This window comes from Streptomyces sp. HSG2 (genome assembly GCF_016598575.1).
Classification (GTDB): domain Bacteria; phylum Actinomycetota; class Actinomycetes; order Streptomycetales; family Streptomycetaceae; genus Streptomyces.
The window spans coordinates 2,148,358-2,205,761 of the sequence record NZ_CP066801.1; the positions used below are offsets into that span (position 1 = coordinate 2,148,358).

Below are 57,404 nucleotides of genomic sequence, written 5' to 3' on the forward strand. Positions count from 1 at the left end.
CTCGATGCCTTCCAACGAGCGGGCCGCGCGCTCCACCTCGGCCAGCAGGCCCCGTCCGAGGCCTCGCCCCTGATGGTCGGGGTGCACCATGACCGTGCACAACCACAGCCAGTGGATCATCAGTCGGTGGGTGTTCGACGCGAGGAACGCCGTCGCGAGGACGCGACCGTCCGCGTCCCGCCCGACGATCAGTCGGGTCGTCCCGTCGGCCATCGCGACCAGGTGTCTGACCAGTTCGGGCCGGACGGTCTCCCGGTCCACCGGGGGAACGAACCCGACGGAGCCGCCGGCGTTGGAGACGTCGGTCCACAAAGCGAGCACGCCGTCCCGGAGTTCGGGCGTTACGGGAGGATCGAGGCTGAAGTTCACAGGCACACCGGTAGGTTATGCCGCGCCGCGGCACGGCTCGCGGTCACACCCGCATCGGCTGCGGAGCGTCCCGCCGCGCCGGGTCCGGGCCGGCGTACTCGCGGATCACCGCGTAGCGTCCGTCGCGCTCGACCGGCCGGAGACCGGCGTCCCGGATGGCGTCCAGCAGGTCGTCGCGGGTGGGCTCCGGCGAGGCCCCGCCGACCTCGGAGGCGCCGTCGTGGTCCGCGACCGTCCCGGCGATGTCGTCCGCCCCGTGTTGCAGGGCGAGTTGGGTGGTGTGCGCCCCGTGGATCGCCCAACTGACCCGCAGATGAGGCACATTGTCGAGAAGGAGCCGGGAGACGGCCACGGCCTTGAGGATCTCGGCGCCGGTCGCCGGGCGAACGCGGGCGCCGATAACGTCCGCGGCGGTGTCGCCCGGCGCCCCCCAGGTGTCCTGCCGACGCGGCAACGGGGCGAAGACCCGGAAGCCGCCGGACGCGTCCTGCGCCTCGCGCAGCCGCAGCACGTGGTCCACCCGATGGCCGGGCTCCTCGACCCGGCCGTGGAGCATGCCGCAGACGGTCCACAGCCCCTTGTCGTGCGCCAGGCGGTGGATGCGAGACCAGTCCGCCCAGGGGGTGGCGTGGACGCCGAGGCGGCGACGCACCTCCTCGTCGAAGATCTCCGCCCCGCCGGCGGTCAGCGACTCCAGCCCCGACTCGATCAGTTCGTCGAGGATCTCGGAGGCGTCCGCCCCGGAGACCGTCTCGACCCGGTGGATCTCGCCCGCCGACAACGCCCTCGGCGAGAGCCCGGCCAAGGCGGCCCGCAGCTCCCCGACGGAGCGCGGATCGGGCCTCGAGGGGCCCGGGCGTGAGTCGTCGTCGCGGGGCGGACCGGCGAGAGGCCCCACGTCGAAGAGCGCGGCGTCGCCGTTCTTCCGTGCGCGGGCCCGGTGGCCGAGGCCGCCCAGCCAGGCGAGGTCGTCCGACCCGTACAGCGCGATGCCGTCCTCACGGGTCAGGCGGACACCCTCGCCGACCTTCTCCTCCAGCTCGCGCCTGAGCCCGACGTCCATGCCGCTTCCTCCATGCCGAAGATCTGCCGAAGAGTCCCGAGGTCCCACCGAGGGGCCTCGCCCACCGTACGCCGGGGTCGCTACAGCGCCTCCGGGAGCCGGCCCACACGGTTCTCCCACTTGGTGGAGAGCACGATGGTGGTGCGGGTGCGGGAGACTCCCCGGATTCCGGACAGGCGGCGGATGGTCCTCTCCAGCCCGTCCACGTCCGCCGCGCGAACCTTCAGCATGTAGGAGTCGTCACCGGCGATGAACCAGCAGTCCTCGATCTCGTGCAGATCCTTGAGGCGCACCGCCAGGTCCTCGTGATCGGTGGCGTCGGAGAGCGAGATGCCGATCAGGGCGGTGACGCCGAGGCCGAGGGAGGCGGCGTCCACGGTCGCGCGGTAGCCCGTGATGACACCGGCCGCCTCCAGCCGGTTGATGCGGTCGGTGACGCTGGGCCCCGACAGGCCGACGAGTCGTCCCAACTCCGCGTAGGAGGCACGCCCGTTCTCCCTGAGGGCCTGAATGAGCTGCCTGTCCACCGCGTCCATGCGATCGAAGCCTTCCGAGAGTCGTCCGATGAGGATGAGAGGGGGTCGAGGGGCCGGCGAGGACGCCTCGGGGCCGGGGACGGAGATTCCCCGGCCGGTGGCGCGCCGCGGTCGGCGGTCAGCGTCCGGTCGCGGCGCCGCCCAACTCGCCCCGCCAGCGCCGGTACAGCCCGTGCTCGACGCCCGCGGCGTCGAGCACCCGCCCGGCGACGAAGTCCACCAGGTCCTGTATGTGCGTCGCGCCCGCGTAGAAGGCGGGCGAGGCGGGGACCACGGTGGCACCCGCGCCGTCCAGCGCGACGAGGTGCCGGAGGGTGGAACCGTCCAGGGGCGCCTCCCGGATGGTCACCACCAGCGGGCGCCGCTCCTTGAGGGTGACGCTCGCCGCCCGCTGGAGCAGGTCCTTGGACAGCCCCAGCGCGACGCCGGCCACACACGCCGTGGAGGCGGGCACGATCAGCATGCCGCGTGTCGGGTAGGACCCCGAGGACGGCCCCGCGGCGAGGTCCCCGGCGCTCCAGTACCGCACGCGGTCCGGCGCCGGGTCCACGTGGAAGGCGTCCGGCTCGCCGTCGGCGCCGCGGGACAGCCATCGCAGGAGGTCGTCGCGCCAGTGGGCGTCGCGGAAGGAGATGCCGGTCTCGTCGAGCAGGGTGAGGCGCGAGGCCCGGCTGACGACGAGATCCACGCTCTCGCCCGCAGCGAGGAGCGCCCGCAGCACGGAGGCGGCGTACGGGGTGCCCGAGGCCCCCGAGACCCCCACGATCCAAGGCACCCGTGTCGTCTGTCCTGGCATGGCTGGGTTCACGGGAGCGAGCCTATCCGGCCGGGGACGGCGGGAACCGGGCCAGGGGTGTCGGGCGTTCTCCTCACGAGAGGCCGAGTGACGGGGGTCGCCATGGTCATGGGACCGGACACGCGGCGCGGGGAGCCGGGGTCGGCCCGCGCGGACCGCGTGCGGACGGCCGCCCGGCTGATGTCGGGTTGGGTGGCCCTGCTGTGGGTCCTGGAGATCGTCGACGTGGCCACGGGCAACGCGCTCGATCGCTTCGGCATCGTGCCACGCGTCCCGTCGGAGTTGGTCAACATCGTGCCGGCCGCGTTCATCCACTTCGGTTTCGCCCATCTCGTGGCCAACACCGTGCCACTCCTGATCCTGGGCTTCCTCGCGGCCTTGGGGGGCATCCGTCGGTTCCTCGCCGTCTGCGCGTTGATCATCGTCGTGGGCGGACTCGGCGTCTGGCTGGTCTCCCCGGCGCACAGCAACACGGCGGGCGCCTCCGGCGTCGTCTTCGGCCTCTTCGGGTTCCTGGTGGTCAGCGGGTTCGTGGAGCGGCGCCCGCTGGGCATCCTGGTCGGGGTGCTGGTCGCCGCCGTGTGGGGTGCCTCCGTCCTCGGGGGCATCGCCCCCGCCCAGTCCGGGGTCAGCTGGCAAGGGCACCTGTTCGGCCTGATGGCGGGCGTGGCGGCGGCGTTCCTCTTCCGCCGCCGGGAGGCGGGCGACGACCCACCGCTCCTGTGAGACCGACGTCGGGTCAGACGGTGAGTCCCCTGACCAGCAGGTCCAGTAGGGCGCAGAGGAAAAGGGCGATGCCGATGAAGCCGTTGACGCTGAAGAACGCCCTGTTGACACGCGTGAGGTCGTGGGGGCGGACGATGCTGTGCTCATAGGCGAAGGCGCCCACGACGACGAGCAGTCCCAGCCAGAAGAAGGCGCCCGCGTCGGTGGCGAGCGCGTACCAGACGAGCAGGGCGGTCGTCACCGCGTGGCACACGCGGGCGCCCCGGACGGCGGCGGGGACCCCGAATCGGGCCGGCACCGACCGCACCCCCGTCCGCCGGTCGGCCTCGACGTCCTGGCAGGCGTAGACGAGATCGAAACCACCGATCCAGACTCCGACGGCGAGGCCCAGCACGACGGCGTCCCATGACCAACTGCCGGAGATCGCCAGCCAACCGCCCACCGGCCCCATCGCCTGGGCCAGCCCCAGGATGGCCTGCGGGAAGTCGGTGAAGCGTTTGCCGTACGGGTACACCACCATCGGCACGACGGCGACGGGTGCCAAGGCGAGGCAGAGCGGGTTGAGCAGCGCCGCGGCGCCGAGGAACACCGCCAGGGCGATCGACGCACCGGTCCAGGCGTGCCGCACCGACACGGCGCCGGTGACCAGCTCGCGCTGGGCGGTGCGCGGGTTCCGCGCGTCGATCTCGCGGTCGATGACGCGGTTGACGGCCATCGCGAACGTGCGGAGCCCGACCATAGCGAGGGTCACCAGGAGCAGCCGGCCCCAGTCGATCCGCCCGTCGCCCTCGTACATCGCGGTCAGCGCGGCGATGTAGGCGAAGGGGAGCGCGAAGACCGAGTGCTCGATCATCACCAGCCGCAGGAAGGCGCGGGTGCGACCGGGCTGCCGCGGCATCGCGGCGGAGGCGCTGGTCACAGCCCGTACTCCTTCCAGCGGCGGTCGACCTTGGCCGCCGTCTCGGGATCGGACAGCACCATCTCGGGCCAACCACCGTCGCGCGTGTATCCCTCCTCGGGCAGCTTGCGCGTGGCGTCGATCCCGGCCTTGCCTCCCCAGTACTGCTGATAGGAGGCGTGGTCGAGGTGGTCGACGGGGCCTTCGACCACGGTGAGGTCGCGGGCGTAGTCGGTGTTGCCGAGGGCCCGCCAGGACACCTCGTGCGGGTCGTGGACGTCGCAGTCCGCGTCCACGACGACGATCAGCTTGGTCAGGGACATCATGTGGGCGCCCCAGATGGCGTGCATGACCTTCTGGGCGTGTTTGGGGTACTTCTTGTCGATCGAGACGATCGCGCAGTTGTGGAATCCGCCCGACTCGGGCAGGTGGTAGTCCACGATGTCCGGCACGATGATCTTGAGGAGCGGGAGGAAGAAGCGCTCGGTCGCCCGGCCCAGGGGACCGTCCTCCGTCGGCGGCCGACCGACCACGATCGACTGGAGCAGCGGGCGGCGGCGCGTCGTGACGCAGTCGATGGTCAGCGCCGGGAAGGGCTCCCGCGGCGTGTAGAAGCCGGTGTGGTCGCCGAACGGCCCCTCGGGGAGCGTCTCGCCCGGCTCCAACCAGCCCTCCAGGACGACCTCGGCATGGGCCGGCACCTGGAGGGGCACCGTCAGGCAGTCGACCATCTCGACCCGCTTGCCCGCGAGGAAACCGGCGAAGAGGTACTCGTCGATGTCCCCGGGCAGCGGCGCCGTGGAGGCGTACGTCACGGCGGGCGGGCAGCCGAAGGCGATGGCGACCGGCAACCGCTCACCCCGCCGTGCGGCGACCTGGTAGTGGTTCCGACTGTCCTTGTGGATCTGCCAGTGCATCCCGATGGTGCGCTTGTCGTGCCGCTGAAGGCGGTAGAGGCCGAGGTTGCGGACACCCGTCTCGGGGTCCTTGGTGTGCGTCAACCCCAGATTGAAGAAGGAACCGCCGTCCTGCGGCCAGGTGAAGAGCGCGGGCAGCCGCTCCAGGTCCACGTCGTCACCTCTGAGGACGACCTGTTGCACCGGCGCGTCGCCGGGTTTGACCTTGCGCGGCGGCACGTGGGCCATGGCACCCAGCTTCCCGAACGCCTCCCGGACCCCGACGAAGCCGTGCGGCAGCTCGGGCTTGAGCAGCCCCCCGATCCTGTCGGAGATCTCGTCGTACGAGCCGAGCCCGAGCGCCTTGAGCAAGCGCCGGTCGGTGCCGAACACGTTCATCGCCAGCGGCGTCGAGGAGCCCTTCACGTTCTCGAAGAGCAGCGCCGGACCGCCGGACTTGTTCACCCGGTCGACGATCTCCCCGACCTCCAGACGCGGGTCGACCTCGGCCTTGACACGTTTGAGGTCTCCGTCGCGCTCCAGCGCTCTGAGCAGGGAGCGAAGATCGTCGTAAGCCATGCCGTCCAGTATCCCCGAGCCGCTACCCTGACCCTGTACCGCCCACCCCTTCGCCTGACCGCTCGTCGGGAACCGAAAGAGGTCGCATGCTTCGGGTGCTGATGTTCCTCGTGCCACTGGCGTTGAGCGTCTACGCGTTCATCGACTGCATCGGCACCAAGGACGAGGACGTGCGCCACATGCCCAAGGCGCTGTGGGCGATCCTCGTGCTGCTGTTCCCCCTGGTCGGATCGATCTCCTGGATCATCGCGGGGAAGAAGCGACACGGCACGGGCCCGCTCGCGGGACGCGCCGCGTGGGTGGCGCCCGACGACAACCCGGAGTTCCTGAAGTCCCTGGGCGATCCCGCCCCCGGCACCCCCGACCCCGGGACCGAGCCCGAGGAACGGCGAAAGCGCGACAAGGACCGGGACGACGACGGCGAGAAGGACCGCGACGCCTGACGTCGGCCTCGGCAGGGGGCGTCGGCGGTCCCGAGACAGGCGTCGAGCCGCGCACCCGGAGCCGAACCACGCCGCCGCCACGCCGGGCGGCGGCTCCCGGACAAGCCTCGCACCCTCGCGCCCTGCCGACCCGGCCCCTCCGGCACGCCGGGATCCCCGCCCGCCCGGCGAACACCCCGCCGGCGGCGCGCCTCGACGGGCCCGGCCGCGAGCCGGGGTACGTCCCGGTACGGAGGTCGCGGCCGACGCGACGAGAGCGCGCCGACCTCCCGACGACGTCACGCCGAACGAGTCCCCTCTTGTGACGATCGATCCCCCTGCGTCACGATTTCTCCACCGACCGTGACGGAGGGAATACGGATGGAACCGGGAACGCTCGTCTACGACCCGCGCACGCGCCGAGTGGGCGAGTACCAGGGCCAGGTGGGCACGTGCGCGGTGCTGCGTCCGGTCGGCGGGGGACGGGCGTGGCGGGCGGATCCGGCCCTGGTCCGCGAGGCCACCTCGCAGGAGCGGCTGCACGCCGAGGTGCGGGCGGCCAACGACCGTTCCACCAGCGGGCTGGTGACCGCCTACCCCTTTGTCTCCGTGGGCCCGCCGCCGGAGCCGCTGTCGGACTGCGCCGAGTGCGCGACGCTCGCCTCCCGGCGCGACGCGGCACGGGCGGGTGGGGACGAGAGCGCGGAGACCGACGCCGACGTTCTGCTGGCCCGCCACCACGAAAATCGACACGTCGAGGAACGGGTCTGGTACGTGCCGTACACGATCGTGCGGGACCCGTCGGCCGAGCCGGAGTACCAGGCCAGTTGCGTCTCCGCCGACGGGACGGGCTGCGGGGCGGCCTCCGGACCGTGCGCCTCGCCGGAGGAGGTGGAGCAGTGGCAACACCGGCACACGCGGGAGACCCGGCACACCCGCTACCGCCGGAGCTTCGCGGACTACGCGGTCCTGGACCGCCGGCCCGAGCCCGGCCGCTAGCGCCTCCGGCGGGGCTTCCGCCCCCCGCACGCGCACCGTCGCGGCGGCCCGCCCGACGCGTGCCCCCCCGGCCGGCCCGATCCACCCGCCACGCCGGTTCAACTCGGCCGTTCCAGCAGGTCCAGGAGGCGCTCGAAGCGGGCGCGCCAGCGTTCCTCGCTCTCCGGTCCGCCGCGGAACTCGTGGGTGAAACGCAGGGTGGACGCATCGTCACCGTCGCGCTCCAAGTGGAAGCGAAGGCGCGCGCCGTCCTCCAGCGTGTACTCCGCGACCCGGTCGACGTCCCAGGCCGTGATCCGTCCGGCACCCACTCCCCTCAGGCTGACGGCCCCGCCGAGGCGGGGTTCGAGGGTGTCGGCGCGGGTGTACCAGGTCGAGAGGCCGCCGGCCGTGGTCAGGACCGGCCAGACGATCTCCATGGGTCGCGGGAGCCTCACCAGGAAGTGCAGCAGCCGAGAACCGCCGCGGACCCGGGCTTCCTCCTGCTCGATGGAACCGGTCATGCCTCCAGCGTCACTCGCGGCGGGCGCGGAAGCGAACCCGGTCGTGGGTCCCGTGCCGCCCGGGCGCGCCCGAGGTCGGCGGCGCGTGGCCGGCGGGACGGATCAGAGGCCGACGGCGCGCAGGGCCCCCAGGCCGACGTCGGCGTACGAGTGCTTGCCGGAGACGAGCAGGTTGACGCCGTAGTAGTTGAACAGCCAGCAGGCGAAGGCGGCCAGGGCCAGATAGGCGGCCCGGCGGCCCTTCCAACCGGCGGTGGCACGGGCGTGGAGGTAGCAGGCGTAGGCGATCCAGGTGATGAACGACCAGACCTCCTTGGGGTCCCAGCCCCAGTACCGCCCCCAGGCGTCGCCGGCCCAGATGGCGCCCGCGATGATCGTGAAGGTCCAGAGGGGGAAGACCGCCGCGTTGACCCGGTAGGCGAACTTGTCGAGGGAGGCGGCGGCGGGCAGGCGCTCCAGGACGGATCCGGCGAACCGGCCGGGTCGGCCGCCGCTCGCGAGTTTGCTCTCGAAGGCGTCCTTGAAGAGATAGAGGATGGTGGAGACCGCGCCGACGTAGAAGACCGCCCCACAGAAGATCGCGGTGGAGACGTGGATCCACAGCCAGTACGACTGGAGGGCGGGCACCAGCTGGTCGCTGGCGGTGTAGAGCACGGTGACGGCCAGGCCCAGGTCCAGCAGGACGGTCGTGGCCAGCGGCAGGCCGAGCCAGCGGACGTTCTTCCGCAGGGCGAGGAGGACGAGGAACACACCCACGACGGTCGTGGTGAACGTGATGTTGAACTCGTACATGTTGCCCCACGGCGCCCGGCGGACCGAGAGGGCGCGGGTGAGGACGCCGCCGAACTCCAGGGCGAAGGCGAGGACGGTGAGCGAGATCGCGACGCGTCCGTAGAGGTCGCCCTTCTCCGTGCCGCCGTGGGCGCCGGGGCCGTCGGGCACGTCCCGCGATCCGGCGGCCGAGCGGACGACGACCTCGGGGCGGTCCAGGACGGCGGTCTCGCCTCCGCGCCGCACGGTGACGGTGGGGGGCGCCGTCTTCCGCGCGGGTTCCGACGTGGTCGCGGTGAGCGCGGCGGCGGTCCGTCCCACCTTGCTGCGACTACCGAAGATCCATTCGGCGATGTAGGCGAGGAAGGCCAGGGTGTACACCGCCATCGCCGAGTAGATCAGCGAGTTGCTGGTGTCGGCGAGGCTCTCGTTGGTGGCCGCGGCCAGGTCGGCGGCGACGGCGAAGGGGGACGTGGCGGCGAGAGTCACTTCTTCTCGGCCCTCTCGGCTGATGCGGCTGCGGGGTCGGATGGGTCGGACGCCGAACGTCCAGATCCCGGCGGCCCGGCGCCCGGACCGCCGTCGGCGGGCGGGCCGGAATCCGGCGGGCCGTCGGCGGCCTCGGGGGCGTCGGCGGGCGGGGCGTCGGCTTCGGGGAGCCCCGGCGCGCGCGCGTAGAGGGCGGCGGCGAGGTCTCCGAGTTCCTCGGGCAGTCTGGCGGACTCGCCACGCCCGAGGCCGGCCATCTCGACGACGGTCACTCCGTCGGCGCCCTCGACGGCCCGCACCCAGACACGGCGGCGCTGGACGAACAGGGAGGCGGCGAGACCGCCGATGGCGGCAACCGCGCCGGCGAGGGCCCAGCCGCCGGCCGGCTCACGGGTGACCTGGAAACCGGCCCACTCCGTGACGCCCTCGAAGGTGACGGTGCCGGCACCCTCGGGCAGGGTCATGGTCTCACCGAGGGCCAACCGTTCCTTGAACAGCTCGCCGTCGTCGTCCCGGAACTCCTCCAGGTTGGTCTTGTCGAGCCGGTAGACGCTCTGCGGGAGGCCCGCGTCCACGCCGAGGTCGCCGTGGTAGGCGGAGAGCGCGAGCATCGGGTTGATCAGCGCGGGGAAGCGGGAGAGCATCGTGGTGCCCTCGCCGCCGTAGGTGGGGAGGAAGAAGGCGTTGAAGCCGAGTTGTTCCTTCTCCCCGGCCGCGTTGCGGTAGCCGTCCATGACCTTGACGGCCCCGGAGGAGGTCACGTTGCCGTCCAGGGGGAGCAGCGGCACCGCCTCTCGGTCCATCGCGACCTCGCCGCGGGCGTCCCGCACGGTCAGGATCGGCGCGTAGCCGTGGCTGACGAGGTAGACCTTCGAGCCGTCGACCTCCAAGGGCTCGTTGACCTTGATGGTGGCGGCCCGCTCCTCGCCGTAGGCGCCCTCGTGGTACGTGATGTCGGCCTCGAACGTGCGAGGGGTGCCGCGGTTGGGGCCGGTCGGCTCGTAGGTGCCCTTGAAGTCGTTCAGGGTGAAGCCGAAGGGGGCGAGGTCGTCCGGGGTGAAGAGGTTGCCGGACCGGAAGTCGTCGAACTGGGTGAGCGTGTTGGAGAAGCCACCGCCCTCCAGGACCAGCTTGTTCCCCTCGTACCGGAAGAGCTGTCCCCAGGCGAACGCGACCAGCATCACGATCAGCGCGACGTGGAAGAGGAGGTTGCCCGCCTCGCGCAGATACCCCTTCTCGGCGGACACCGCGTCCCCGCCGGTCTCGACCCGGAAGCGGCGTCCGCGCAGCACCGCGAGCGCCGCCTCCCGGACCCGCTCGGGCGCGACCTCGGTGCGCCAGGTGGTGTGGGCGGGCAGTCGGGTCAGCCGGCGGGGCGCGCCGGGGGGGCGACCGCGCAGTTGGCCGACGAACTGCCAGGTGCGGGGGACGATGCAGCCGATCAGGGAGACGAAGAGCAGGATGTAGATGGCGGAGAACCACACCGAGCTGTAGACGTCGAAGAGACCGAGCGCGTCGTAGACGGGGGCGAGGGTCCGGTGGCGTTCGCGGAAGTCCTCCACCTGCGTGGCGTCGATGCCGTTCTGCGGGATCAGTGATCCGGGGATCGCGCCGAGGGACAGCAGCAGGAGCAGCAGCAGGGCGACGCGCATCGAGGTGAGCTGGCGCCAGAACCAGCGTGCCCAGCCGACGATCCCCAGGGCGGGTGGCTGGGTCGTCTCCTCCTCGGGCGCCGTGGACAGCCGGGTGGCGGCGTCCTCCGTCTGGGCGTCGGTCCCGTCGTCGGTTCGGCGGGGCGTGTCGGTGGTCGGGTCGCTCATCGGTCAGATCCCCACCACGAAGCCGTCGGACCAGGTCTGCGTCTGCGCCACGATGCCGTCCCAGGCTCCGGTGAGCAGGAGGATACCCGTGACGATCATCATCGTGCCGCCGAGGCGCATCACCCAGACGTAGTGACGCTTGACCCAGCCGAAGGCGCCGAGGGCCTTGCGGAAGGCGACGGCGGCGACCACGAAGGGCACCCCGAGTCCCGCGCAGTAGGCGACGGTCAGCAACGCGCCGCGCCCCGCTCCGGCCTGGCTGGAGGAGAGCGCCAGCACCGAGGCGAGCGTCGGGCCGATGCACGGAGTCCAACCGATGCCGAACAACGCGCCGACCAGGGGCGCGCCGGCCAGGCCGGTCACGGGGCGCTTGTGGAAACGCAGGTCCCGCTGGGTGAACCAGGGCATCAGGCCCATGAACAGGGCACCCATGAGGATCATGAAGGCGCCCAGTATCCGGGAGAGCACGTCCCTGCTCTCCTGGAGCGTGGCGCCGAAGTAGCCGAACAGCGCGCCGCTGGAGACGAAGACGGCGGTGAACCCGAGGACGAAGAGGCCGGCGCCGGCGACCATCCGACCGCGGCGGGCCTCGGCGAGGTCCGCGCCGGTGACGCCGGTCACGTAGGAGAGGTAGCCGGGGACGAGGGGCAGGACGCAGGGCGAGAAGAAGGAGACCAGGCCGCCGAGGACGGCGATCGGCAGGGCCATCAGCAGAGCGCCGTTCAGGACGGTGTCGTTGAGACCCGTCGCGGCCGACAGGGACACTGTCGTCACGTCACTTCTCCGCGAGGACGGGGTCGAGCATCGAGCGAAGCCTCTCCTCGCTGAGCCCCTGGAGGGCACGTGCGGCGATCTTGCCGTCCCGGTCGATGACGAGCGTGGACGGGATGGCCTGGGGGTTGAGCGTGCCCTTGGGGAAGCGCAGCATCAGCCGGCCCGACGGGTCGTTCAGGCTCGGGTAGGTGACGCCCTGCTCCTCCTCGAAGCGGAGGGCCGCGGCGACGCTGGTGTCACGGGTGTTGATGCCGACGAAGCGGACGCCCTGGTCCTTGGTGTCCTGGTGGACGGCCTCGAAGTTCTTCGCCTCGGCGCGGCAGGGCCCGCACCAGGAAGCCCACACGTTGAGGACGACGACCTCGCCCCGGTAGTCGGCGATGTCGAGCCGACCGCCGTCGACGGTCTCACCGGACAGTTCGGGCGCCTCGTCGCGCTCGGCCTTGGCCACCGTGGCGATGCCGTCGGGACCGGCGACGAAGTTCGTCTCGCCGCCGCCCCCCGAGATGCCCCCGGCACCGCACGCGGTCACGAGCAGGGCGCTCACGACGGCGGCCGCGATCGGCGCGACCCGGCGACGGACGCGGGCGGCGGTGCGGGGAGGGCGCACGGGGGCGCGGCGGGCGGGACTCATGTGAAAAGTTTCGCATGGCCTAGGCGGGGATCTCGCGCACCCCCCTCGAGGGCGCACCCGCGGACTCGCACCGCAGGTCGCGGGCGTGGCACCGGCCGACGAAATCCCGTCGCCCACCGCGGATCCGGGCCCACGCCTCACGAGGCCCCGGAAGGTGATCCCGTGCCCCGGTGGACCGTCGGTGGCCCCGGCCCGGGGTCCCCACGGCGGCGGGGGCGACCCGACCGTCCCGTCGCGGGGTCGCGCGTGCGGGGCCGCCCTCGCCGCGCCCGGGGCTCTCAGGCCCCGAACGCCTTCGCTCCGCCCTTGACGGGCTTCGCGCCGGCCAGCAGATGGGCCGGCACCAGGTCACGTGCCGGTTCGGTGTAGCCGACGGAGACGATCCGGTCGCCCTGATAGGTGAAGGTGGTCAGGGAAGCCAGGGTGCACTGGCGGCGACGCGGGTCGTGCCACAGCCGCCGCCGCTCCACGTGGGACCGGACGATCCAGATCGGCAGCTGGTGACTGACCAGCACCGCCTCGTGGCCACGCGCCCGGTCCCTGGCGCTGTCCAGCGCGGCCCGCATGCGGCTCACCTGGTCCACGTACGGCTCGCCCCAGGAGGGTTTGAACGGGTTGACGACGTGTCTCCAGTTGGCGGGGCGGCGCAACGCCCCGTCGCCGATGCCGAAGGTCTTGCCCTGGAAGACGTTCTCGGCCTCGATCAGTCGCTCGTCCTCGCCGACGTCCAGCCCGTGCGCCCCGGCGATCGGCGCCGCCGTCTCCTGGGCGCGTTCCAACGGGGAGGCGGCCACGTGGACGACGTCGCGGTCGGCGAGGTGTGCGGCGACCCGGTCGGCCATCCGCCGGCCCAGCTCGGACAGGTGGTAGCCGGGCAGCCTGCCGTAGAGCACGCCCTCCGGGTTCTCCACCTCGCCGTGGCGCATCAGGTGGACGATCGTGGTGTCGCCGCTCGCCGCTCCGGGCCCGGGGGTCGCCACGCCGCCGCTCACGCCGTGGCCTCCGCCGCCGCCCGAGCGGCCGCCGGCAGGGCGTCGGCGACGCTCTGGAGTGACCGCTCGTCGTGGGCGGTGGACACGAACCACGACTCGAAGGAGGAGGGAGGCAGATAGACGCCTCGCGCCAACATCGCGTGGAAGAAGGCGGTGTAGCGGTGGGTTTCCTGCGCCCTGGCGGCCTCGTAGTCGCGTACGGGGCCCTCGGCGAAGAAGACGGAGAACATGTTGGCGGCCCTCTGCACGGTGTGCGCCACGCCCTCCTTGGAGAGCGCCTCGGAGACGAGCTCCCCGATCCGTGCCGACACCGCGTCCAGGCGGTCGTAGGCGGCGGCGTCGAGAAGGCGCAGTTGGGCGAGGCCGGCGGCGGTGGCCACCGGATTCCCGGAGAGCGTCCCGGCCTGGTAGACCGGTCCCGACGGGGCGAGGTGGTCCATGACGTCCGCCCGACCGCCGAAGGCGGCGGCCGGGAAGCCGCCTCCCATGACCTTGCCGAAGGTCATCAGGTCCGGTGCGACCCCCTCCACGCCGTACCAGCCGGCCCGGCTGGTACGGAAGCCGGTCATCACCTCGTCGGAGACGAAGAGCGCGCCCTCCGCGGCGCACACCTCCTTCAGTCCCCGGTTGAAGCCCGGCAGGGGCGGGACGACGCCCATGTTGCCCGGCGCGGCCTCGGTGATCACACAGGCGATCTCGCCGGGGTGGGCCGCGAACGCCTCGCGCACGGCGGCGAGATCGTTGTACGGGAGCACGATGGTGTCTCCGGCCTGCGCCCCGGTCACCCCGGGGGTGTCGGGCAGCCCGAAGGTGGCCACCCCCGAGCCGGCGGCGGCCAGCAACGAGTCCACGTGACCGTGGTAGCACCCGGCGAACTTGACGACCTTGCCGCGCCCGGTGAACCCGCGGGCGAGCCGGATCGCGGACATGGTGGCCTCGGTGCCGCTGGACACCAGGCGCACCCGCTCCAGCGGCGCCACCCGGTCGACCATCTCCTCGGCCAGGGCGACCTCGCCCTCGCCGGGCGTGCCGAAGGAGGTGCCGCGCGCCACGGCACGGGTCACCGCGTCGACCACCTCGGGATGGCCGTGGCCCAGGATCATCGGCCCCCACGAGCAGACGAGGTCGACGTACTCCCGCCCGTCCGCGTCGATCAGCCGGGGTCCGTCCCCGGACACCATGAAGCGGGGTGTCCCCCCGACCGCGCGGAAGGCGCGCACCGGCGAGTTCACGCCACCGGGGGTGACGGCCGCCGCACGGTCGAAAAGGGCCTGCGAGGCGGGCGCTTCGTACGGGTATGCCTGTTCGCTCATGGGATGCGACTTCTCCGACCTTCTCGACCTTCTGCGACTTCCCGGACTCCGGAGGCCTGGGTGACCTCATCAGGGTAGGCCAGGGGCGGCGAGGCTCCGGTGGCCCGGGCGGGCCGGGCCGTCCGGGCGGGCGACGCGGGCGGCCGGCGGGGCCCGGTGTCGCCGGCCGCGGCGGCGCGTTCCCCGAAGGGACCCGACGGGGACCCTCGGTGCGGCCGGGCCGACCCACACGGCACTTTACGGCCGGATGATCCGACAACCCGTCCGGTCCGGGTGTCGTCTGCCAGACTGGGGGGCGGAAACACGCAGTTCACCAGGGGCACATGGCCGGACCTCGCGGAGGACCGCCGGCCCCCCGCGGGCGGATGAGTTCATCGCACGTTTCGGCGGGCGGCCGTGGGGGAGGTCACTGGCACGATGATCGGGTTGCGCGGCGAGATCCGCGCGTCCTGGAACAGCAGTCGGGTGGAGATATGCATCGCGGTGGCGGACTGGGCGAGGGGACCGACGACCTGGGTCCTCGACGTGCCCGGCGGGGAAGGCACCGACGCGACACAGAGACCCCACCCGAGGCCCACCGGCCCCACGGGGCGGACGAGGCGAACGGGAGGGCGCGCGATCCGGGTCGCGGCGGCGACGCCGGTCGTTCCGGCACGGCGAGCGGGAATGGTGGTCGGGTGGGGGTGACCTACAAGTACTTCGGGGCGCCGGACGGCGCCACCGCGGCCCGAGTCCCCATCTCCATGCGCCCGGAGGAACTCGGCGGCGACGAACTCGGCATGAACGGCATGTTCACCCGCATCAAGCCCGAGACCATGGCCGCCATGGTCCTCACCGGCATCCAGGGCGTGCCCCTGCATCGGGTGCCCCCACTGGAACTCGTCGTCCTGCACCCCGACTACGCGGTCGTCAAACTGCCGACCACGGTGGTCGATCCGCTGCGCCGGATCGGCGAGGAGGCGGTCGGCGCCGCGGCCTTCATCTGGTCGACCGTGCCGGACCGGGGCGGACCGCGCGACGCCTTCGACGTCTACCGACTGCTGCACGAATGGCAGGACTTCAGCCACCGTCTGCACGAGGCGGGGCACCACCCGTACTGCCTGGTGTGGCCCTGAGCCGAGGAGTCGGCGGCCCCGGCCGGCGGAGGGCCGCGGGGTGGCCGGGGCGCGTGGAGGACCCCGTTGGAGTCTCCTGACGGTTCGTGAGGCAGCCCGTCGAACCCCTCCGGCGGCCGTCGCGAGACGGCGCGAACCTATCCCCCGCCCCCGGCCCCTCCAGAGGGCGCGCCGGCCCGATCCCCGCCTCGCCCCGCCCGGCGCGCCGACCGTACGAACAGCGCGCAGGCCGATACGTAGATCGCGGCGACGTACAGCGAGGCGTCCGTGCCCGAAACCTCGGTGGCGAGCGCCCCCGCGGCAGCGCCGGCTCCGAAGAGGACGAGCACCGAGGCGTACAGGACGGCGAGCCGGAGGTCCGAGCGACTTCGGGTGCGACGCGCCGTCAAGGCCGTGTGCGTGAAGCGGGTCAGATTGCCCGTCATGGCGATCGGGAGGAACGTCGCGGGCCTGACGGCCTGGAAGAAGACGACCTGGAGGGCGGCGGAGAAGCCCACCGACGTGGTCACCGCGCTCTGCGGCAGCCCCGCCGGGGCGAGGGCCACCGTGGCCAGTACGGCCGCCTCCAACACCAGCGCGTACGCCAACGGATTCCGCGGCCGCCCCGATCGGGACCTGAGGCCGAGAAGGGACTCGGCGACGATCACACCGGCGACGAACGCGAGGATGGGCCAGAGCCGGGAGAGCGGCTGCTCGGTGTCGGGCCTGGCCAGATCCACGCAGAAGAGGACCAGATTGCCCGTCTGCGCGCCGGCGAAGACCCCGCCGTGGGCGATGAAGAGGTAGGCGTCGGTGTAGCCGTTCGCCGTGATGACGAGAGAACTGACGGTGAATGAGGCGGTGGTCTCCTCGCTCATCGTGCCTTCCTCGGTCGGTCCCCGGAGACGACCGGGCCCCGCGCGCGGCGCGCGCTCGCGGGGACGACACCGGCCGAGGACCGGGGCGCCCCGTGCCCGCCCCGGGCAGCGCAAGCATAGGCCGGGCACCGCCCGCCGACCCGGCTGCGCCGCGCCCCGGGCGTGGCCCGCCTCCCCGCCGCCGGTCCCGCTCGCCGTCCCCGCGGGGCCGCCCCTGGGCCCCCGCGCGCGACGCCCGAGGCGTGGACGTCGCCGCGCACCGGCCCGCCCGCCAAGATCCTCGCCTGGCCGGGCACGCCGGACGAGACCGCGGACGGGCCGGCCCGCCTCAGGAGCCGGTGAGGGAGATGGCGAGGTCGGTGATGGCCAGCGGGAACTGCCCCAGCGAGGTGATCTGCCCGGTGAGGATGTCCACCCGGTACAGCGACGGGGTGGAGGCCCCGTAGGGGGTGAGGGAGGCGAACGCGGTGTTGTCGACCGTCTTGCCACCGGACAGCGTGCTGTAGATGTCCATGCCCGCGTTGATCCCGGCGTCGATGCCGATGCCGCCGGTCGCGGCGAGGGTGCCGTTGTTCGCCGGCGACTGAAGGACGACCTGGTCGGTGGCGGTGTTGATGTCGACCAGGGTGGTCGCGGTGGCCCCGACGAGATCGTTGTTGGTGTAGGCGGCGGCGGAGACCCCCTTGGTCGTGCCCTCCGAGGGCGGGGTGTTGAGGTTCAGGTCCTGGATGGTGCTGTGGTCGTTGACGTTGTGCCGCAGGTTCTGCCCGAAGTCGCTGATCACCCGGAGTCGGTCGGCGGCGGGGTTGAAGTCGACGCCGAAGTTGGCCCCGTGGAGCGAGTACTGAAGCTGGGACACCTTGGTCACCACGACGTCCGGGGTGACCGGCGGGGTCTTGATGGTGTAGATGCCCCCCTTGTCGCCGACCCCGTACATCAGGCCGTCCTGGACTCGGAAGTCGATACCGACCAGCGAGGTGTCGCCGCTGAGCCCGGTGACGACTCTGACCCAGTCGAGGACCTGGGGTCGGTCGGTGGTGAAGGTGGCCATCAGGGTCCCGTCCGAGCTGATCCCGAAAGCGCGCAAGCCGGCGCTCGGGTCCGGTGTCGGATCGACGGGTGACGCCGAGGCGGTACCGGGCGTGCCGAGCGCGACCGCCGCCGAGGTGGCGAGGACGGCGAGCGTCGTGGCGATTCTCTTCCTCACGCCTGCCTTCATGGCCTGGGTTCCCTCCCTGTGGGCGGGCACCGATCGGGCGCCCGCGCGAGTTCGTGTCCCGTCGCGATGCGTCACCGCCGCCGCCGACGGGTGGTCGGGGCGGTTTCGGGTGACGCTCGACGGGCCTCCGGCGGGTGCTCATTAACCTCGCTCCACGACGCCGCCACAACCCGAACGACCCGACGGCCGGCTTGGGACAGGTGTTTTCTGCGCGACGGGACAAGACGGGGCCGGGCCGACCCTCGCCGCGTCGCGACAAGTGACAAAGCACCGTCCGGATCTGGCCTGTCGACCCGCTCCCCCCTCGTGACATGCTCGCCACCATGGGGAGCCTCTTCGTCGAGCTGGCCCGCCGGGCGCCCGCCAACGCTCGTCGCGAGGTGGAGGCCCACACCCGCCGCGTTCCGGGGTTCGCGCTCCTGGAACGGAGTCCCCGCGCCCGCTCCAGGACGATGGAGCACCTGATCTGGCTCCGCCGACGGAGCGTCGAACTCGGCCCCGAGGAGGAGCCCCTCGACGCCGCCGACCTCGCCAGGATCTCCTCGATGGGAGAGCTGAGGGCGGGCGCCGGGCTGTCGCTCGACGCCCGCCAGCGACTCCTGCACGTCCACACCTCCCTCGTACTGCGCGAGATCGACGAGGCGAGCGAGGCCGACCCGGGGGCCGTCGACGAACTCGTCGGCGCTGTGGGCTGGTTCGCGGCGCAGAGCGCCCGGGGCATCGCCGCCTATCGGCGGGGGTTCCTGCGCGCGTTGCGCGGACGGCTCCCCTACACCGAGCAACTCACCTTGCTGACGCGCTCGCTGTTGCGAGGGGACCCGCTGTCGGCGGAGCTCGCCCGCGCGGTCGACATGGACATCCCCGACCGCTGCGCGGTCACCGTCTTCCGCCTCCCGGAACGGCCGGTGGTCGACCGCCTCCTGGAGAACGAGATCGGGACGCTGGCCAAGAGCCACCGGGCCCCGGTGATGTGGGGCGCGGAGCGGGAGGACGGGAGCGGCGAACTGATCGCCCTGCTGCCGCTGTCGCCCGAAACCGCCCACCCCCCGGAATCCGACGCCCGGGAGACTCGCCGCATCCGGACCGACGACGCCGATCCGGGCCCGTGCGGGCCCGGGAGAACCTCGGCGCGTCCCGGCACGCCGGTCCGGCACACGCGGGAGGACGGCGCGGCCGAGGTCGGCGGGGCGCCCCCGGGGGAGGGGGACGCAGAGGCCCCCCTCGTGCCGCGACGCGAGGCGACCGGCGGGGTTGCGGGGGAGCCGCTCCCCGAGGATCCCGCGCTCGAACGGCTGCGCCCGGCCGTCGGCGACTTCGCCCGGGTCCTCGGCCGCCCCTGCGCCGTCGGCACGGTGCCCGCCCGCCCGCCCCGGCTGGCCGAGGCGCTGGAGCGCGCCCGCCGTATCAGCCGCACCGCGCCCGCCCGGCGGGCGTCCGCTCCGCCCAGACCACACACCCTGGCCGACGTCTTCGTGGAACTGGCCGTCGCGGACGTGCCGTTCGTCGAGGACTGGCTGTGCGGACTGGCCCGCCGCCTGGAGAGCGGGCCCGACCTGCTCGTGACCCTCGACGCCTACTACCGGCACGACATGCGTCGCCGCAGCACCGCCAGCGCCCTCAACATCCACACCCGGACCCTTGACTACCGTCTGCGCAGGGCCCGCGAACTGACCGGCATCGACCCGGGGTCGACACGAGGGGTGCGCACTCTCAGCGCCGTCGTCACCCGGCGCGGGGCGGGCGCCTGGGGCTGAGGCCGGGACGGGCGCCCGAGCCTCCCGGCCCCGCGCCCCCGGCGGGAGAGGTCGCGCCGCCCGGGGCCGACACCCGGTCCGCGCGGCCGGGGTGCCGCCTCGGCGGAGGAGAACCGGACATAATGCGCCCATGCCCCGCCAGCCTTCCCTCGGTCGCACCCCTCCGGACTGGCTGGTGCGGAGTCTGCGCTCGGAGCACGCGCGCGTCGACCGCGCCCGTGTCCTGCGCGCCGCCGTCGCCCTGCCGCTGCCCCTCGCCGTCGGACTCCTCGTCGACCGGCCCGACTACGGCGCGCTGGCCTCCATCGGCGCACTGCTCGGCGTCATGAGCGACACCGCCAACGCCTACCGCATGCGGGTGCTCGGCATCGCCGTCCCCCAGGTGCTCGGCGCCGTCGGCATCACCCTGGGGTCCCTGGTGAGCGGGCAGGGCTGGATCTCCGTCGTCTGTCTGACGGCGGTCGCCCTGGTCTCCGGGATGATCTCGACGGTGGGGGCGCTCGCCTCCGCATCGGGACTCTTCCTGCTGCTCTTCGCAGTGGTGGGCGAGGACCTGCCGATGCCCCGGCCCTGGTGGGCGCCACCGTGCCTGGTCCTCCTCGGCGGACTTGTCGTCCTCGTCCTCGGCCTGCTCGCCTGGCCGTTGCGCGCCGGGGTTCCCGAGCGGCGGGCGGTGGCCGACACCTACCGCGCGGCAGCCGACCTGTTGGAGGCGGGCGGCGCGCGCGGCACGGGCCCGCCGACCGGCTACGAGACCGCGCGCCGCGCCACGACGCGCGCGCTGGACGACGCCTACGACGCGGTACTCGCCCGCCGCACCCGAGTCCAGAGCTGCAACCAGGAACTCGCGCGGCTGCTGGCCGAGTTGAACGCGGTGATCCCGCTGGTCGAAGCCGCGTCCGCCCGGCGGCTCAGCGACGAGCCGCTGCCCGCCGCCGTCCCGGCCGCCGTCCGCCGACTGGCCTCGGCGGTCGAGAGCGGGCGGGCCCCGTCGACGCCACCGGCCCTCCCCCCGCCGACCGACCGAACCGGGCGGGCCGTCGACCTGGCCCTCCGACACGCCACCGACGTCGTTTCGGCCCCCCTCGTCGACCCGCGTGGTCTGGAGGACCGGCTGGGGCGGCCGGCAGCGCTGCGGGTCCGCGCGGTCCGCGCGGCGCGCGGCGTCGTCCTGTCCCCGGCCGCCCGGCGATACGGGCTGCGTCTCGCGCTGAGCATCGCGCTGGCCCAGGCCCTGGTGTCCCTCGTCCCGGTACCGCGCTCCTACTGGGTGGCCGTGACGATCGCCTTCGTCCTGAAGCCCGACTTCGGCCCGGTCTTCTCGCGCGCGCTGCTGCGCGCGGTGGGGACCGTGGCGGGCCTGGTGGTGTCGGCCGCGGTGCTGGCGGAGGTGCCGCGAGGCTGGTGGGACGTGGTCGTCCTGCTCGTCGTCGGCGGACTGGTCCCGGCGTCGACCCCCCGCGGCTACGGCTACCAGACGGCCGCGATCACACCGGTCATCCTGATCCTGTCCGACATCCTCAGCGGCGAGGGCACGGCCTTGCTCCTCCCCCGGCTCGTGGACTCGCTCCTGGGCTGCGCCATCGCGCTGCTGGCCACCTACCTGTTGTGGCCGGAGCGCTGGTCGACCCGGGTGGGCGACCGCCTCGCGGAGGCCGTGGCGAGCGCCGCGCGGTACGTGGAGTGCGCCTTCGGCGGGTGTGACGACCGGGCCGCGGAGGCGAGGGCACGTCGCGCCCTCTACCGCGATCTGGCCGCCATCGGCACCGAGGTCCGGCGCGCACAGGCCGAACCGCCGCCCACCGGTCGCCACGCCGCGGCGTGGTGGCCGCTGGTCGTGGCGGTCGAGCGGGTCGTGGACACCACGACGGCCGCGTCGGTACAGGTCCGGCACGGAGCGGACGCTCCGGCGCGGGCGGAGGTCGAGGAGGTGACGCGGGAACTGTGGGGGCTGTCCAGGGGGCTGCGCGCGTCCGAGGTGCTGGTCGGCGTCGACGCGCGGTTCGACGGCCCGCCGGAGAGCGTGCTGGAGCCGGTGCGGCGGGAGGTGGCCGCCGCGCGGGCGGTCGCCTCCCCTCGGTGACGCCCCGGGCGGTGACGGCCCGTCTCCGCCCGGGGCAGCACTTCGTGTCCCTCCCCCGGCGCACTCCCGCTGGTCCCGGGCACGAGCGCGGGCGACGGTGGTTTCGGGCCCGGCGCGCGGCGGTGGCGGGCGGTGGCCCGGTCCGGGCGTGTCCCGGTCGCCCGCCGTCAGCGAGGAGAAGGCGATGTCCCGTCCCGCGGAGCCCGGGTCGCTCGTCCTCCGTCCCGGTGCCCGCCGCGCGGACGACCCCGCGCGCACCTCCTGACCCGGCGGGAAGGCGCCGATGTCCAGCCAGGGCACCCTCCTCCTGATCACCGCCATGGCCGTCCTCGCCCCCGTCCTGGTCTACGCCACCGCGCCCCGGATCCGCGTCCCGCTGGTCATCTTCGAGATCGCGCTCGGCATCCTCGTGGGCCCGGACGTCCTGGGCTGGGCCCACTCCGACACCGTGATCGACACGCTCTCCGACCTCGGGCTGTCGATGCTCCTCTTCCTGGCCGGCTACGAGATCGACTTCTCGGCGATCCGCGGCGACACGCTGCGTCGGGCGCTGCGGTCCTGGATGGTCTCCCTCGCCGTCGGCCTCGGGTTGGCGGCGTCGCTCAGCGGCGGGGACCTGTGGGCGGCCGTCGTCGTCGCCACCGCGTTGACCAGCACGACGCTCGGCACCGTGCTCCCGATGCTCCGCGACCGGGGCGAGATGAAGGGACGATTCGGGGCGGTGCTGTCGGCGTTCGGCGCGGTCGGCGAATTCGGGCCGGTGGTCGCCGTGGCCCTGCTGCTCAGCGGGCGCCGGCCCGCGGAGTCGGCGGTGCTGCTCGCCGTGTTCGGCGCGGTGACGGCCGCCGCCGTGTTCTGGGCCCTGCGCCCGCGGCCCCGTTGGTTCGGTCGGCTCACCGCGCTCACGCTGCGCAACAGCGCGCAGTTCGCGGTCCGGTGGGTGATGCTGGTCCTCGCCGCCATGCTCGCCCTCGCCCAGGTACTCGGCCTGGACGCGCTGCTCGGCGCGTTCGCCGCCGGTGTGCTCACCCGGCTCGTGCTGCGCCGGGAGGCGCCGGACAGCAGCGACGAGGTGCTGGGCAAGGTGGAGGCCATGGGGTTCGGTTTCCTGGTGCCGCTGTTCTACGTGGTCACGGGCATCGAGTTCGATCTGGACGCGCTGCTCGGCGACCCGGTGGCCCTGCTGCTCGTGCCGGTCTTCCTCGTCCTGGTGGTCGCGGTCCGCGGGCTGCCCGTGTACCTGCTCGCCCCACGGGACCTGGGTCGTGCCGACCGGGTGGCGCTCGCGCTCCTCTCCTCGACCTGCCTGCCCCTGGTGGTGGCCATCACCACGATCGGTGTCGACCAGGGGCTCATCGGCTCCGATCGAGCCGCTTCCCTGGTGGGCGCGGCGATGCTCTCCGTACTCCTCCTGCCGCTGATCGCGGGACGCCTGCGGGCCAGGGGCCACCCGGCCGAACGGGCCGGGCGGAAGAGGCCCGACGGATCCGAGGCCTGGTGACGACCGACAACGCCGAGGCCCCGGCCCCGGTCACCCGGGCGGCGGCGCCCACCACGGCACGACACCCCGGCACGGCCGATCCTGACATCATGAGCCGAGCAGACAGAGCGGGCCGGGCGTCCCGGTCCCGCGCCCGGGCCTCCGGGCGCCGCCGCCCCGAACTCACCGCCTCCCGGGTCACGGCCCTGGTGCTGGTCGCCCTCGCGATCGTCCTGATCGCGGAGAACACCGAGTCCGTCGAGATCCGGCTGATCGTGCCGATCGTGACGATGCCTCTCTACCTGGCGCTCCTGCTGATGTTCGTGATCGGTGGCCTGTGCGGGGCGCTGTTGTTGCGCCTTCGGGACCGCTGACGCGTCGGGGGCGCCCGGTCGTCTCCGATCCGACGTCCGGTCCCGGCCGCTCGCGGGACGCGCCGGCACGGTGCGCGCGCCGCCCCCTCGGCACCCAGGCACCCGTCCCACAGGTGGGCCGCCTACGCTGGGCGGCGAGACCGACCACCTGAGGAGTCGCGCATGGCCACCCCCGCACCGTCCGAGGCGTCCGGGATCGCCGTCGTCACCGGCGCGAGCAGCGGTATCGGCGCCGCCACGGCGCGCCGCCTGGCCGCCGCGGGCCACCGGGTGGTCCTCACCGCCCGGCGCAAGGACCGGATCGAGGCGATCGCCGAGGAGATCACGGCCGCCGGCCACTCCGCCACCGCCTACCCGTTGGACGTCACCGACCGGGCGGCCGTCGAGGAGTTCGCGACCGCGTTCCGGCGGATCGGCGTCCTGGTGAACAACGCGGGGGGCGCGCTCGGCGCCGACCCCGTGGCCACCGCCGACCCCGACGACTGGCGTCGGATGTACGAGACGAACGTCATCGGCACCCTCCACCTCACCCAGGCGCTGCTCCCCAAGTTGGAGGCGAGCGGCGCGGGCACGGTGGTCGTCGTCTCCTCCACCGCAGGCCACGCCACCTACGAGGGTGGTGCCGGCTACGTCGCCGCCAAGCACGCCGAGCACGTGCTGGCCGAGACCCTGCGCCTGGAGATCGTCGGACGCCCGGTCCGGGTCGTCGAGATCGCGCCCGGCATGGTGAAGACCGACGAGTTCGCCCTGACCCGATTCGGCGGCGACCGCGACCGCGCCGCCAAGGTCTACGAGGGGGTGGCCGAGCCGCTGACCGCCGACGACGTCGCCGAGACCGTCGTATGGACGGTGACCCGCCCCCCGCACGTCAACGTCGACCTGCTCGTGGTCCGCCCACGTGCCCAGGCGTCCAACACCAAGCTGCACCGGGAGCCTTGACCCCGAGCACCGCCGCGGCGGGCCGGCGCCGCGACCACTGCGGCGAGTGCGCTACACATGGTCGGGTGTCGCCGCCGGTCGCCCCCGGGCGGGGACCGGCCGAACCCATCGTCGAGAGGAGCCCCGCCATGCGGCGCAAGGCCCACGTTTCCGGTGCCGCCGCGCTGCTCGCGGCGCTGCTCACGGCATGCACCACAGGCTCCTCCGGCGAGGGACGGGTCGACGACGCCAACCCGGGGGGCTCGCAGACCGCGGCCCGGACCGCGGAGCCCGGCAGATACCGCACACTCCCCGACGCGTGCGCCGCCGTGCCCGAGGACACCCTCTCCAGCCTGCTCCCCGGCATCCGGCAGATCGCCGACACCGACGCGCGCGCCGCCGCCTACGAGGGCGAGCCGACCCTGACCTTCGACACGGACCGGAAGGTCGGCTGCCGCTGGAGCGGGTCGTCCACCGAGGCCGTCCACCACCTCTTCGTCGACCTCGAACGCGTGGTGTCGTACGACACGGCCGTGAGCGACGACGACCAGGCCCGCGCGCTGTTCACCGGCGAGAAACTGGCCGCGGACATCGCCGAGCCGTCGGCCGCGGCGGACGAGTCGCCCCAGGGCACCGCCTCCGCCTCCCCCGACGACGCGTCCACCTCCCCGAGCCCCCTCACCGACACCTCCGCGAGCGCGGCCTCCGCGAGCGCGGCCTCCGCGAGCGCCGCCGACACGATGTCGGCGATCCCCACTCCCAGCGAACTCCAGCCACGCACCCTCGACGGCCTGGGCGACGAGGCCTTCGTGGACGACTCCCTGGACAGCGCCGGCACGGCCGAACGCCGGACCGTGACTGTGGCGTTCCGCACGTCCAACGTCATCGTGACCGTCGAGTACGTGGAGCAGTCGACGACGCCCACGGCCGTGCCGGACAGCGAGGAACTGCAGGACAGGGCACGGAAACTGGCCGCCCTCCTGGACGACGCACTCGGCGGCTGAACCCGCGACGTACCCGCCGGCTCCCGCGACGAACCCGGCGGACCGGGACCGCTCGGGCTCGACCACCGCGTACCGTGGCCACCCGAACCACCGCAGGAACACGAGCGTCATGAGTGAAGGAACCATGCAGCGACGAGCCCAGCGAGACCAGCGCGCCCGGCCCGAACCGGGAGCGGCCACTCCGTCCCGGACGCCGGCGCTCACCCGCCGGAGCCGCGCCCTTGTCGGAGCGTTCGCCGTGCCCGCGATGCTGCTGGCCGCCGGCTGCTCCTCCGAGTCCGGCTCCGACACGGACAGCGCGAAGGCCGCGAGCCAGGGGACCTCGGCGAGCCCGTCCCCCACGGTCCGCGCGGCCGTGTACGGGGCGCTCCCGGAGGCCTGTTCCGTCGTGCCGGAGAAGACTCTGGAGGACCTGGTGCCCGAGGGGGACTCCTCCGGCAAGGAAGGATCCTCCAACGACACCGCGTATCGGGCCAGTTGCTCCTGGGACAGCCTGGACGACGAGGGCGTGGACGGCTCGCAGTTCCGCTGGCTGAACGTCTCCCTGCTCCGCTTCGACTCCGACATCGCCCGCGGGCCCGGGGACGAGTTGGCGCAGGAGTACTACGACAAACAGGTGGAAGACGCCCAGTCGGTGGACGGTGCCGAGAAGACCGAGACGGAGGCGCTCTCCGACCTGGGTGACGTCGCCACGGCGATCGGCTACGACCTGGAAAAGGACGAGGGCGACTTCACTCAGCGGACGGTCGTGGTGCGCGCCGAGAACGTGGTGGTGACCGTCGACTACAACGGCGCCGGCCTCGCGGGCGGCGACACCCCGGACGCCGACGCCCTGACGAAGGGCGCTCGGCAGGCCGCGGAGGACGCGGTCGCCGCGGTCGCCGCGGTCGCCGCCGCCGGGGAGAAGGACTCCGACGCCAAGGACACCGACGAGAAGGAGCCCTCGCCCTCGGCCTCCGAGGAGACCTCCGCCTCGCCGTCCGCTTCCCCCTCGGACGAGGGCTGACGGCCGAGGGAGGCCCGTCGGGCGTGGCCGCCGGAATCGAGCGGCCACGCCGGTCGGTCGGCGCCGGTCAGCCGGGCAGGTCGCCGGTGTAGCGGTAGATGTTGCCCGCCGCGTTCACCCCCCACACCGTGCCGTCGGCCGCCGCGCCGATGTCCGTCAACGCCCCCGGCACCTGCACCCACGGACTCGCGTCGTTGTTGGTGAAACGGTAGATGTTCCCCGCCGCGTTCACCCCCCAGACATTCGACCGCGAACCCGCCGAGATCGCCTTGAGCCCACCGCTGATCTGCTTCCAGTGGCCGCAGTCCTGATCACCGGTGTAGCGGTAGATGTTGCCCGCCGCGTTCACCCCCCACACCGTGCCGTCGGCCGCCGCGCCGATGTCCGTCAACGCCCCCGGCACCTGCACCCACGGACTCGCGTCGTTGTTGGTGAAACGGTAGATGTTCCCCGCCGCGTTCACCCCCCAGACATTCGACCGCGAACCCGCCGAGATCCGCACCAACGCCCCATTGATCTGCTTCCAGTGGCCGGCGCCTTGGTCGCCGGTGTAGCGGTAGATGTTGCCCGCCGCGTTCACCCCCCACACCGTGCCGTCGGCCGCCGCGCCGATGTCCGTCAACGCCCCCGGCACCTGCACCCACGGACTCGCGTCGTTGTTGGTGAAACGGTAGATGTTCCCCGCCGCGTTCACCCCCCAGACATTCGACCGCGAACCCGCCGAGATCCGCACCAACGCCCCATTGATCTGCTTCCAGTGAGCCATCCCACCGGCCCCTCTCCGCTCGGGAATGCTGCACGGGAACACTTCCCGGGCGGACCGACTCCGTAGATGTCTCCCTATGACACGTGATCATGACTTTTGTCCGGTTGTCGGCGTTTGACGGCACGCCCGTGGGTCGGACCGGCCCCGCTCCCGAAGCGGGGCGCACGCGACATGACGTGAAGCGGTGTCACCGGCGTGAGTGAGACCGCCTCGCCCTCTTGACGCGGTCGGTCGGGTGGGTCAGGCCCCCAGGAGTGTCCGCACCCGCTCCTGCCCCACCGCCAGCAGCAGCGTCGGCAGGCGCGGGCCGGTGTCCCGACCGACGAGCAGGTGGTAGAGCAGGGCGAAGAAGGACCGCTGAGCGGCCTTGATCTCCGGCGGCAGCTCCTTGGGAGTGGCGTCGGCGGAGAAGCCGGCCCGGACCTTCGGCACGCCGTAGACGAGATGGCCGAGCCCTTCGGGGGACCAGTGCTCGGCGAGGCCGTCAAGGAGCAGCCGGAGCGACGCGCGGTCGCCCTCGCCCAACGACGCCAGCAGCGCCGCGTCGGGCTCCTCTCGCACGACGGTGCGCTGGTCGGTCGGAACGTAGGTGTTGATCCACGCCTCGGCCCGGTCGTACCTGGGCCGGACGTCCTCGAGCGTGGTCGGCGGGTCCGCCGGGTCCAACTGCGCGAGGATGCGCAGCGCCTGATCCCGGTCCCCGGCCGTGACGTCGGCGACGGAGGCCAGGGTCCGGTAGGGCAGCGGACGCGGAGTGCGGGGCAGCTCGGTCCCGGCGGTGCGCACCGCGCGGGAGTACGCGGCGAGGTCGGCGGGCAGGGCGCCGCCGTCGGCGACCCTGGCGTCGAGGCGGTCCCACTCGTCGTACAGCCGTTGGATCTCCTGATCGAAAGCGATCTTGAAGGACTGGTTGGGCCGACGCCGGGCGTACAGCCAGCGCAACAGCTGCGGCTCCATGATCCTGAGCGCGTCCGCGGGCGTCGGCACCCCACCCCGGGAGGAGGACATCTTCGCCATGCCGCTGATGCCCACGAAGGCGTACATCGGCCCGATCGGCTGCTCGCCGCCGAAGATGCCGACGATCTGCCCACCGACCTGGAAGGAGGAGCCGGGGGACGAGTGATCGACACCGCTCGGTTCGAAGATCACGCCCTCGTGGGCCCACCGCATCGGCCAGTCCACCTTCCAGACCAGCTTGCCCCGGTCGAACTCGTCGAGCCGGACCGTCTCCGAGAAACCGCAGGCCTCGCAGCCGTAGGTCATCTCGGTGGAGTCGTCGTCGTAGGCGCTGACCGTCGTGAGGTCCTTCTCGCAGTTGCCGCAGTACGGCTTGTACGGGAAGTACCCGGCGGTGCCCGAGCCGCCGTCGTCCTCGCTCGCCGCGCCGGAACCCTCGACGGCCTCCGACTCGGCCTCGTCGACCGGCTTGCGGGACGGCTTGGGCGACGACCGCTGCCTGGTCCGGTATCGGGCGAGCACCGCGTCGATGTCGAGGCGGTGACGCATGGCGTGCAGGACCTGCTCACGGTAGGCACCCGAGGTGTACCGCTCGGTCTGGCTGATGCCGTCGAACTCGACGCCCAGCTCGGCCAGCGCCGCCACCATCGCGGACCGGAAGTGCTCAGCCCAGTTCGGGTGGGCCGACCCCTTCGGCGCCGGGACCGAGGTCAGCGGCCTGCCGATGTGCTCGCTCCAGGACGGGTCGACGCCCGGGACGCCGTTGGGGACCTTGCGGAAGCGGTCGTAGTCGTCCCAGGAGATCAGGTGCCGCACCCGGTGTCCGCGGCGGCGGATCTCGTCGGCGACCAGGTGCGGCGTCATGACCTCCCGCAGGTTGCCCAGGTGGATGGGGCCCGACGGCGAGAGCCCGGAGGCGACGACGACCGGTTTGCCCGGGGCCCGACGCTCCGACTCGGCGATGACCTGGTCCGCGAAACGGGAGACCCAGTCGGTCGTATCGGTGCTCTGAGCCACGGTCGGCACGCCCCCTTGAATGCTGAATCGATGCTGGACTCGGGAGCCGGACGTCCGCCGTCTCCCGCCATCTCCCCATCCTCCCAGAAGGCCGGGCGACCCGGAAAACCGCTTCTCCCCCGTGAGAGACTGGCCTGGTCAACCGATCCCACGAGGAGAACGGCACCCCTGACTATGGCCTCGGTCACGCCCCTCAGCGACTCCGTCCGGCAGCGGCTCGCTTCCGCCCTCCAGGTCGTCCGACCGGAGACGGCGGCGGACCCGCTCCTGCGCCGCAGCGACCGCGCGGACTACCAGGCCAACGGCATCCTCGCGCTCGCCAAGCGGACCGGGGGCAACCCGCGCGAGTTGGCCGCCGAGGTGGCCGCGCGTGTGGCCACGGGCGAGCCGATCGGCGGGATCGAGGTGTCAGGCCCCGGCTTCCTCAACATCACCGTCACCGACCGCGCGATCGTCGAGACGCTGGCCGGGCGCCACGCCGACGACACGGGCCGGCTCGGCGTGCCGCGCGCCGAGCGCTCCGGCACGACGGTCGTCGACTACGCCCAGCCGAACGTCGCCAAGGAGATGCACGTCGGCCACCTGCGGTCGGCGGTGATCGGTGACTCGGTGATCCGGCTGCTGGAGTTCACCGGCGAGACGGTCATCCGGCGCCACCACATCGGCGACTGGGGCACCCAATTCGGCATGCTCATCCAGTATCTGAACGAGCACCCGCACGAGTTGGACCACCGGTCCGGCCAGGACGGGCCCGCCTCCGGCGAGGAGGCCATGTCCAATCTCGACCGGCTGTACAAGGCCGCCCGTGAACTCTTCGACGCCGACGAGGAGTTCCGCACCCGGGCCCGGGGGCGGGTCGTCGACCTCCAGGCCGGCGACCCGGACACGCTGGCCGTCTGGCAGCGGTTCGTCGACGAATCGAAGATCTACTTCTTCTCCGTCTTCGAGAAGCTGGACATGGAGCTCCGCGACCCCGACATCGTCGGCGAGTCCGGCTACAACGACATGCTCGCCGACACCTGCCGCCTCCTGGAGGAATCGGGCGTGGCCGTGCGCTCGGAGGGCGCGCTGTGCGTGTTCTTCGACGACGTGAAGGGACCGGACGGCAACCCGGTCCCCCTGATCGTGCGGAAGTCCGACGGAGGCTACGGCTACGCGGCGACCGACCTGTCGGCCATCCGGGACCGCGTCCACCGACTCGGCGCCGACTCCCTGCTCTACGTGGTGGACGCCCGCCAGTCCCTGCACTTCCGGATGGTCTTCGAGACCGCGCGCCGGGCCGGTTGGCTGAAGGACGGCGTCAAAGTGGCCCAGCTCGCCTTCGGCACCGTCCTCGGCAAGGACGGCAAGCCCTTCAAGACACGCGAGGGCGAGACGGTCAAGCTCGTGAACCTCCTGGACGAGGCCGTGGAGCGCGCCTCGGCCGTCGTCCGGGAGAAGTCCCCGGGCCTGACCGAGGAGGAGATCGCCGAGCGCGGGGCCCAGGTGGGCATCGGCGCCGTGAAGTACGCGGACCTGTCGACCTCGGCGAGCCGGGACTACAAGTTCGACCTCGACCAGATGGTCTCGCTCAACGGCGACACGTCCGTCTACCTTCAGTACGCGTACGCCCGCGTCCGGTCCATCCTGCGCAAGGCGGGCGAGGCCCGGCCGGTCCCGCACCCGGAGCTGGAGCTGGAGGCACCCGAGCGCGCCCTCGGCCTCCACCTGGACGCCTTCGCCGCGACCGTCGCCGAGGCGGCCGAGGAGTACGCCCCTCACAAGCTGACCGCCTACCTATACCAACTCGCTTCGCTGTACACGGCGTTCTACGACAAGTGCCCCGTGCTCAAGGCCGGGACGCCCGAGCGGGTGGCCAACCGGCTGTTCCTCTGCGATGTCACGGCCCGGACGCTGCGCCAGGGCATGACCCTGCTCGGCATCCGGACGCCCGAGCGTCTCTGACCCCGGCGCCGCGACCGGCGGTCGCTCCCCGCCCCTCCCGGAGGGCCCGGGAGCGACCGAGCCCGGGGGTCAGCCGGCGAGCCGGCGCGCCACCTCGGTGGCCCAGTAGGTCAGGATGATCCGCGCGCCGGCCCGCTTGATGCCCGTCAACGCCTCCATGATCGCCTGGTCCCGGTCGATCCACCCCTTCTCGGCGGCGGCCTCGATCATGGCGTACTCGCCCGAGATCTGGTACGCGGCGACCGGCACGTCCACGGCATCGGCCACTCTGGCCAGGATGTCCAGGTAGGGGCCGGCCGGCTTGACCATCACCATGTCCGCGCCCTCGGCGACGTCCAGCGCCACCTCCCGCAGCGCCTCCCGCGCGTTGGCCGGGTCCTGCTGGTAGGTCCGGCGATCCCCGCTCAACGAGGAGCCCACCGCCTCGCGGAACGGCCCGTAGAACGCGGAGGCGTACTTGGCGCCGTAGGCGAGGATCGCGACGTCCTCACGGCCGACTCGATCCAACGCCGCGCGGACGTGACCGACCTGACCGTCCATCATGCCGCTGGGACCCAACACGTGCGCACCCGCCTCGGCCTGCGCCCGGGCCATCTCCGCGTACCGCTCCAGGGTGGCGTCGTTGTCGACACCGCCCCGCTTGTCGAGGACCCCGCAGTGACCGTGATCGGTGAACTCGTCCAGACACAGGTCGGACATGACGAGCAGGTCGTCGCCGACCTCGGACCGCACGTCCCGCAAGGCCTGTTGCAGGATCCCGTCCGGGTCGGTGCCCGCCGTGCCCTCCGCGTCCTTCTTCTCCTCCGCCGGGACCCCGAAGAGCATGATCCCGGAAACCCCGGACGCCACCGCCTCCGCGGCGGCCCGACGCAGGGTGTCGCGGGTGTGCTGCACGACCCCCGGCATCGATCCGATCGGCACCGGCTCGCTCACGCCCTCGCGGACGAAGGCCGGAAGAATCAGGTCGGCGGGGCGCAGCCGGGTCTCGGCCACCATCCGACGCATGACGGGGGTGGACCGCAGCCGCCGAGGGCGGGTGCCGGGAAAGGAACCGTACGTCGTCATACCCTCCACGCTACGCCCGCGGCGCCGGTGCCCTTGCCGACGCGGAGTCGGGCCCCGGAGGGCCGGCCTCGGCCGGCCCTCCGGGGCCTCAGGTCGTGGTGGACCGTCGTCTTCGCGATCCCGGCCGACGCTCACTGGGCCGCGTCACCGGGTCCCCCGCCTCGATCGCCGCCGCCCGGCGATCGGCGCCGAAGTCGGCCAGCGCCTCAGCGAGCCGCAACACGGACGGCTCGGGAGCCATCACGTCGACCCGCAGGCCGTGTTCCTCGGCGGTCTTGGCGGTCGCCGGACCGATGCAGGCGATCACGGTGACGTTGTGCGGCTTGCCCGCGATGCCGACGAGGTTCCGCACCGTGGAGGAGGAGGTGAACAGCACGGCGTCGAACCCGCCGCCCTTGATCGCCTCTCGGGTCGGCGCCGGCGGCGGCGAGGCGCGCACCGTACGGTAGGCGGTGACGTCGTCGACCTCCCACCCCAGCTCGATCAGCCCCGCCACGAGCGTCTCCGTGGCGATGTCGGCCCGGGGCAGGAACACCCGGTCGATGGGGTCGAAGACGGGGTCGTACGGCGGCCAGTCCTCCAGCAGACCGGCGGCCGACTGCTCGCCGCCGGGCACCAGGTCCGGCTTCACGCCGAAGGCGATCAACGCCTTGGCCGTCTGGTCGCCGACGGCGGCGACCTTGATCCCGGCGAAGGCACGGGCGTCGAGCCCGTACTCCTCGAACTTCTCGCGGACCGCCTTGACCGCGTTGACCGAGGTGAACGCGATCCACTCGTAGCGCCCGGTGACCAGGCCCTTGACGGCGCGCTCCATCTGCTGCGGCGTCCGGGGCGGCTCCACGGCGATGGTCGGCACCTCGTGCGGCACCGCGCCGTAGGAACGCAGCCGGTCGGAGAGCGACGCCGCCTGCTCCTTCGTCCGCGGCACCAGGACCTTCCACCCGAACAGCGGCTTGGACTCGAACCAGGACAGCTGGTCGCGACGGGCGGTGGTGCCCCGTTCACCGACCACGGCTATGGCGGGCCGGCCGCCTTCCGGCGACGGCAGCGCCTTGGTCTGCTTCAGCGTCTGCCCGATGGTCCCGAGCGTGGCGCTCCAGGTGCGCTGCCGGGTGGTCGTGCCCGCGATGGTGACCGTCAGCGGAGTGTCCGGCTTGCGACCGGCCGCGACCAACTCTCCGGCGGCCGCGGCGACCGCGTCCAACGTCGTGGAGACGACGACCGTGCCGTCGGAGGCACCGATCTCCGCCCAACACCGCTCCGAGGCCGAACCGGCGTCCAGGAAGCGCACGTCCGTCCCGGCGGCGTCGCTCAGCGGCACCCCCGCGTACGCGGGCACTCCGACGCCGGTGGCGATACCCGGGACCACCTCGAAGGGCACCCCGGCGGCGGCGCAGGCCAACATCTCGTCGGCGGCGTGGGTGTCGAGTCCGGGGTCCCCGGAGACCGCTCGCACCACCCGCCTGCCTCCTCGCGCGGCCTCCATGACAAGATGTGCGGCATCCCTCGCCGAGGGGGTGCCGGCGGCCTTCGGAACGCTGTCGACGACCGTCAACTGCGGTGCGGTCGAGGCGGTTTGCTCCGCGTCGGTCAACACCTCGGCGACGCCACGCCGGGCGTGGGTGCGGACGACGTCCAGCACCTCGTGCTCGGCGACGACGACATCCGCGTGCGCCAGCGCCTCCACGGCGCGCAGGGTCAGCAGTCCCGGATCCCCGGGTCCGGCACCGAGGAAGGTGACGTGCCCGTGTTCCGGACCGACGGCGGGAAGGGTGGTGGGGCTCACAGCGCTCGCTCCCCCATCAGACCGGCCGCGCCCCGGGCGAGCATCTCGGTGGCGAGTTCGCGACCGAGAGCCTGTGCCGCCTCGTGTGTGTCGGGCACGGTTGCGGTGGTGGACAGCTGCACCAGCGTCGAGCCGTCGGTGGTGCCGACGACGCCGCGCAGGCGCATTTCCTTGACAGTCCGCTCGTCGGCACGCGTCTCCCCCCGCTCCAACGGAGCCGAGAGGGGAGGAAGGTCGGCCAAGGCGCCCACAGGGGCGCTGCAGCCGGCCTCCAGTGCCGCGAGCAGGGCACGCTCGGCCGTCACGGCGGCCCGCGTGAGCGGGTCGTCCAGTGCGCCGAGCGCCGCGACCAGCGCGGAGTCCCGGGCATCACGCCCGGCCCCGCACTCGATCGCCAACGCCCCCTGGCCGGGGGCGGGCAGAACGGTGTCGACCGACAGGAAGTCGGTCGCCTCGTCGATGCGGCCGATCCGGTGCAGTCCGGCGGCGGCCAGCACGACCGCGTCCAGCTGTCCGTCACGGACGTATCCGATGCGGGTGTCGACGTTGCCCCGGATCGGGACCGTCTCCAGCCGCAGGTCGTGGGCGCGGGCGTACGCGTTCAACTGCGCCATCCGCCGGGGCGCGCCGGTGCCGATCCGGGCGACGCCCGAGCGCGACGCGGCGGCCAGTTCGGTGAGCTTCAGCGCGTCCCGGGCGACGATCACGTCCCGGGGGTCCTCCCGCTTCGGGACGGCCGCCACCACCAGGTCGTCGTGGGGCGCGGTCGGCAGGTCCTTGAGCGAGTGCACGGCGAAGTCGATCTCGCCGCGCAGCAGGGCCTCGCGCAGCGCCGCCACGAACACACCCGTGCCACCGATCTGCGCCAGGTGCTCGCGCGAGACGTCGCCGTACGTGGTGATCTCGACCAGCTCGACGGGGCGCCCGGTCACCCGGCTCACCGCGTCGGCCACCTGCCGGGACTGGGCCATGGCGAGCTTGCTCCGCCGCGTCCCCAGCCTCAGTGCCTTCTCCGTCATGCCGGCCCTCGGTTCTTCTCGGTGCTGGTTGCGGCCCGGGAGACGGAGGCCACCGTCTCCGGGTCGAGGTCGAACAGGGTGCGCAGCGCGTCCGCGTACCCGGCTCCGCCGGGCTCGGCCGCGAGCTGCTTGACCCGGACGGTCGGGGCGTGGAGCAGCTTGTCCACGACACGCCGGACGGTCTGGGTGATCTCGGCACGGTGGCGGGCGTCGAGGCCGGGCAATCGGCCGTCCAACCGCGCGATCTCGCCCGCCACGACGTCGGCGGCCATGCTGCGCAGCGCCACCACGGTGGGGGTGATGTGGGCGGCGCGCTGGGCCGCGCCGAAGGCCGTGACCTCGTCGGCGACGATCCGTCGGACCTGGTCGACGTCGGCGGCCATCGGCGCGTCGGCGGACGCCTCGGCGAGCGACTCGATGTCCACCAGCCGTACCCCGGGCAGCCGGTGGGCCGCCGCGTCGACATCGCGCGGCATCGCCAGGTCGAGCAGGAAGAGCACCGGTTCCGGCCGCTCGGCCTCGGCCACCGCCCCCGGCCGTCTGCGCTCGGGGATCCGGCCGGTGTCGGCCACCGTCGTGGCCAGGGCGCTGATCAGGTCGGCCTCCGCCTCGGCGCCCCGGGGGCGGTCCACGGCGGTCCCTCCGGCGACCCACGCGGCGTGCTGCTCCAGGGTGGCGGCGTCCATGCCCGCGACGGCGGCCTCGCCGAGCACGGAGAACCCGCCTCTCGGAGCCGGGGGCAGGTCCAGCGGACAACCGCCGGGCGTTTCGGGTGTCTCGTGCGTCGGGGCGGAGGAAGACGGGGCGGGGCCTTCCCCGCCGCGCGTCTCGCCGTCCTCGACCGGTCCGGTGAAGCCCGAACGCCCCGCCACGGCCTCGGCGATGTCGTCGGCGCTCAGCACCAGGCCCGTCGCCCCGGTGCAGGAGACGGCGATGTCGGCACGTGACAGCTCGAACGGCACCGACTCCATCGGTACCGCGCGGGCGGCCACGTCCCGGCCGGCGTCGCCTTCACCGCGGCGTCCGTACTCGTCCTCGACCAGGGCGGCGAGTCTGCGGGCGCGTTCCGCCGTCCGGTTGGCCACGACGATCTCGGCGACCCCGGCCCGTGCCAGCGTGGCGGCGGCCAGCGACGACATCGACCCCGCGCCGATCACCAGGGCCCGCTTGCCGCGAACCCAGGTCCGCGCGTCGCCGGTGTCGGAGAGTCGCTCCAGGCCGAAGGTGACCAGGGACTGCCCAGCCCGGTCTATGCCGGTCTCGGAGTGCGCGCGCTTGCCGACCCGCAACGCCTGCTGGAACAGGTCGTTGAGCAGCCGCCCGGCGGTGTGCAGCTCCTGAGCCCGGGCCAGGCAGTCCTTGAGCTGCCCGATGACCTGGCCCTCGCCGACGACCATCGAGTCCAGCCCGCAGGCCACCGAGAACAGGTGGTGGACGGCCCGGTCCTCGTAGTGCACGTAGAGATGGGGGGTGAGTTCGTCGATGCCGAGGCCGCTGTGCCGGGACAGCAACGTGGACAGCTCGGCCACACCGGCGTGGAACTTGTCCACGTCGGCGTACAACTCGATCCGGTTGCAGGTGGCCAGGACCGCCGCTTCGGTGGCGGGCCCGGCGGCCACGGTGTCCCGCACCAGCGCGGCCCGCGCCTCCACACTCAGCGAAGCGCGTTCCAACAGGCTGACCGGGGCACTGCGGTGACTCAGCCCGACGACCAGGAGGCTCATGCCGGCATCACGGCGGGGAGGTCCCCGTCCGGTCCTTCACGGCGGCTCGCGGCGCGGACGGCGGGCGCGGCCCGCTCCGGCGCGTTGCCCTCGCCGGACTTGCGCTGCTCGTGGAAGGCGAGGATCTGCAACTCGATGGACAGGTCCACCTTGCGCACGTCCACGCCCTCGGGAACGGACAGCACGGTCGGCGCGAAGTTCAGGATGGAGGTGACACCCGCGGCCACGAGACGCTCGCAGACCTGCTGGGCCGCTCCGGCGGGGGTGGCGATCACGCCGATGGACACCCCGTTGTCCCGGATGATCCCCTCCAGGTCGTCGGTGTGCCGTACCGGCATCCCGGCGACGGGCTTCCCGGCCATCGCGGGGTCGGCGTCGATGAGCGCGGCGACCCGGAACCCGCGGGAGGCGAAACCGCCGTAGTTGGCGAGGGCGGCGCCCAGGTTGCCGATCCCGACGATCACCACCGGCCAGTCCTGGGTCAACCCGAGCTCGCGCGAGATCTGGTAGACGAGATACTCGACGTCGTATCCGACACCCCGAGTCCCGTAGGAGCCGAGGTAGGAGAAGTCCTTGCGCAGCTTCGCGGAGTTCACCCCGGCGGCGGCGGCCAACTCCTCGGAGGAGACCGTCGGTACCGAACGCTCGGAGAGCGCCGTGAGCGCGCGGAGGTACAGCGGAAGCCGGGCGACGGTGGCCTCGGGAATCCCTCGGCTGCGGGTCGCCGGTCGTTGTGCTCGGCCAGTTGCCACGGTGCTCCTGCGGGTAGCGCGGGGCTCTGGGCGGCCGTACAGCCCGACGCGACCGCCCCGTTCCGTGCAGGCTATGTCTTTGTGAACGCGTGCACAAAGATGGTGTCCGATTTGCCCGGCCAACGTGACCGGGGTCACGCACCTCCGGGACGCCATGCGGGAACCGACGCCAACATCCCCGCGCGCCTCTCTCTTCGAGGGCAAACCAGCACCCACTCCTCACGATCCATTGCCCCCGCAGCCCCGTCGCCATCGATCCTAAGCGAACATCCGGACTACTCGGACTACTCGACCAGTGCCCCGCGAAGCCGTTCCTCGTTCACACGCCAGAAGGTGTGCTGCCTGCCGTCGACGAGGACCACCGGGATCTGCTCCCAGTACCGCTCGTGCAGTGCCGGGTCCCGGGTGATGTCCCTCGTACGCCACTCGACGCCCAGGTCGGCGCAGACCCGCTCGACGACGGCCTGCGCGTCGTCGCACAGATGACAGCCGGGCTTGCGGATGAGAGTGACGAGATGCTTCTCAGGGTGCTGGGACGACGCGGCTTCCGGCGTGCTTCGGCGGAACAGGGGGCTCATGCGGGCCATTCTCGCGCGCGAGGGCGAGACCGGGTACCCCCCGGGGCGGGGCGCGTCGCGTGCCGACCCCGTTCGGCGACGCGCACGGGCCTCGCCGACCCGCGCCTTCTCGTCGGGGAGAGTTCACGGCGTGCCGGCCGCTCGTCTCCGGCACTTCCGAACAGACTGACTATGCTCACGGACATGGCCGCTCTCGCATGGCTCACCCCCCGTAGGCGCCCCGCCACGGCACGCAGCGTGCTGGCCGGCGAAGCCTCGGCGGAGGCCGCCCGCTCGTGCGCCGAGGAGGCGCCGCCGACCGCCGAACCCGACTTCCCCGTCGTCGGCGACGACCGGGCCGCGGCCTTCTTCGACCTGGACAACACGGTGATGCAGGGCGCCGCCCTGTTCCACTTCGGACGGGGCCTGTACAAGCGGCAGTTCTTCGAGACCCGCGACCTGGCGCGGTTCGCCTGGCAACAGGCCTGGTTCCGACTGGCCGGCGTCGAGGACCCCGAGCACATGCGGGACGCCCGCGACTCGGCGCTCTCCATCGTGCGGGGCCACCTCGTCAGCGAACTGCGCTCGATCGGCGAGGAGATCTACGACGAGTACATGGCGGGGCGGATCTGGCCCGGGACCAGGGCGCTGGCGCAGGCACACCTGGACGCGGGCCAACGGGTCTGGCTGGTGACGGCGGCACCGGTGGAGATCGCCCAGGTGATCGCGCGACGCCTTGGACTGACCGGCGCGCTGGGGACGGTCGCCGAGTCGGTGGACGGCGTGTACACCGGCAGGCTGGTGGGAGAGCCGCTGCACGGACCGGCGAAGGCGGAGGCGGTCCGCGCCCTCGCCGCGGGCGAGGGCCTCGACCTGGCCCGGTGCGCGGCGTACAGCGACTCGCACAACGACATCCCGATGCTGTCGCTGGTGGGACACCCCTACGCGATCAACCCGGACGCCAAGCTGCGCCGGCACGCCCGGGAGCGGGACTGGCGGCTGCGGGACTACCGCACCGGAAGGAAGGCGGCGCGGGTGGGCATCCCGGCCGCGGCGGGGGTCGGCGCCGTGGCGGGCGGCACCGTCGCGGCCCTGGCCCTGCACCGACGCCGTCGATAGCCGAGGGCGGCGCCGCACGCTCCGTTCGATCCGATCCGGCCGCACGGGAAGCATCCTGCGGTCGCCGGAAATCACACAACTGACGCCAGAAACCGATCACCTTTCGATACCGAACGGACCTTCGGTCGCGCAGAGAAGCGATGTAATCGACGATTTGAGCAACTGGGCGTAGCAGCGCCTACACGAAGCGTTATTCTCCTCAGACGCATACCGGTACCCCTCCGTCGCCACGACGGGTGAACGGTCCCGCACTGCTCGTGATGGAAGCTCTGCCTCTGGGAGTCCCGTGTACCCACACGTCGGGGTTGACGCCTCGGGCCTGGCCACGCTGCGCGCGACGGTCGAACGGTTCCAGGACCTGTTCCGCGACTTCGCCCCCGCCGCGTACGCCGCCCCCGCCCTCACCGCGGCCACCGCCCCCGCCGGCCCCTGCTACGCGCTCGCGGAGGGCGGAGCCGCGGTCGGCAGACGCGCGAGGTCGTCCGGGACCACGACGGCACGCCGTCCCGCGGCCGACAGCGACAGCGCCCGCATGATGGAACTGGTCGAGCGGGCCCAGGCCGGGGAGGCCGAGGCCTTCGGCCGGCTCTACGACCAATACAGCGACACGGTGTACCGCTACATCTACTACCGCGTGGGCGGCAAGGCCACGGCCGAGGACCTCACCAGTGAGACGTTCCTGCGCGCGCTGCGCAGGATCGGCACCTTCACCTGGCAGGGCAGGGACTTCGGGGCATGGCTGGTCACGATCGCGCGCAACCTCGTCGCGGACCACTTCAAGTCCAGCCGCTTCCGGCTGGAGGTGACCACCGGCGAGATGCTCGACGCCAACGAGGTCGAGCGCTCACCCGAGGACTCGGTGTTGGAATCGCTCTCCAACGCGGCCCTCCTGGACGCGGTGCGGCGACTGAACCCGCAGCAGCAGGAGTGCGTGACCCTTCGCTTCCTCCAGGGGCTGTCCGTCGCGGAGACCGCCCGCGTCATGGGGAAGAACGAGGGCGCCATCAAGACGCTCCAGTACCGGGCCGTCCGGACCCTCGCCCGGCTCCTCCCGGACGACGCCCGCTGAACCCCCCGGTTCCGCCACCCCCTCACCCTCAGCCATCCCCAAGTCACCTTTGGTGAAAGTCTGTTGACTCCGTCGCCCGCCGTTGCCGAGTCCGTAACCCAAGTGCCGCGCCGCTCGTTGTGCGGGATGCAGGCTCCCTGTGGTCGAACACCGCCCCACCTCGATCACCCGATCGTGTGGTTTAGGCCCGGGAGCGCACCCCTCAGGACCCCCTGGGGAGTCGACCGTCATGACGAGAGGAGGTGCCGCCAGTGATCGCGAACGTATCGGCGCACCGGCGGGCGAACGCCTTCGCCCACGCTCTGGAGGAGCAGCCCGATCGGGGTGCGGCGGCCGAGCAGTCAGGAGGACCGGCTCCGTCCGAGGGCGCGGAGCGGGCCGGCCAGGAGCGCCTGCTGGCGCTCGCGGCCGGCCTCGGCGCGCTGCCGCGGCCGGAGCTCGACGCCGAGGTCAAGGTCGCCCAGCGGGCCCGGATCCTGGCGGAGTTCGAAGCCATCCTCCGGGCCGACGGCGCCGAAGGCGAACCCGGGACCCCGGCGCTCCCCGAGCAGCGCGGAGGCAGCGGTGCCCGGCGGGCCGCCCCGCTGCGTCGGCTCCGGCCGCGCGGCCGACTCGCCAAGGGGCTCACCGCGGGCGGGCTCAGCGTCGGGGTCGCGGCCGGGGCGTTCGGCGGCGTCGCCGCCGCCAGCTCCGACGCCCTGCCCGGCGATTCCCTCTACGGCCTCAAGCGTGGCATCGAGGACTTCAAGCGCGGCTTCGCGGACGACGACGGCGAGCGTGGCCGCGCCTACCTCGACCAGGCGTCGACACGTCTCGGCGAGGCCCGGCGGCTGATGGAGCGGGACCGCGGCGGCCCCCTCGACCACGAGTCCCTCGGCGAGGTGCGGCACGCCCTGTCCGATGTGCGACACGACGCCTCGGAGGGACATCGCCTGCTCAGCGAGGCCTACGCCCGCGACCCGGAGTCGCTGGGGCCCATGCGGGCTCTGTCCGCGTTCTCGCAGTCCCAGAGTGGCACCTGGGGCACGCTTCGGGAACGGCTGCCGGTACAGCTCGGCGATGTCAGCGAGCAGGTGTCGTCGGTCTTCGAGGCCATAGACGAGGACGTGGCACCGCTGCGCTCCTTGCTGCCCGCCTCCCCGGACGAGCCGGGGGACGACCGCCGGCCGGCCGCCTCGCCGGAGTCCGCAGAGGCGCCGAGCACCAGCCCGGCGGCACCTGGCGACCCCACCGCCCCCGCGGGCGAGGTGGACCCCACCGCCGGCTCGGCGGACCCCGGCCGACGGATGGACGTCCCCCCTCCCGCCGCCGACGGTCCCGGCGAGCCCTCCCGCTCCGAGACCCGGCAGGACGGCCTGCTCGGCTCGGACACCGGCGGGTTGCTCGACCCGCCGGCGGAGGACGACGGTGGCACCACCCCGTCTGCCGAGGGCGACCAGGGCACCCTGCCCGAGCCCGACATCACCCTCCCACCCCTGCTGCCCGGCCTGCTCCCGGGCCTGGGCGGTGGCGACACGGAGGACGGCTGACCCGGGGTCGGGGCGTGTCCGTCAGGGACACGCCCCGACCCCCGGGGAGCGGTTCCCGGCGCGTCGCGCCCTCGCCGGCGCCACCCGGCTAGAAGAACACCGAGCGGCGCCGTACCAACAGCTTGTACAGCGTGTGTTGGATCTGCTCACGGACCTGGTCGGTGAGGTTGAACATCACCATGGGGTCCTCCGCCGCCTCCAGCGGGTAACCGTCCGTCGGGATGGGCTCGCCGAACTGGATGGTCCACTTCGTCGGCAGCGGCACCACGCCAAGCGGGCCGAGCCAGGGGAAGGTCGGAGTCAAGGGGAAGTAGGGGAGGCCGAGCAGCCGCGCCAGTGTCCGGGCATTGCCGATCATGGGGTAGATCTCCTCGGCACCGACGATCGAGCAGGGCACGATCGGCGTGCGCCGGCGCAGCGCCGTGGAGACGAAGCCACCGCGACCGAAGCGCTGGAGCTTGTAACGCTCGCCGAACGGCTTGCCGATGCCCTTGAAACCCTCCGGCATCACCCCCACCAGTTCCCCCTGTCCCAGCAGCCGTTCGGCGTCCTCCGCGCAGGCGAGGGTGTGGCCGAGCTTGCGGGCCAGTTCGTTGACGACCGGCAGTGCGAACACCAGGTCGGCCGCGAGCAGCCGCAGATGGCGACCCGCCGGGTGGTGATCGTGCACGGCGACCTGCATCATCAGGGCGTCCAAGGGCAGCGTCCCCGAGTGGTTGGCGACGATCAACGCACCGCCCTCGGCGGGGATGTTCTCGACCCCCCTGACCTCGACTCGGAAGTACCTCTCGTACATCGGGCGCAGCAGGGACATCAACACCTGGTCGGTCAGCTCCGCGTCGTAGCCGAAATCGTCGACCTGGTACTCCCCCGTGAGGCGTCGGCGCAGGAAGGCGAGGCCGGCGGCGACCCGCCGGTCGAGCTCCGAGACCGCGTCCCGAGCCGGGAGCGGCCGGTTCCCCTCCGCCCCCTCCCGAGGCTCCTCGGGCGGGCCGTCCGGCACGGCCGCCGGAACCGGCCCCCGTCCCGCGCCGTGCTCCGCCGCGCCCGCGCGTCGGCCCGCCGGGGACCGTCGACGCGTGGGGTGGGACGCCGCGCCGCCCCGCGACCGGTCGTCGTCGAACGGAATGACCTTGGCGTCCGCCATCGTTGCCCGCTCTCCTCAGTCGCCGTTCCGGGCGCCGCCGCGGACGGCCGGTGCCGCCATCCGATCGATCACGTCGGCCACCAGGCGGGGCGGAAGCGACCCCGTACCCTGGCTCCGTCCGAAGTCCGCGAGGGTCTCCGCCGTCGTGTACCGAGGGCGGAACCCCAGGGTCTCCCGCATCTGCGTGGTGTCCACGACCCGCCCGTGCGTCAACAGTCGGATCTGCTCGGGCGAGAAATCCGTCACCCCCAGCCTACGCACGACGGTGCTCGCCCAGGTGACCGCGGGGAGCAGCAACGGCACGGTGGGGCGACCCAGCCTCCTGGAACACTGGGACAGCAGGAGGACCCCGTCCCCGGCGATGTTGAAGATGCCACTGTTGAGCGTGCCGCGGCGCGGTTCGTGCACGGCGGCCCGCAGCACCTCGACCACGTCGTCCTCGTGGACGAACTGCAGTCGGGGGTCGTATCCGAACACGGTGGGGAGCAACGGCAGGGAGAAGTACGAGCCGAGCGGGGTACCGGCCGTCGGCCCGAGGATGTTGGCGAACCTCAGCACGCACACCGCCACATCCGGCCGCCGTCGCGCGAATCCCCGCACGTACCCCTCGACCTCGACGGTGTCCTTGGCGTAGCCGCCGGTCGGCAGGGACCTCGGGGGCGTGGTCTCGAAGCAGACCGCGGGATCGCGCGACGCGGACCCGTAGACATGGGTGCTGGACTTGACCACGAGGCGCCGTACACGCGGCGACTTCTGACAGGCGCCCAGCAACTGCATCGTCCCGATGACGTTGGTCTCCTTGACCGCCGCGCGCCCGCCCCCCGGCACGGGCGTGCCCGAGACGTCCATGTGCACGACGGTGTCCGCCCCGGCCTCGACGAGCACCCGACCGATGCTGGGATGCCGGATGTCGGCGCGGACGAACTCGGCCCCGCCCAAAGGATGCTCGGGAGGCACGACGTCCACGGCCACGACCCGGCCCACCGCAGGGTCCCGCCGCACACGCCGGATGAAGCGGCCCGCCAACGGCCGAGCGGCTCCGGTCACCAGCACGACCTCGCCCAAGATCAGCGCCTCCTTCCGCGGTCGCCACCCGGTCGGCGGCTCGCCCCAGCGGGTTCCCGCCCGGCGGTCGGCCCGCCGCACTCCCCGGCTACGCCCAACCTAGCGCCGGCGCGCCGGGGAGGCGCCGCGGTGGCCCGCCCGACATCGCCCGCGGAGCCGAGATCCGCCCCGCCGCGACCGTCGATCGGCTCCACCACGCGGCCGCGGAAGGCCTGGAACGTCCGTGGCCCCCCACCGGTTCCGGTGGGGGGCCACGGACACGCCATCGCGGCGTCGCGTCGCCTACTTCTTGTTGCGACGCTGAACGCGCGTGCGCTTGAGCAGCTTGCGGTGCTTCTTCTTGGCCATCCGCTTGCGCCGCTTCTTGATAACAGAGCCCACGACTACCCTCGCTCACTTCTCATCACTCGGTTGCTGGGCGCCATGGGCCCATACGACCTACGAGGGGCCAGCCTACCCGCCCGAACGCCGAGGTCGTAATCGAGGCCGGAGGGGGCTCACGCGGACGCCGCCCCCTCCTGGACTCCGTCAGACGGTGTCCACCCCCACGAAACTGTCGCGCAGGTAGTCGTGGACCGCGTGTTCCGGGACGCGGAACGATCGCCCCACCCGGATCGCGGGCAGATGACCGCTGTGCACCAGTCGGTACACGGTCATCTTCGACACTCGCATCACCGCGGCGACCTCCGCCACGGTAAGGAACCGAACCTCGCTCAGAGGCCTCTGGTCAGCAGCCATGACACACCCGAACCTTCCGCATTCGACCGTCACCGGCTTCCCCTCCCGGTGACTCTTCGTCGCTGCGTGCTCTCCCCAGGTTAGGTGCGGGTGATGCGAGAGAGGAAGAGGTGCCCGCCTCCCGGCCCGACCCTGGCGGACACGCCCGCGCGGATGCGTAGGAGAGGGACGCTCCGCGGCGGACGAAGCGCGCGACATGATCGCGGGTGTCGATGCGAGGCCCGACACCCTGCCACCTCCCGCGCCCGTGACTCCGGGACCACGGCAACCGGGCGAAGGCCCCCGATGCCTCCCTGACCTGCCCCGGGAACCTCATCTCGCACGCGGACCCCGCCGGCGGCCGGCGCCCCGCCGGCACCGACACCACCGCCGACACGCGCCCCGCTCCGGCTCTGACGCACGAGCGCGCGCCCCGGTCCGGGCACCGGCGTGGACAGGGGCGGCTTCTGTGATCCGACCGACCTCGCCGGGGCGACCGAGGGGGTGCGTACGTACCCCGAACCGGGTCGTTATGTCGACACGGCGACCCGGCAGGGTGGGGAGTGCGTCACCTCTCTCCGCCGACGCCGTGTCCGCCGGGGCGGCGTAGAAGTCGAGCAACCGGTGTGGCTCCCGCGCGACGGCCCGACGAGCCGACCCGATCGACCGGCCGCGGTTCAGGGGAGCAGGCCCCAGTTGGGGAACACCGCCCTACGGGTCGCCGTCACCGCCTGATCGAGCCGGCTGTCGGGGTCGTACCCCTCCTCCCAGTCGGCCCACCGCACCGGCCATCGCCCGTCGGTCATCCTTCTCGGAGCCGGTTCGCGGGTCCGGGCGTAGACCTCCTGCCGCCACCCCTCGGGAATCACCGTCTCCGGGGCGACTTCCCTGTCCGCGGCCACGCCGACCAAATGCGTCCAGGACCTGGGGACGACGTCGACCACGGCGTAGCCGCCCCCGCCGAGGGCGATCCAGCGGCCCTCGGCGTGCCGGTGCGCGAGACGGTGGCACTCGACCTGGACCGCGCGCTGCGCGTCGAGCGAGACCGTCAGGTGGGCCAGCGGATCCTCGAAGTGGGTGTCGGCACCGTGCTGGGTCACGAGCACCCGCGGTCGGAACTCCGCCAGCAGCTCGGGGACCACGGCGTGAAAGGCGCGGAGCCACCCGGCGTCCCCGGTGCCCGCGGGGAGGGCCACGTTGACCGCGGTACCGAGCGCGGCCCGGCCTCCCGTCTCCTCGGGCCGGCCGGTCTGCGGGAAGAGGGTTCGCGGGTGTTCGTGCAGGGAGATCGTCATGACCCGGGGGTCGTCCCAGAAAGCGCTCTGCACTCCGTCGCCGTGGTGCACGTCCACGTCCACGTAGGCGACCCGCTCCGCCCCCAGCTCCAGCAGTCGGGCGATGGCCAGGGCCGCGTCGTTGTACACGCAGAAGCCCGACGCGCTGCCCGGCATCGCATGGTGCAGGCCCCCCGCGAAGTTGACGGCGTGTGCGGTCTCCCCCCTCCACACGTCTTCCGCCGCCCCCACCGACTGGCCCGCGATGAGCGACGACACCTCGTGCATCCCGGCGAACGCCGGATCGTCGAGGGTGCCGAGCCCGTAGGTCGCGTCGGCGGCTTCGGGGTTCGCGGAAGCGGCCTTGACGGCCTCGATGTAGTCGGGGCGGTGAACCAGCCGTAGCGTGGATTCCCCCGCGGGTTTGGCCGCGACCGTCCTCACCGCGCGTCCCAGGCCCAGGGCGTCGACAAGACTCCGCGTGAGGGTGAGGCGAACGGGATCCATGGGGTGCCCGGGGCCGAAGTCGTAGCCGGTGACCGCCTCGTCCCACATCAACTGTGCGTGGCCGCTCATGGCCGCCACCGTATCCGGTCGGATCACGTCGCCGACCCCCGCCCGTTCTTGTCCCGTGGGCGGGAGTCCTCGGGACGGCGCGGGCCGGCTGGCGACGGCGCCGTCATTGGCCGGACGAGGGGCGGTCCGATCCGAGGAGCGCGATCAGCTCGGCCATGTCGGAGAAGTGGCCGTCGGCGTCCGTGAGGACCGCCGCCGGCGTCATGGCGGTGTAGCCGTAGACGTGCATTCCGGCGGCCCGGGCGGCACGCACGCCGGGCAGGCTGTCCTCGACCACCACACAGCGTCCGGGCGCCACCCCAATGGACCGGGCCGCGTGCAGGAAGAGGTCCGGTGCCGGCTTCCCCCGCGGCACGTCGTCCGCGCTGAAGAGAAGCCGCTCGTCGAACCAGTGGTCGAGCCCGGCCGTACGGTGTCCGACCCGGATCCGCTCGTGGCTGCCCGAAGAAGCCACGCAGTAGGGAATGCCGGCCGCCGCGAGGCTCCGCAGAACCTCGGCCACACCGGCGACCGGCCGGAGGTCCCGGCGGAACGCGGCGAAGACCCGCGTGTGGAAGACCTCGTCGAATTCGGCCGGAAGCCGGCGCCCGCTGCGTTCCCGGACCTGGTCGTGGACGCTCCGCATGGCCCGGCCCATGTAGTTCCGGACGGATTCCTCGAAGGAGGTCGGGTGGCCCAGCTCGGTGAGGTACTCGGCCATCAGGCGGTTGGAGATGCGCTCGCTGTCGACCAGGACCCCGTCGTTGTCGAAGATGACCAGGTCGTACCGCATCACGGGTTCCTCCCTACGTGCCCAACCACCGAATGTTCGTGTGCATGAAAAAAGGGAGGGTTCCCTCCCCCGACACAAAGCCGGAAGAAGGAACCCTCCCACAAAAATCGTTCGGCGGCGTCCTACTCTCCCACAGGGTCCCCCCTGCAGTACCATCGGCGCTGTAGAGCTTAGCTTCCGGGTTCGGAATGTAACCGGGCGTTTCCCCTACGCTAAAACCACCGAAACACAACGAAACAACAACCAGCACCCCACAACAGGGACAACCGTTCGTGGTTTCAGAACCAACACAGTGGACGCGAGCACCTACGGACAAGCCCTCGGCCTATTAGTACCGGTCAACTCCACACCTCACAGTGCTTCCATACCCGGCCTATCAACCCAGTCGTCTACTGGGAGCCTTACCCCATCAAGTAGGTGGGAGCCCTCATCTCGAAGCAGGCTTCCCGCTTAGATGCTTTCAGCGGTTATCCCTCCCGAACGTAGCCAACCAGCCATGCCCTTGGCAGAACAACTGGCACACCAGAGGTTCGTCCGTCCCGGTCCTCTCGTACTAGGGACAGCCCTTCTCAAGACTCCTACGCGCACAGCGGATAGGGACCGAACTGTCTCACGACGTTCTAAACCCAGCTCGCGTACCGCTTTAATGGGCGAACAGCCCAACCCTTGGGACCGACTCCAGCCCCAGGATGCGACGAGCCGACATCGAGGTGCCAAACCATCCCGTCGATATGGACTCTTGGGGAAGATCAGCCTGTTATCCCCGGGGTACCTTTTATCCGTTGAGCGACGGCGCTTCCACAAGCCACCGCCGGATCACTAGTCCCGACTTTCGTCCCTGCTCGACCCGTCGGTCTCACAGTCAAGCTCCCTTGTGCACTTACACTCAACACCTGATTACCAACCAGGCTGAGGGAACCTTTGGGCGCCTCCGTTACCCTTTAGGAGGCAACCGCCCCAGTTAAACTACCCATCAGACACTGTCCCTGATCCGGATCACGGACCCAGGTTAGACATCCAGCACGACCAGACTGGTATTTCAACGACGACTCCACCCACACTGGCGTACAGGCTTCACAGTCTCCCAGCTATCCTACACAAGCCGAACCGAACACCAATATCAAACTATAGTAAAGGTCCCGGGGTCTTTCCGTCCTGCTGCGCGAAACGAGCATCTTTACTCGTAGTGCAATTTCACCGGGCCTATGGTTGAGACAGTCGAGAAGTCGTTACGCCATTCGTGCAGGTCGGAACTTACCCGACAAGGAATTTCGCTACCTTAGGATGGTTATAGTTACCACCGCCGTTTACTGGCGCTTAAGTTCTCAGCTTCGCCCCACCGAAATGGAACTAACCGGTCCCCTTAACGTTCCAGCACCGGGCAGGCGTCAGTCCGTATACATCGCCTTACGGCTTCGCACGGACCTGTGTTTTTAGTAAACAGTCGCTTCTCGCTGGTCTCTGCGGCCACCCCCAGCTCAAGGCGCACAGCCCATCACCAGAAATGGCCCCCTTCTCCCGAAGTTACGGGGGCATTTTGCCGAGTTCCTTAACCATAGTTCACCCGAACGCCTCGGTATTCTCTACCAGACCACCTGAGTCGGTTTAGGGTACGGGCCGCCATGAAACTCGCTAGAGGCTTTTCTCGACAGCATAGGATCATCCACTTCACCACAATCGGCTCGGCATCAGGTCTCAGACACATGTCACGCGGATTTACCTACGCAACGCCCTACACCCTTACCCCGGACAACCACCGCCCGGGATGGACTACCTTCCTGCGTCACCCCATCACTCGCCTACTACCAGCTCGGACCACCGGCTCCACCACAATCCATCCCCCGAAGGGTCCGGAACGGCTTCACGGGCTTAGCATCACCAGATTCGACGTTTGACGCTCCACAGCGGGTACCGGAATATCAACCGGTTATCCATCGACTACGCCTGTCGGCCTCGCCTTAGGTCCCGACTTACCCTGGGCAGATCAGCTTGACCCAGGAACCCTTGGTCAATCGGCGCAAACGTTTCCCACGTTTGAATCGCTACTCATGCCTGCATTCTCACTCGTCAACCGTCCACAACTGCCTTACGGCGCTGCTTCACCCGGCAAACGACGCTCCCCTACCCATCCACACACCCGTTAAGGCAACCATGTGAATGACACGACTTCGGCGGTACACTTGAGCCCCGCTACATTATCGGCGCGGAATCACTTGACCAGTGAGCTATTACGCACTCTTTCAAGGATGGCTGCTTCTAAGCCAACCTCCTGGTTGTCTCTGCGACTCCACATCCTTTCCCACTTAGCGTACGCTTAGGGGCCTTAGTCGATGCTCTGGGCTGTTTCCCTCTCGACCATGGAGCTTATCCCCCACAGTCTCACTGCCGCGCTCTCACTTACCGGCATTCGGAGTTTGGCTAAGGTCAGTAACCCGGTAAGGCCCATCGCCTATCCAGTGCTCTACCTCCGGCAAGAAACACACGACGCTGCACCTAAATGCATTTCGGGGAGAACCAGCTATCACGGAGTTTGATTGGCCTTTCACCCCTAACCACAGGTCATCCCCCAGGTTTTCAACCCTGGTGGGTTCGGTCCTCCACGAAGTCTTACCTCCGCTTCAACCTGCCCATGGCTAGATCACTCCGCTTCGGGTCTTGAGCATGCTACTCCAACGCCCTCTTCGGACTCGCTTTCGCTACGGCTACCCCACAACAGGTTAACCTCGCAACACACCGCAAACTCGCAGGCTCATTCTTCAAAAGGCACGCAGTCACGACACACAAACCCCGAAAGGCTCGCATGCGACGCTCCCACGGCTTGTAGGCACACGGTTTCAGGTACTATTTCACTCCCCTCCCGGGGTACTTTTCACCATTCCCTCACGGTACTATCCGCTATCGGTCACCAGGGAATATTTAGGCTTAACGGGTGGTCCCGCCAGATTCACACGGGATTTCTCGGGCCCCGTGCTACTTGGGAAAATCCTCAACGAGCCGCTGACATTTCGACTACGGGGGTCTTACCCTCTACGCCGGACCTTTCGCATGTCCTTCGCCTACATCAACGGTTTCTCACTCGCCTCACAGCCGGCAGACCATGAAAAAAGACATCCCACAACCCCGCACACGCAACCCCTGCCGGGTATCACACGCATACGGTTTGGCCTCATCCAGTTTCGCTCGCCACTACTCCCGGAATCACGGTTGTTTTCTCTTCCTGCGGGTACTGAGATGTTTCACTTCCCCGCGTTCCCTCCACTCGCCCTATGAGTTCAGGCAAGGGTGACAGCCCATGACGACTGCCGGGTTTCCCCATTCGGACACCCCCGGATCAAAGCCTGGTTGACGACTCCCCGGGGCCTATCGCGGCCTCCCACGTCCTTCATCGGTTCCTGGTGCCAAGGCATCCACCGTGCGCCCTTAAAAACTTGGCCACAGATGCTCGCGTCCACTGTGCAGTTCTCAAACAACGACCAGCCACCCGTCACACACCATCCACCGACGATGCTTCACCAGGACCGGCACAACCGAGACCACGACCACACGGCCGCACCCTCAGACACCCAACAACGTGCCCGACCGAACCCCCACCCCGAACATGTCTTCCACACCCCCCACCACAGCAGGAAGCAGTACAAACACACCCGGAACAGAAAACCCGACCGAATAGTCAACGTTCCACCCACGAGCACACCGGCACCAGACACTCGCTGATGAACCGGCCTCTGCCCACACCCCCCACAACCAAGGGGAGGCACAGGAGAAAGCTCCTTAGAAAGGAGGTGATCCAGCCGCACCTTCCGGTACGGCTACCTTGTTACGACTTCGTCCCAATCGCCAGTCCCACCTTCGACAGCTCCCTCCCACAAGGGGTTGGGCCACCGGCTTCGGGTGTTACCGACTTTCGTGACGTGACGGGCGGTGTGTACAAGGCCCGGGAACGTATTCACCGCAGCAATGCTGATCTGCGATTACTAGCGACTCCGACTTCATGGGGTCGAGTTGCAGACCCCAATCCGAACTGAGACCGGCTTTTTGAGATTCGCTCCACCTCACGGCATCGCAGCTCATTGTACCGGCCATTGTAGCACGTGTGCAGCCCAAGACATAAGGGGCATGATGACTTGACGTCGTCCCCACCTTCCTCCGAGTTGACCCCGGCGGTCTCCCGTGAGTCCCCAACCTCCGAAGAGTTGCTGGCAACACGGGACAAGGGTTGCGCTCGTTGCGGGACTTAACCCAACATCTCACGACACGAGCTGACGACAGCCATGCACCACCTGTACACCGACCACAAGGGCACACCCATCTCTGAGCGCTTCCGATGTATGTCAAGCCTTGGTAAGGTTCTTCGCGTTGCGTCGAATTAAGCCACATGCTCCGCCGCTTGTGCGGGCCCCCGTCAATTCCTTTGAGTTTTAGCCTTGCGGCCGTACTCCCCAGGCGGGGCACTTAATGCGTTAGCTGCGGCACGGACAACGTGGAATGCTGCCCACACCTAGTGCCCACCGTTTACGGCGTGGACTACCAGGGTATCTAATCCTGTTCGCTCCCCACGCTTTCGCTCCTCAGCGTCAGTATCGGCCCAGAGATCCGCCTTCGCCACCGGTGTTCCTCCTGATATCTGCGCATTTCACCGCTACACCAGGAATTCCGATCTCCCCTACCGAACTCTAGCCTGCCCGTATCGACTGCAGACCCGGGGTTAAGCCCCGGGCTTTCACAACCGACGCGACAAGCCGCCTACGAGCTCTTTACGCCCAATAATTCCGGACAACGCTCGCGCCCTACGTATTACCGCGGCTGCTGGCACGTAGTTAGCCGGCGCTTCTTCTGCAGGTACCGTCACTCACGCTTCTTCCCTGCTGAAAGAGGTTTACAACCCGAAGGCCGTCATCCCTCACGCGGCGTCGCTGCATCAGGCTTGCGCCCATTGTGCAATATTCCCCACTGCTGCCTCCCGTAGGAGTCTGGGCCGTGTCTCAGTCCCAGTGTGGCCGGTCGCCCTCTCAGGCCGGCTACCCGTCGTCGCCTTGGTGAGCCACTACCTCACCAACAAGCTGATAGGCCGCGGGCTCATCCTGCACCGCCGGAGCTTTCCACCACCACGGATGCCCGTGACAGTCAATATCCGGTATTAGACCCCGTTTCCAGGGCTTGTCCCAGAGTGCAGGGCAGATTGCCCACGTGTTACTCACCCGTTCGCCACTAATCCCCACCGAAATGGTTCATCGTTCGACTTGCATGTGTTAAGCACGCCGCCAGCGTTCGTCCTGAGCCAGGATCAAACTCTCCGTGAATGCTCTGCCGGTCACCCGGCACACAACACGGGAGCGGGACCACCGGAGGAATAACCCGATGATCCACAGCGTCCTCGCTGTGTTCTACTTCAAAGGAACCCGTCCACCGGAACAACAATCCCGGCGTCGGGGTATCAACATATCTGGCGTTGACTTTTGGCACGCTGTTGAGTTCTCAAGGAACGGACGCTTTCTTCGTACTCACCCGAGAAACACACTCTCTCGCGGCTTTCCTCCGGGCGTTTCCCCTTCGGTTTCACCGACTCTACCAGACCGTTTCCGACCCGATTTCCTCGGCCGCCTTCCCGAAAAGCACTTCCGCGCTTCCCTTTCCGGCCTCTCCGACTCTACCAGACCGTTTCACCGACCTGATCCCCAGTCAGCGGGGTTCGCCTTCACGGCCGTTGAGCCGTTCCGACGGTGTGAGACCTTAGCCGATCCTCGACCCCCGAGCGAATCGGGTGTCACGCCCTTTCGAACGTCGTGCTCCTTCGAACACGGATTCATTTCCTCCAGGCGCACCAACGGAAATGCCCACGACTCTCGTCGTCGGCTTGACGGTGTGCACGGATTCGCCGTCCGGGGACCGACCGAGGTCGGCGCTCACGTCGGACAACTCGGGTGACTCTACGGACCCGGTCACGGGGTGTCAACTTCACAGCACGCCGGGCATCGGGGCCGCCGCGGACACGGAACCGCGCTACGGACTCGGCGCGATGGCCGAGCCCGTCGGCCGGGTCAGCCCCGGCTGCCCGAGGCCAGTTCGCGGCTACGGTCGCGGGCGGCCTCAAGGGCCGCGATCAGCGCGGCGCGCACACCGTGGTCCTCCAGCTCGCGGATGGCGTTGATGGTGGTCCCGGCCGGGGAGGTCACGTTCTCGCGCAGCCTGACCGGGTGCTCGCCGCTGTCGCGGAGCATCACGGCGGCCCCGACGGCGGACTGGACGATCAGGTCGTGCGCCTTGTCCCGGGGCAGTCCGAGCAGGATCCCGGCATCGGTCATGGCCTCGACCAGGTAGAAGAAGTAGGCCGGGCCCGAACCCGAGAGCGCTGTGCAGGCGTCCTGCTGGGACTCGGGGACGCGGAGGGTCTTGCCCACGCCTCCGAAGACGCGCTCGGCGTGTGCGAGGTGCTCGGCGGTCGCGTGGGTGCCGCCGGAGATGACGGACATCGCCTCGTCGACCAGAGCGGGCGTGTTCGTCATGACCCGGACCACCGGGGTGCCCGCTGCCAGCCGCTCCTCGAAGAAGGCGGTCGGCACCCCCGCGGCGCCGCTGACGACCAGCCGGTCGGCGGTGACGTGCGGGGCCAGCTCGTCGAGCAGCGTTCCCATGTCCTGCGGCTTGACCGTGAGGATGAGAGTGGAGGCCGCTCGGGCCGCCTCCGCGTTGTCGACCGGCGTGACCCCGTGGCGCAGACGCAGCTCGTCCGCGCGCTCACGGCGTCGCGTGGTGACCAGGAGATCCGTCGGAGACCAGCCGGCCCGGATCATTCCGCTGAGCAGGGCCTCACCGATCTTGCCGGTGCCGAGGACCGCGACTTTCTCGTTCAAGGTGGGGAGCCTCCAGCCTCCGGCGAGCCCGCCGAGGCGTGTCGTTCCGGTCGTTCCGGTTCCCGGCGGCGGGCCGCGCCGGGAGGTGTCGCGGGCGCCCGCCCCCGTGAAGGGCGCTTGCCCTTCGGGCGGCGCCCGACGCGTCAGCCGAGCGCGCTGACGTCGCGTACGGCCCCCTTGTCGGCGCTGGTCGCCATGGCCGCGTAGGCACGCAGCGCGGCGGTGACCTGACGGTCTCGGTTCCGCGGCGCGTACCTGCCGCCGAGGGCCTCGCGGCGTCGGGCCAACTCGGCGTCGTCGACCAACAACTCGACGCCGCGCCGTGGGATGTCGATCCGGATGCGGTCGCCGTCCTCCACGAGCGCGATGACGCCACCGGCGGCGGCCTCCGGGGAGGCGTGGCCGATGGACAGGCCCGAGGTACCGCCGGAGAAACGGCCGTCGGTGATCAACGCGCATGCCTTGCCCAGGCCGCGGCTCTTCAGATACGAGGTCGGGTAGAGCATCTCCTGCATGCCGGGTCCGCCCTTGGGGCCCTCGTAGCGGATGACCACCACGTCCCCTTCGGCGATCCGCTTGGTGAGGATCTTCTCCACGGCCTCCTCCTGCGACTCGCAGACGACGGCGGGGCCCTCGAAGGTCCAGATCGACTCGTCGACGCCGGCCGTCTTCACGACGCATCCGTCGACCGCCAGGTTCCCCCGCAGCACGGCGAGCCCGCCGTCCCGGGAGTAGGCGTGGTCGGCCGAGCGGATGCAGCCGGCCTCCGCGTCGTCGTCCAGAGCCTCCCACCTCTCGGACTGGGAGAACGCCTCGGCGGACCGGACGCAGCCGGGTGCCGCGTGCCACAGTTCCACCGCCTCGGGGGAGGGCGACCCGGCCCGCACGTCCCAGGTCTTGAGCCAGTCGGCCAAGGAGGGGCTGTGCACGGCGTGCACGTCCTCGTTGAGCAGGCCCGCGCGGTGCAGTTCCCCCAGAAGCGCGGGGATGCCGCCGGCGCGGTGGACGTCCTCCATGTAGTAGGTGCGGTCCCCGGCGATGTTGGGCGCGACCTTGGCCAGGCACGGGACCCGCCGGGAGAGGGCGTCGATCTCGGCCAGGCCGAAGGGGACCTCGGCCTCCCGCGCCGCCGCGAGGAGGTGCAGGATCGTGTTGGTGGAACCGCCCATGGCGATGTCCAGGGCCATGGCGTTCTCGAACGCCTGGAAGGTGGCGATGCCTCGCGGCAGGGCGCCCGCGTCGTCCTGTTCGTAGTACCTGCGGACGAGATCCATGACGGTGTGGGCGGCGTTCTCGTAGAGCGCCCGGCGGGCCGTGTGCGTGGCCAGGACGGAACCGTTTCCGGGGAGGGCGAGGCCGATGGCCTCGGTCAGGCAGTTCATCGAGTTCGCGGTGAACATGCCCGAACAACTGCCGCAGGTGGGGCAGGCGTTCTCCTCGATGCGGAGGACGTCGGCGTCGGAGACCCGGTCGTCGGCGGCGTCCACCATCGCGTCGATCAGGTCCAGGGTGCGGACCGAGCCGTCGACCAGGGTGGCGCGGCCGGCCTCCATCGGACCGCCGGAGACGAAGACGGTGGGGATGTTCAGCCGCAGCGCGGCGTTGAGCATCCCCGGCGTGATCTTGTCGCAGTTCGACACGCAGATCAACGCGTCCGCGCGGTGGGCCTCGACCATGTACTCCACACTGTCCGCGATCAGGTCGCGGGAGGGCAGGGAGTAGAGCATGCCCTGGTGTCCCATGGCGATGCCGTCGTCCACGGCGATCGTGTTGAACTCGCGGGGGATTCCGCCCGCCGCGCGTACGGCCTCGCAGACGATCCGGCCGACCGGGGCGAGGTGCGTGTGGCCGGGCACGAACTCGGTGAAGCTGTTGGCGACGGCGATCACGGGCTTCCTGCCGATGTCCGCTCCCGGTACGCCGGAGGCGCGCATCAGGGCGCGGGCTCCCGCCATGTTGCGGCCGTGAGTGACCGTACGGGACCTCAGCTCGGGCATCGTCGCTCGCTCCTTCCGAGAGTGCCGGCGACGCGGACCGCCGGCGCCGGCTGTGTGTCGAGCGTACGCCGGTCTCCCAGGGACCGGGACGTGACGTCCGGGATGCGGGACGGTCGTCTCGCCTCGGTCCGCCCTCGGCGGTGGCCCAAAAAAGCCGGGATCACGGACGCGGTGACCGGTCCGCCGGGAGGTGGTTCCTGGTGAACGCCAGGGCCTCGGCGAGGTCGGCCTCGCGCTCCGCGGCGGACATGGCCCGACGGGTGTTGACCTCGATGACCACGTGCCCGTCGAAACCGACCCGGGCGAGGTGCGCGAGGACCTCGGCGCACGGCTGCGACCCCCGGCCGGGCACGAGGTGCTCGTCCTTGGCCGAACCACGACCGTCGGCCAGGTGCAGGTGGCCCAGCCGATCCCCCATGCGGTCGATCATCGCCAGGGCGTCCGTGCGGGCGGTCGCGGTGTGGCTGAGGTCGATCGTGAAGTGCCGGTAGTCGTCGTTGGTGACGTCCCAGTCGGGCGCGTAGGCGAGCATTTCGCGGTCCCGGTAGCGCCAGGGGAACATGTTCTCCACGGCGAAGCGGACGTCCGTCTCCTGGGCCATCCGCCAGACGCCGGACACGAAGCCGCGAGCGTAGTTCCGCTGCCACCGAAAGGGAGGGTGGACGACCACGGTGCTCGCGCCGAGCCTCTCCGCCGCCGCGCGCGCCCGCAGCAGCTTGGTCCAGGGATCGGTGGACCACACCCGCTGGGTGATCAGCAGGCAGGGGGCGTGGACGGCCAGGATCGGCACCCGGTGGTGATCGCTGAGCCTGCGCAGCGCCTCGACGTCCTGGCTGACGGGGTCGGTCCAGACCATCACCTCGACGCCGTCGTAGCCGAGACGCGCCGCGATCTCGAAGGCCGTCGCGGTCGGCTCCGGATAGACGGAGGCCGTGGACAGGGCGACCTTCGCATCCGGGATGCGGACGACGTCCCTCGGTTCTGCCACGAGGGACAGATTACGGGGTACCGGGGCGCCGGGTCCGGGCGAGGGCCGGGCCGGGGCGGGGCGGGCGGCGGGCTCGGGGAGCGGGCGACCCGGTGCCCCCGGGGATCCCACCGGGCGGGCCCGGCGAGCGTCAGGAGGCGTCCATGTGGTCCAGACGGCGCAGGATGACCCCCTCGCGGAGGGCCCAGGGGCATATCTCCAGGGTCTCCACGTCGAAGAGGTCCATCGCGGCCTCGGCGACGAGCGCCCCGGCGAGCAGCTGCCCCGCCCGACTCTCGGACACACCCGGCAGCTCCGCTCGCTGCGCGGCCGTCATCCCGGCC

At 71.2% G+C, this 57,404-nt stretch carries 49 protein-coding genes and 3 rRNA genes (2 of these 52 only partly in view); 15 read left to right on the forward strand and 37 right to left on the reverse strand.

What is annotated here, in order from left to right; translation table 11 throughout:
- The 4 genes from JEK78_RS08835 to JEK78_RS08850 form a co-directional block, all read right to left on the reverse strand.
- Positions 1-375 carry the 5' portion of a GNAT family N-acetyltransferase gene (locus tag JEK78_RS08835; protein ID WP_200263548.1) on the reverse strand. 180 nt of this gene lie to the left of the window's left edge, so the window shows 375 of its 555 coding nt (coding positions 1-375); the start codon lies at positions 373-375; its stop codon lies off the left edge, out of view.
- 37 nt (positions 376-412) lie between these two features.
- Positions 413-1,432, reverse strand: coding sequence for an aminofutalosine synthase MqnE (locus JEK78_RS08840; protein ID WP_200263549.1), 1,020 nt, complete (start codon positions 1,430-1,432; stop codon positions 413-415).
- A gap of 80 nt (positions 1,433-1,512) precedes the next feature.
- The gene (locus JEK78_RS08845; RefSeq protein ID WP_200263550.1) at positions 1,513-1,968 is read right to left on the reverse strand and encodes an Lrp/AsnC family transcriptional regulator; all 456 of its coding nucleotides are present in this window, start codon (positions 1,966-1,968) and stop codon (positions 1,513-1,515) included.
- A 118-nt stretch (positions 1,969-2,086) separates the two neighbouring features.
- Entirely contained in the window at positions 2,087-2,743 is a 657-nt protein-coding gene (locus tag JEK78_RS08850) for a UbiX family flavin prenyltransferase (protein ID WP_200264059.1), read from the reverse strand.
- Between the two features lie 129 nt (positions 2,744-2,872).
- Between JEK78_RS08850 and JEK78_RS08855 the strand changes: the two genes are divergently transcribed.
- Positions 2,873-3,490: a rhomboid family intramembrane serine protease gene (locus JEK78_RS08855; RefSeq protein ID WP_200264060.1), complete on the forward strand. Its 618-nt coding sequence runs from the start codon at positions 2,873-2,875 to the stop codon at positions 3,488-3,490.
- Between the two features lie 13 nt (positions 3,491-3,503).
- Here JEK78_RS08855 and mqnP read toward each other — a convergent pair whose 3' ends face one another.
- Positions 3,504-4,409: a menaquinone biosynthesis prenyltransferase MqnP gene (gene mqnP / locus JEK78_RS08860; RefSeq protein WP_200263551.1), complete on the reverse strand. Its 906-nt coding sequence runs from the start codon at positions 4,407-4,409 to the stop codon at positions 3,504-3,506.
- The gene (locus JEK78_RS08865; protein WP_200263552.1) at positions 4,406-5,863 is read right to left on the reverse strand and encodes a menaquinone biosynthesis decarboxylase; all 1,458 of its coding nucleotides are present in this window, start codon (positions 5,861-5,863) and stop codon (positions 4,406-4,408) included. Before JEK78_RS08865 ends, mqnP begins: the two co-directional genes overlap by 4 nt.
- Before the next feature lie 86 nt (positions 5,864-5,949).
- Between JEK78_RS08865 and JEK78_RS08870 the strand changes: the two genes are divergently transcribed.
- Complete coding sequence (locus tag JEK78_RS08870) at positions 5,950-6,306, forward strand: PLD nuclease N-terminal domain-containing protein (protein WP_200263553.1); 357 nt, start codon at positions 5,950-5,952, stop codon at positions 6,304-6,306.
- Between the two features lie 360 nt (positions 6,307-6,666).
- Entirely contained in the window at positions 6,667-7,284 is a 618-nt protein-coding gene (locus tag JEK78_RS23770) for a hypothetical protein (protein ID WP_200263554.1), read from the forward strand.
- Between the two features lie 98 nt (positions 7,285-7,382).
- Here JEK78_RS23770 and JEK78_RS08880 read toward each other — a convergent pair whose 3' ends face one another.
- The 8 genes from JEK78_RS08880 to JEK78_RS08915 form a co-directional block, all read right to left on the reverse strand.
- Positions 7,383-7,787, reverse strand: a complete 405-nt coding sequence (locus JEK78_RS08880; RefSeq protein ID WP_200263555.1) for an SRPBCC family protein — start codon at positions 7,785-7,787, stop codon at positions 7,383-7,385.
- A gap of 102 nt (positions 7,788-7,889) precedes the next feature.
- Positions 7,890-8,945 carry a c-type cytochrome biogenesis protein CcsB gene (ccsB, locus tag JEK78_RS08885; RefSeq protein ID WP_200264061.1) on the reverse strand — a complete coding sequence of 352 codons (1,056 nt, stop codon included), beginning with the start codon at positions 8,943-8,945 and terminating at the stop codon, positions 7,890-7,892.
- A gap of 98 nt (positions 8,946-9,043) precedes the next feature.
- Positions 9,044-10,867, reverse strand: coding sequence for a cytochrome c biogenesis protein ResB (locus JEK78_RS08890; RefSeq protein WP_200263556.1), 1,824 nt, complete (start codon positions 10,865-10,867; stop codon positions 9,044-9,046).
- 3 nt (positions 10,868-10,870) lie between these two features.
- Positions 10,871-11,641 (reverse strand): cytochrome c biogenesis protein CcdA, encoded by a 771-nt coding sequence (locus tag JEK78_RS08895; protein WP_200263557.1) that lies wholly within the window; start codon positions 11,639-11,641, stop codon positions 10,871-10,873.
- Position 11,642: 1 nt separating this feature from the next.
- Positions 11,643-12,275, reverse strand: a complete 633-nt coding sequence (locus tag JEK78_RS08900; RefSeq protein WP_200263558.1) for a TlpA disulfide reductase family protein — start codon at positions 12,273-12,275, stop codon at positions 11,643-11,645.
- Positions 12,276-12,553: 278 nt separating this feature from the next.
- A complete protein-coding gene (locus JEK78_RS08905; RefSeq protein ID WP_200264062.1) occupies positions 12,554-13,201 on the reverse strand; it encodes a histidine phosphatase family protein in 648 nt (215 codons plus the stop codon).
- A gap of 62 nt (positions 13,202-13,263) precedes the next feature.
- Positions 13,264-14,580, reverse strand: coding sequence for a glutamate-1-semialdehyde 2,1-aminomutase (hemL, locus tag JEK78_RS08910; RefSeq protein WP_200263559.1), 1,317 nt, complete (start codon positions 14,578-14,580; stop codon positions 13,264-13,266).
- 371 nt (positions 14,581-14,951) lie between these two features.
- Positions 14,952-15,125, reverse strand: a complete 174-nt coding sequence (locus tag JEK78_RS08915) for a hypothetical protein (RefSeq protein WP_200264328.1) — start codon at positions 15,123-15,125, stop codon at positions 14,952-14,954.
- Here JEK78_RS08915 and JEK78_RS08920 point away from each other — a divergent pair.
- A complete protein-coding gene (locus tag JEK78_RS08920) occupies positions 15,054-15,695 on the forward strand; it encodes a hypothetical protein (RefSeq protein ID WP_200263560.1) in 642 nt (213 codons plus the stop codon). The two genes, JEK78_RS08915 and JEK78_RS08920, sit on opposite strands and share 72 nt — an antisense overlap.
- Positions 15,696-15,832: 137 nt before the next feature.
- Here JEK78_RS08920 and JEK78_RS08925 read toward each other — a convergent pair whose 3' ends face one another.
- Together JEK78_RS08925 and JEK78_RS08930 are read right to left on the reverse strand one after the other, a co-directional pair.
- Positions 15,833-16,552, reverse strand: coding sequence for a DUF1275 family protein (locus tag JEK78_RS08925; RefSeq protein ID WP_200263561.1), 720 nt, complete (start codon positions 16,550-16,552; stop codon positions 15,833-15,835).
- Between the two features lie 328 nt (positions 16,553-16,880).
- Positions 16,881-17,771, reverse strand: coding sequence for a DUF4394 domain-containing protein (locus JEK78_RS08930; protein WP_200263562.1), 891 nt, complete (start codon positions 17,769-17,771; stop codon positions 16,881-16,883).
- Positions 17,772-18,082: 311 nt separating this feature from the next.
- Here JEK78_RS08930 and JEK78_RS23275 point away from each other — a divergent pair, with 311 nt between their 5' ends.
- From JEK78_RS23275 to JEK78_RS08965, 7 genes are all read left to right on the forward strand, one after another.
- Entirely contained in the window at positions 18,083-19,525 is a 1,443-nt protein-coding gene (locus JEK78_RS23275; RefSeq protein ID WP_242483314.1) for a helix-turn-helix domain-containing protein, read from the forward strand.
- A gap of 130 nt (positions 19,526-19,655) precedes the next feature.
- The gene (locus tag JEK78_RS08940; protein WP_200263563.1) at positions 19,656-21,608 is read left to right on the forward strand and encodes an FUSC family protein; all 1,953 of its coding nucleotides are present in this window, start codon (positions 19,656-19,658) and stop codon (positions 21,606-21,608) included.
- 283 nt (positions 21,609-21,891) lie between these two features.
- On the forward strand, positions 21,892-23,109 hold the full coding sequence (locus JEK78_RS08945) for a cation:proton antiporter (protein WP_200263564.1): 1,218 nt from the start codon (positions 21,892-21,894) through the stop codon (positions 23,107-23,109).
- 89 nt (positions 23,110-23,198) lie between these two features.
- A complete protein-coding gene (locus JEK78_RS08950; protein ID WP_200263565.1) occupies positions 23,199-23,462 on the forward strand; it encodes a LapA family protein in 264 nt (87 codons plus the stop codon).
- 162 nt (positions 23,463-23,624) lie between these two features.
- Entirely contained in the window at positions 23,625-24,401 is a 777-nt protein-coding gene (locus JEK78_RS08955) for an SDR family NAD(P)-dependent oxidoreductase (protein ID WP_200263566.1), read from the forward strand.
- Between the two features lie 128 nt (positions 24,402-24,529).
- A complete protein-coding gene (locus JEK78_RS08960) occupies positions 24,530-25,384 on the forward strand; it encodes a DUF3558 domain-containing protein (protein ID WP_200263567.1) in 855 nt (284 codons plus the stop codon).
- A 109-nt stretch (positions 25,385-25,493) separates the two neighbouring features.
- A complete protein-coding gene (locus JEK78_RS08965; RefSeq protein ID WP_200263568.1) occupies positions 25,494-26,390 on the forward strand; it encodes a DUF3558 family protein in 897 nt (298 codons plus the stop codon).
- 67 nt (positions 26,391-26,457) lie between these two features.
- Here the strand turns inward: JEK78_RS08965 and JEK78_RS08970 are convergent, their stop codons facing one another.
- Positions 26,458-27,156 (reverse strand): tectonin domain-containing protein, encoded by a 699-nt coding sequence (locus JEK78_RS08970; RefSeq protein WP_200263569.1) that lies wholly within the window; start codon positions 27,154-27,156, stop codon positions 26,458-26,460.
- A 240-nt stretch (positions 27,157-27,396) separates the two neighbouring features.
- Positions 27,397-29,139 (reverse strand): lysine--tRNA ligase, encoded by a 1,743-nt coding sequence (gene lysS, locus JEK78_RS08975; RefSeq protein ID WP_200263570.1) that lies wholly within the window; start codon positions 29,137-29,139, stop codon positions 27,397-27,399.
- A gap of 165 nt (positions 29,140-29,304) precedes the next feature.
- Between lysS and argS the strand changes: the two genes are divergently transcribed.
- A complete protein-coding gene (gene argS / locus JEK78_RS08980) occupies positions 29,305-31,074 on the forward strand; it encodes an arginine--tRNA ligase (protein ID WP_200263571.1) in 1,770 nt (589 codons plus the stop codon).
- A gap of 69 nt (positions 31,075-31,143) precedes the next feature.
- On the opposite strand, the gene hemB is transcribed toward argS, so the two are convergent.
- The 6 genes from hemB to JEK78_RS09010 form a co-directional block, all read right to left on the reverse strand.
- On the reverse strand, positions 31,144-32,139 hold the full coding sequence (hemB, locus tag JEK78_RS08985) for a porphobilinogen synthase (RefSeq protein ID WP_200263572.1): 996 nt from the start codon (positions 32,137-32,139) through the stop codon (positions 31,144-31,146).
- An 88-nt stretch (positions 32,140-32,227) separates the two neighbouring features.
- Positions 32,228-33,925: a uroporphyrinogen-III synthase gene (locus JEK78_RS08990; RefSeq protein WP_200263573.1), complete on the reverse strand. Its 1,698-nt coding sequence runs from the start codon at positions 33,923-33,925 to the stop codon at positions 32,228-32,230.
- The gene (gene hemC, locus JEK78_RS08995) at positions 33,922-34,944 is read right to left on the reverse strand and encodes a hydroxymethylbilane synthase (protein ID WP_200263574.1); all 1,023 of its coding nucleotides are present in this window, start codon (positions 34,942-34,944) and stop codon (positions 33,922-33,924) included. Before hemC ends, JEK78_RS08990 begins: the two co-directional genes overlap by 4 nt.
- Positions 34,941-36,668, reverse strand: a complete 1,728-nt coding sequence (locus tag JEK78_RS09000) for a glutamyl-tRNA reductase (RefSeq protein ID WP_200263575.1) — start codon at positions 36,666-36,668, stop codon at positions 34,941-34,943. Before JEK78_RS09000 ends, hemC begins: the two co-directional genes overlap by 4 nt.
- Positions 36,665-37,420, reverse strand: coding sequence for a redox-sensing transcriptional repressor Rex (locus tag JEK78_RS09005; protein ID WP_200263576.1), 756 nt, complete (start codon positions 37,418-37,420; stop codon positions 36,665-36,667). The genes JEK78_RS09000 and JEK78_RS09005 overlap by 4 nt, the downstream gene beginning before the upstream one ends.
- 284 nt (positions 37,421-37,704) lie before the next feature.
- Complete coding sequence (locus tag JEK78_RS09010; RefSeq protein ID WP_200263577.1) at positions 37,705-38,007, reverse strand: glutaredoxin family protein; 303 nt, start codon at positions 38,005-38,007, stop codon at positions 37,705-37,707.
- Between the two features lie 174 nt (positions 38,008-38,181).
- Between JEK78_RS09010 and JEK78_RS09015 the strand changes: the two genes are divergently transcribed.
- The 3 genes from JEK78_RS09015 to JEK78_RS09025 all read left to right on the forward strand — a co-directional run bounded on the left by JEK78_RS09015 (position 38,182) and on the right by JEK78_RS09025 (position 41,694).
- On the forward strand, positions 38,182-39,096 hold the full coding sequence (locus JEK78_RS09015) for an HAD-IB family hydrolase (protein WP_200263578.1): 915 nt from the start codon (positions 38,182-38,184) through the stop codon (positions 39,094-39,096).
- A gap of 286 nt (positions 39,097-39,382) precedes the next feature.
- On the forward strand, positions 39,383-40,165 hold the full coding sequence (locus tag JEK78_RS09020; RefSeq protein ID WP_200263579.1) for an ECF subfamily RNA polymerase sigma factor, BldN family: 783 nt from the start codon (positions 39,383-39,385) through the stop codon (positions 40,163-40,165).
- A gap of 251 nt (positions 40,166-40,416) precedes the next feature.
- Positions 40,417-41,694, forward strand: coding sequence for a DUF5667 domain-containing protein (locus JEK78_RS09025; protein WP_200263580.1), 1,278 nt, complete (start codon positions 40,417-40,419; stop codon positions 41,692-41,694).
- Between the two features lie 88 nt (positions 41,695-41,782).
- On the opposite strand, the gene JEK78_RS09030 is transcribed toward JEK78_RS09025, so the two are convergent.
- From JEK78_RS09030 to JEK78_RS09090, 13 genes are all read right to left on the reverse strand, one after another.
- The gene (locus JEK78_RS09030; RefSeq protein ID WP_200263581.1) at positions 41,783-42,841 is read right to left on the reverse strand and encodes a lysophospholipid acyltransferase family protein; all 1,059 of its coding nucleotides are present in this window, start codon (positions 42,839-42,841) and stop codon (positions 41,783-41,785) included.
- Positions 42,842-42,856: 15 nt separating this feature from the next.
- A complete protein-coding gene (locus JEK78_RS09035) occupies positions 42,857-43,906 on the reverse strand; it encodes an NAD-dependent epimerase/dehydratase family protein (protein ID WP_200263582.1) in 1,050 nt (349 codons plus the stop codon).
- A 282-nt stretch (positions 43,907-44,188) separates the two neighbouring features.
- Positions 44,189-44,287, reverse strand: a complete 99-nt coding sequence (locus JEK78_RS09040; RefSeq protein WP_003948845.1) for an AURKAIP1/COX24 domain-containing protein — start codon at positions 44,285-44,287, stop codon at positions 44,189-44,191.
- Positions 44,288-44,434: 147 nt separating this feature from the next.
- A complete protein-coding gene (locus tag JEK78_RS09045; protein WP_200263583.1) occupies positions 44,435-44,644 on the reverse strand; it encodes a helix-turn-helix domain-containing protein in 210 nt (69 codons plus the stop codon).
- Between the two features lie 656 nt (positions 44,645-45,300).
- Positions 45,301-46,473: an acetoin utilization protein AcuC gene (locus JEK78_RS09050; protein ID WP_200263584.1), complete on the reverse strand. Its 1,173-nt coding sequence runs from the start codon at positions 46,471-46,473 to the stop codon at positions 45,301-45,303.
- 103 nt (positions 46,474-46,576) lie between these two features.
- Positions 46,577-47,245 carry an HAD family hydrolase gene (locus tag JEK78_RS09055; RefSeq protein WP_200263585.1) on the reverse strand — a complete coding sequence of 223 codons (669 nt, stop codon included), beginning with the start codon at positions 47,243-47,245 and terminating at the stop codon, positions 46,577-46,579.
- Between the two features lie 109 nt (positions 47,246-47,354).
- Positions 47,355-47,471: ribosomal RNA gene (gene rrf / locus JEK78_RS09060) — 5S ribosomal RNA — on the reverse strand.
- An 82-nt stretch (positions 47,472-47,553) separates the two neighbouring features.
- Positions 47,554-50,679: ribosomal RNA gene (locus JEK78_RS09065) — 23S ribosomal RNA — on the reverse strand.
- Positions 50,680-51,020: 341 nt separating this feature from the next.
- Positions 51,021-52,545, reverse strand: a 16S ribosomal RNA gene (locus JEK78_RS09070).
- The 16S, 23S and 5S rRNA genes sit together here, the layout of an rRNA operon.
- Before the next feature lie 738 nt (positions 52,546-53,283).
- A complete protein-coding gene (gene proC, locus JEK78_RS09075) occupies positions 53,284-54,096 on the reverse strand; it encodes a pyrroline-5-carboxylate reductase (protein ID WP_200263586.1) in 813 nt (270 codons plus the stop codon).
- 143 nt (positions 54,097-54,239) lie between these two features.
- The gene (gene ilvD / locus JEK78_RS09080) at positions 54,240-56,093 is read right to left on the reverse strand and encodes a dihydroxy-acid dehydratase (protein ID WP_200263587.1); all 1,854 of its coding nucleotides are present in this window, start codon (positions 56,091-56,093) and stop codon (positions 54,240-54,242) included.
- A 160-nt stretch (positions 56,094-56,253) separates the two neighbouring features.
- On the reverse strand, positions 56,254-57,081 hold the full coding sequence (locus JEK78_RS09085) for a sugar phosphate isomerase/epimerase (protein WP_200263588.1): 828 nt from the start codon (positions 57,079-57,081) through the stop codon (positions 56,254-56,256).
- Positions 57,082-57,211: 130 nt separating this feature from the next.
- Positions 57,212-57,404, reverse strand: partial view of a Ppx/GppA phosphatase family protein gene (locus JEK78_RS09090; RefSeq protein WP_200263589.1) — the end only. It continues 740 nt past the right edge of the window; only the last 193 of its 933 coding nucleotides appear in the window; its start codon lies off the right edge, out of view — the gene reads right to left on this strand; it ends in the stop codon at positions 57,212-57,214.

Excerpts from the sequence above, each read along its gene's own strand:
- JEK78_RS08940 (WP_200263563.1), top strand. The coding sequence starts at position 19,656 with ATGCCCCGCCAGCCTTCCCTCGGTCGCACCCCTCCGGACTGGCTGGTG.
- JEK78_RS09015 (WP_200263578.1), top strand. The coding sequence starts at position 38,182 with ATGGCCGCTCTCGCATGGCTCACCCCCCGTAGGCGCCCCGCCACGGCA.
- JEK78_RS09030 (WP_200263581.1), bottom strand. The coding sequence starts at position 42,841 with ATGGCGGACGCCAAGGTCATTCCGTTCGACGACGACCGGTCGCGGGGC.
- JEK78_RS23275 (WP_242483314.1), top strand. The coding sequence starts at position 18,083 with ATGCTCGCCACCATGGGGAGCCTCTTCGTCGAGCTGGCCCGCCGGGCG.
- JEK78_RS08925 (WP_200263561.1), bottom strand. The coding sequence starts at position 16,552 with ATGAGCGAGGAGACCACCGCCTCATTCACCGTCAGTTCTCTCGTCATC.
- JEK78_RS08870 (WP_200263553.1), top strand. The coding sequence starts at position 5,950 with ATGCTTCGGGTGCTGATGTTCCTCGTGCCACTGGCGTTGAGCGTCTAC.
- JEK78_RS08970 (WP_200263569.1), bottom strand. The coding sequence starts at position 27,156 with ATGGCTCACTGGAAGCAGATCAATGGGGCGTTGGTGCGGATCTCGGCG.
- JEK78_RS09055 (WP_200263585.1), bottom strand. The coding sequence starts at position 47,245 with ATGCGGTACGACCTGGTCATCTTCGACAACGACGGGGTCCTGGTCGAC.
- JEK78_RS08950 (WP_200263565.1), top strand. The coding sequence starts at position 23,199 with ATGAGCCGAGCAGACAGAGCGGGCCGGGCGTCCCGGTCCCGCGCCCGG.
- ilvD (WP_200263587.1), bottom strand. The coding sequence starts at position 56,093 with ATGCCCGAGCTGAGGTCCCGTACGGTCACTCACGGCCGCAACATGGCG.
- JEK78_RS08855 (WP_200264060.1), top strand. The coding sequence starts at position 2,873 with ATGGGACCGGACACGCGGCGCGGGGAGCCGGGGTCGGCCCGCGCGGAC.
- JEK78_RS08955 (WP_200263566.1), top strand. The coding sequence starts at position 23,625 with ATGGCCACCCCCGCACCGTCCGAGGCGTCCGGGATCGCCGTCGTCACC.
- hemC (WP_200263574.1), bottom strand. The coding sequence starts at position 34,944 with ATGACGGAGAAGGCACTGAGGCTGGGGACGCGGCGGAGCAAGCTCGCC.
- JEK78_RS23770 (WP_200263554.1), top strand. The coding sequence starts at position 6,667 with ATGGAACCGGGAACGCTCGTCTACGACCCGCGCACGCGCCGAGTGGGC.
- JEK78_RS08905 (WP_200264062.1), bottom strand. The coding sequence starts at position 13,201 with ATGCGCCACGGCGAGGTGGAGAACCCGGAGGGCGTGCTCTACGGCAGG.
- JEK78_RS08965 (WP_200263568.1), top strand. The coding sequence starts at position 25,494 with ATGAGTGAAGGAACCATGCAGCGACGAGCCCAGCGAGACCAGCGCGCC.
- JEK78_RS09050 (WP_200263584.1), bottom strand. The coding sequence starts at position 46,473 with ATGAGCGGCCACGCACAGTTGATGTGGGACGAGGCGGTCACCGGCTAC.
- JEK78_RS08880 (WP_200263555.1), bottom strand. The coding sequence starts at position 7,787 with ATGACCGGTTCCATCGAGCAGGAGGAAGCCCGGGTCCGCGGCGGTTCT.
- hemL (WP_200263559.1), bottom strand. The coding sequence starts at position 14,580 with ATGAGCGAACAGGCATACCCGTACGAAGCGCCCGCCTCGCAGGCCCTT.
- JEK78_RS08890 (WP_200263556.1), bottom strand. The coding sequence starts at position 10,867 with ATGAGCGACCCGACCACCGACACGCCCCGCCGAACCGACGACGGGACC.
- JEK78_RS09000 (WP_200263575.1), bottom strand. The coding sequence starts at position 36,668 with ATGAGCCTCCTGGTCGTCGGGCTGAGTCACCGCAGTGCCCCGGTCAGC.
- JEK78_RS08960 (WP_200263567.1), top strand. The coding sequence starts at position 24,530 with ATGCGGCGCAAGGCCCACGTTTCCGGTGCCGCCGCGCTGCTCGCGGCG.
- JEK78_RS08840 (WP_200263549.1), bottom strand. The coding sequence starts at position 1,432 with ATGGACGTCGGGCTCAGGCGCGAGCTGGAGGAGAAGGTCGGCGAGGGT.
- JEK78_RS08865 (WP_200263552.1), bottom strand. The coding sequence starts at position 5,863 with ATGGCTTACGACGATCTTCGCTCCCTGCTCAGAGCGCTGGAGCGCGAC.
- JEK78_RS08930 (WP_200263562.1), bottom strand. The coding sequence starts at position 17,771 with ATGAAGGCAGGCGTGAGGAAGAGAATCGCCACGACGCTCGCCGTCCTC.
- argS (WP_200263571.1), top strand. The coding sequence starts at position 29,305 with ATGGCCTCGGTCACGCCCCTCAGCGACTCCGTCCGGCAGCGGCTCGCT.
- JEK78_RS09045 (WP_200263583.1), bottom strand. The coding sequence starts at position 44,644 with ATGGCTGCTGACCAGAGGCCTCTGAGCGAGGTTCGGTTCCTTACCGTG.
- JEK78_RS08900 (WP_200263558.1), bottom strand. The coding sequence starts at position 12,275 with ATGAGTCCCGCCCGCCGCGCCCCCGTGCGCCCTCCCCGCACCGCCGCC.
- JEK78_RS09010 (WP_200263577.1), bottom strand. The coding sequence starts at position 38,007 with ATGGCCCGCATGAGCCCCCTGTTCCGCCGAAGCACGCCGGAAGCCGCG.
- JEK78_RS08920 (WP_200263560.1), top strand. The coding sequence starts at position 15,054 with ATGCATCGCGGTGGCGGACTGGGCGAGGGGACCGACGACCTGGGTCCT.
- JEK78_RS08845 (WP_200263550.1), bottom strand. The coding sequence starts at position 1,968 with ATGGACGCGGTGGACAGGCAGCTCATTCAGGCCCTCAGGGAGAACGGG.
- ccsB (WP_200264061.1), bottom strand. The coding sequence starts at position 8,945 with ATGGCGGTGTACACCCTGGCCTTCCTCGCCTACATCGCCGAATGGATC.
- JEK78_RS08945 (WP_200263564.1), top strand. The coding sequence starts at position 21,892 with ATGTCCAGCCAGGGCACCCTCCTCCTGATCACCGCCATGGCCGTCCTC.
- hemB (WP_200263572.1), bottom strand. The coding sequence starts at position 32,139 with ATGACGACGTACGGTTCCTTTCCCGGCACCCGCCCTCGGCGGCTGCGG.